The sequence below is a fragment of the Mycobacterium sp. OTB74 genome (genome assembly GCF_029892685.1).
GTDB lineage: Bacteria > Actinomycetota > Actinomycetes > Mycobacteriales > Mycobacteriaceae > Mycobacterium.
This window is the reverse complement of sequence record NZ_JARXVD010000011.1, coordinates 1-57,671: the sequence shown is the minus strand read 5'-3', so window position 1 is coordinate 57,671 and position 57,671 is coordinate 1. Positions and strand designations below refer to the sequence as shown.

The following is a 57,671-nucleotide window of genomic DNA, read 5'->3' as shown; positions in this document are numbered from 1 at the left end:
GCTGCCGTCGATGCTCGTAGTCTGGCCGAACTGGAACGGGCCCTGATGAATCAGGGATTCCTGGATCGCGGTTCGGACGGCAACTGGCGGCTGTCGCCCAAGGCGATGCGCCAACTCGGTCAGGCAGCACTGCGTGATGTGGCGCAACAGCTTTCCGGCCGCCACGGTGAGAGGGACACCCGTCGGGCCGGCGCTGCAGGAGAGCTGACCGGAGCCACCCGGCCCTGGCAGTTCGGCGACACCGAGCCGTGGAACGTCACCCGGACCCTGACCAATACCGTTCTGCGCCAATCTGGTACGGGCGACGATGGCCCACTACGGATCAGCGTCGATGATGTGGAGATTTCGGAGACCGAGACCCGTACCCAGGCCGCGGTGGTGCTGTTGGTGGACACCTCGTTCTCCATGGTGATGGAGAACCGCTGGTTGCCCATGAAGCGAACCGCGCTGGCGCTCAACCACCTGGTGAGTACCAGATTCCGGTCGGATGCGTTGGAGATCATCGCTTTTGGCCGGCATGCTCGGACGGTGAGTGCGGCGGAGTTGACCGGCCTGGAAGGTGTCTACGAGCAGGGCACCAATCTGCACCACGCACTGCTGCTGGCCGCGCGGCACCTACGTCGGCATCCGAATGCGCAGCCGGTGATTTTGGTGGTCACCGACGGTGAACCGACGGCGCACCTGGAGCAGTACCGAGAAGGCACCGAGACCTTCTTCGACTACCCACCGCATCCGCGCACCATCGCTTTCACCGTGCGCAGCTTCGACGAGGTGGCTCGAATGGGCGCACAGATCACCATCTTCCGGCTGGGTAGCGACCCCGGGCTGGCGCGGTTCATCGACCAGGTGGCGCGTCGTGTCGAAGGCCGGGTGGTGGTGCCGGAGCTGGATGGGCTGGGTGCCGCGGTGGTCGGTGACTACCTGCGCTCCCGTCGTCGCCGCCGCTAGAGGAAGCCGACTTCTTTGCGGTTGGAGCCGACGATCGGTGCGGGGTCGGCACCGAGCGTGCACGCCAGTACTTCGTGGTAGACATCGCGAAAGTCCGTGGTGACCTTGAGGTCTCCGTTGTCCAGGTCGGTCAGTGACGGCTCGTCGCCATAGAACCCGCCCTTGACGGGCAGGCCGGCGATGAACATGGGTCCTGCGGTGCCGTGGTCGGTGCCCTGTGACGCGTTGGCCCTAACCCTGCGGCCGAACTCTGAATAGGTCATCAGCACAAGGTTTTTACCGCGTGGGTCGGATGACATCTGCTGCAGAAAGCCGGTGACCGCGGCATCGAGTTGGCCAAGGAGTCGTTGCTGCGTGCCCCGTTCGTTGGCATGGGTGTCGAATCCACCCAGGCTCACGGTGTACACCTGCGTCGGCACTCCCGCCTTGATGCACCGGGCTACCACCTCGAGTTGTTCGGCCAACCCACTGGCGGCCTTGGCCTGCTGGTGTGCGGGCCTCACCACGGGTTGCTGGGTCGCTGGTTGTAACGCCGCATCGGCTGTCTGGGCAGAGCGGTACGACCCGCGCACCATTGCCATGGCCGGGGTGTCCTGCGGATCAGCGGTGCCCAGCGAGTCGATGGTTTCGGCGAAGGACTTGACGGTGCTATCGCCCTTGACTGAAAGCGCTGCTGCAGTGACTTTTTCGCCTACTGCCAGCGGCGGTAGCACGGTGCCGATGTTGACCGCGCGCAGTGGATCGTCGCCGGTCGCGTCGAGCCATCGCCCGATCCAACCGGTGGAAACCGGCTCCTCCGGCGAGGCGGTCTGCCAGATGTCCATAGACCGAAAATGGCTGTGGTCGGGCTTGGGATAACCAACCCCGCGGACGATGGCGAGTTGTTTTTTCTGCCAAAGCCCGGCCAGGCCGCGCATTCCCGGATTCAACCCGAGTTGGGAATCCAGGTGCAGCACATCCGATGCTGCATAGGCCAATTCGGGACGGGCCTGGTGATAGGCCGGGTCGGCGTAGGGGATCAGCGAGTTGATGCCGTCGTTGCCCCCGTACATCGTCACCAGTACCAGGATCCCCGAGCCTGCAGCCAGGGGCCGGTCCCGGGCTGCCTGCATCAACTCTGGCAGCCCAAAGACGCCACCCGCCAACAGTCCGGCGGCGGTCAACCCAGTGCTGGCGAACAGAAACCTGCGGCGATTCATCTCGACCATGCGTCGTCCTAGGAAGTGAGGTTCTCTGGGGTGTTGGCCGCCGCAGCGACCAGTTCCGTTGGACGATTGACCAAGGGGCGCAAGGCCGCTGCGCTCCGGTCGGTCCATGATCCGATGCCCAACAGATAGCCCGCCGCGTCGATGCGGTCCGACGGAGCGACATCGGCCACCGACGAGACATCACCTTTGCGGGCCAGGGCGGTGGCCGCCCGTAACCGCACACCGGCGCTGGCAGTCGACAGCCAGGCCTGGCCGCGCGGCCAGCCACCCACGTCGGGTGGATAGAACGGTTGCTGCCCAAGGATTTTCAGACTCTGATCGATCACCGCGTGGTTCTCCGGGGTGACCGGCACCTTGAGCGAGCGAAGCAGACCGACCATCCATTCGACCGGCGTGTTCACCAACGACGAAGGCTGCGAAGCGAACTCCGGATCGGTCAGGACGGCTGACGTCAGGGCTTTCAGATCCTGGCCCGGTCCGTACGCACCGATGAGGCGGGACAACGCATCGGGTGATGGCGGGTTGTCGGACGCCAGCTGTTGCCAAAGACGTTGTGCGACAAAGGTCGACGACTCCGGACGGGCCAGGACGGTGTCACAGAAGGACTGGGCGTCGAGCGGTCCGGTGACTCCCAAAAGCGTCTTGGAGCCGGTATCGTGCCGCTTGGCCACCAGGGTGGCCTGGCCATCCTTGGCGATCACCCAACCGGTCAACGCCCGGGCTCCCTCCCGGACATCAGATTCGGTGTAGCCGTTGCCATGTCCCAGTGCGAACAGTTCCATGAATTCTCGCGACAGGTTTTCGTTCGCGGCCTTCTTGGTGTTCTGTTGACCATCGAGCCACCGCAGCATGGCCGGATCGGTGAGCATCGCGTAGGCCAACGACCGAAAGTCGCCCAGCACACCGGCGCGGAGCTTCTGGTTCTGCGCACCCATCGTGGCGGCCTGGCGCACCTTGGCGGCCGAGGTGGCGAAGTGGTTGTGCCACAGCAGCGTGAGCTTCTCGTGAAGGGGCTGTTGCACCGACACCATGCGGTCCAACCACCAGGTCGACAGGACGTGCATCTGTTCGTTGAGCGTCTTGTTGTAGGCCTTGCGGGCGGCGACGGTCGCTCGCTTACCGACTGCGGTGGGCGCCGGCAGCAGCGGAATCGGGGTCAGCGTGGTTCCGGGGTCCGTTTCCGGATCGCTGTTGAGTGCTGCCGCCAGGTAGTCCAGCTGCGCTAAAGCCGCGTCGACGGAGGAACCGGTGGTACCGAACCCGGTCCGGCGCAGCACCCGGGCCGCGGCCATCCACTCCGGGGATTGCGTCGCCATTGCGTCATGGTGGACGGCAAGCCTATGTACAGGCTTTGATCTTGCCCACTTGAAGCCAATTCCAAGCGGACCTACAGCAGAGTCATGGGCGCTTGCGGTTCTTGCGCTTGATGCCGACGCTGCCCCACAACGAGAAGCCGCGGATGGTGACATGCGGGGCACCGGGAGTGCCCTGCTTTCCCAGATGGTCGAACGCACCCATCACGCCTATGCCGTGCGCGTCGACATTGACCTCGGGCGGCAGCAGGATGGTCTGCCCACCGAAGATCGAGTACGAATTGATTTCCACCTCGGGCGAGGTGAAGTCGGCGTAGCGCAGATCGATCACACCGCCGCCGAGCAAAGCGAACGATGTCAACCGCTTGGGCACGTTCCAGCGCCCGCGCCGCTCGAAGCCGCTCATGATGGCCAGCAATACTGTCGACGGCGCGGGGTGACACTTGCCGCCGGCCTTCATCGGCGCGGTCGAGATGTACGGCAGGTCGGCACTGAGCTCCGACAACTCTTCGTAGGTCTCGGCAGAATAGGCCCGGCTCAGCCGATCTTCGTACTCGGACATCGGCAGCCGTCCGGTAGCCGCCGCATCACTGAGCAAATGAGCTGTCTGCATGCGATCGGTATCGGCGGCGCGCATGCGGTTACCGCGCGAACCAGGGGTGCTCATCAAGACGAGCCTACGACGAACGACTCCACATGCAAGACCGTTGACAGAACTGTCGCCGCCTTGATGCATCGGCCGGCCGCCCAATCAGCGTCATCCGACCCAGTTCGGCGACCGTTTCTGCAGGAAGGCCATCATCCCTTCGCGGGCCTCGTCGGACACGAACAGCCGAGCAGATTGTTCGGCGAGCGCTCGGGCGTGTCGGTCGAAGTCATCGAGGATGGCAGTTGTGGTCAAGGCCTTGGAGGTTGCCAGACCCTGCGGCGAACCTTTGCCGATCTCTGCGGCCAGGGCATTCACAACGCCGGTGACGTCATCGGTCGCGATGGTGACCAACCCGATCCGCGCGGCCTCAGCGGCGTCGAACTTCTCCCCGGTGACGAAGTACCGACCCGCGGCGCGCGCGGTCATCTTGGGTAGCAGGGTCAGCGAGATGATCGACGGCGCGACACCGATGCGTGCCTCGGTCAGAGCGAACGTGCTGGCGGTGCCGGCAACCACCAGATCGCAGGCGCCGATCAACCCCATACCGCCGGCCCGCACGTGGCCGTCGACGGCGGCGATCACCGGCACCGGCAGCTCCAGGATCGAGCGCAGAAGCGTCGTCGCCTCCTGAGCCCGAGCGACCGCCAGATCGCCCGGGTCCCGGCCGGCGGCCTCAGTCAAATCCGCGCCGGCGCAGAACGTGCCTCCGGTGTGCCCAAGGACCACCACCCGCACGCCCGGATCGTCGGCCGCATCGGCCAGACCCTGACGGAGCTGATCGACCAAGGCGGTCGAAATCGCGTTGCGGTTGTGCGGCGAATCCAGCGTCAGCCTGGCGACATTTCCGTCGACCGTGTAGTGGACCAGCGCGCTCATCAGTGCCCTCTCCTCTTCGATCAGTACCGTCTAATCTTCGCGCAGGCGCTCATCAGTACGACCGGGGGAGGCCCAGCGAGGTCTGCGCCACGAAGTTCAGGATCATCTCGCGACTGACCGGGGCAATCCGGCCCAACCGTGACTGGGTGACCGCGGCGGCGATGCCGTACTCCTTGGTCAAGCCGTTGCCGCCGAGTGACTGCACCGCCTGATCGACCGCCCGCACCGATGCTTCACCGGCGGCGTATTTGGCCATGTTGGCCGCCTCGGCGGCACCGAAGTCATCTCCGGCGTCGTAGAGGGTGGCGGCCTTCTGCATCATCAGCTTGGCCAGCTCGACCTCGACGTGGATCTGTGCCAGCGGGTGTGACAGGCCCTGGTGCGCGCCGATCGGCACCTTCCAGACCTGCCGGGTCTTGAGGTAGTCGGCGGCCTTGCGGATGGCAAAGCGGCCCCAGCCGACCGCCATGGCGGCACCGATGATGCGTTCGGGGTTCAGACCGGCGAAAAGCTGTGCGATTGCGGCGTCTTCGGAGCCCACCAGGGCGTCCGAGGGCACCCGAACCTCATCGAGGAACACCTGGAACTGGCTTTCCGGGCTGATGATCTCCATCTCGATCTTGGTCCAGGACAAGCCCTTGGCATCGGTGGGCACCACGAACAACGCGGGCTTGAGGTTGCCGGTCTTGTGGTCCTCAGTGCGCCCGACGACCAGCACCGCGTCCGCCTGGTCGATGCCCGAGATGAACACCTTTTGGCCAGAGAGGATCCAGTCGCTGCCGTCGCGGCGTGCGGTTGTGGTGATGCGATGGCTGTTGGAGCCGGCATCCGGCTCGGTGATCGCGAACGCCATGGTCAAGGAGCCGTCCGCCAGACCCGGAACCCAGCGCTTCTTCTGTTCCTCGGTGCCGTACTTGGAAATGATGGTGCCGTTGATGGCCGACGAGACCACCATCATCAGCAGTGGACAGCCACCCGCGGCCATCTCCTCCATGATCAGGCTCAGTTCGTACATGCCGGCGCCGCCGCCGCCGTACTCCTCGGGCATGTTGACGCCGAGGAAGCCGAGTTTGCCTGCCTCTGACCACAATTCGTCGGTGTACTGGCCTGCGCGGGCCTTCTCCAGGTAGTAGTCCTGCCCGTAGTTGGCGGCCATTGCGGCGACCGCCTCGCGTAGCGCCTTGCGCTCTTCGGATTCGATGAAAGACATGCTCATTCTCCTTCGGGTACTGCTACGAGGGCCAGGATGGCGCCGACGTCGACCTGTTGGCCGGGTTGGACATTGAGTTCGGTCAGCACACCGGCTTCCGGTGCGGCGATTGTGTGTTCCATCTTCATGGCCTCCAGCCAGATCAACGGCTGACCGGCTTTGACAGCGTCGCCGACGGCCGCTCCCACCCGGACCACCGAGCCCGGCATGGGTGCCAGGAGTGACCCCTTCGCGACGCCGGAATCGGGGTCGGGGAACCGGGGCTGGAGAACCAGATGTGTTGCGCCCAAGGGGGAGTCGATGAACACGTCGTCCCCGTAACGAGCGACGTCGTAGCTGCGCTCAACTCCGTCGATCGACAGCACCACGCGGTCTGCGGCGGCTCTGACCACCGTCACGCCATCGTGGTCGGGCAACTCCACACCCGTGCGGGTGTACCGGTACCGGACCTGATGATCGGTGTCGGATACATCCCGGTAGGCGCGGGTCTGGTACCCCGACGCAAGGTTACGCCAGCCGCTGGGTGCCGCCGCGGAAATGGTTGCGTTGCTGCGGTTGTGTGCGGCGTCGGCCAGCGCTGCGGCCAGCGCGGCCAGCGCCGTATCAGTGTCGGCCGGGCCGGCGAGTTCGGCCAGGCCGTGGGTGTCGAAGAACGCCGTGTCGGTGGCTCCGTCCAGAAAGGCTTGGTGCCGCAGCACGTTCACCAGCAAGTCGCGATTGGTGCGGATGCCGTGAATCTTGGTGCGCGCCAACGAGTCGGCGAGAATTGCCGCGGCCCGCTGTCGGGTCGGCGCGAATGAGATCACCTTGGCCAGCATCGGGTCGTAGAACACCGACACCACCGAGCCGTCCACGATGCCGGTGTCGACGCGGGTGCCGGCGCGGCCGAGCAGGCTGAACTCGGTACCGGCGCTGGGTACCTCGAACCGATGCACGGCACCGGCCTGCGGTTGCCAGTTCTTCGCCGGGTCCTCGGCGTACAGCCGGGCCTCGATTGAATATCCCTGGGTAGCAGGTGGTTCCGGAGCCAATGCGTTGGCGTCGGCGACGCTTATCTGCAGTTCGACCAGGTCCAATCCGGTGGTTTCCTCGGTGACCGGGTGCTCGACCTGCAGACGGGTGTTCATCTCCAGGAAGAAGAAGTCACCCCGCTCGTCGGCCATGAACTCAACGGTGCCCGCACCGGTGTAACCGATCGCGGAGGCGGCCAAACGCGCGGCTTCGAACAGCTTGGCCCGCATGCCGTCAGTGCGTTCGACGAGTGGTGACGGCGCCTCCTCGATAACCTTCTGGTGTCGCCGCTGGATCGAGCACTCCCGCTCGCCGACGGCCCACACGGTGCCGTGCTGGTCGGCCATCACCTGTACTTCGATGTGGTGACCGCTGGCCAGGTAGCGCTCGCAGAAGACCGTCGGGTCGCCGAAGGCGGACTGAGCCTCACGCTGCGCGGCGGCGACTTCGGCTGGCAGCGCCGACAATTCGCGGACGATCCGCATGCCACGACCACCGCCACCGGCCGACGCCTTGATCAGCACCGGCAACTGGTCGGCGGTGACGGTGTCCGGCTGAAGTTCGGTCAGGACCGGCACGCCTGCCGCGGCCATCAGCTTCTTGGCTTCGATCTTGGAGCCCATCGCCTGCACGGCCTTGACCGGGGGACCGATCCAGGTCAGCCCGGCATCGAGCACCGCTGCCGCGAAATCCGGATTCTCCGAAAGGAATCCGTAGCCGGGGTGGACCGCGTCGGCGCCGGAGGCCCGAGCGGCGGCAATCAGCTGGCCGGTGTCGAGGTAGCCGTTGCGGCCTTCCAGGCGGACCCGGGCGTCGGCCTCGGCAACGTGCGGCGACTCTGCGTCGGGGTCGGTGTACACCGCGACGGTGCCGATACCGAGTCGACGGCAGGTGGCGAATACCCGTCGGGCGATCTCGGCCCGGTTGGCCACCAGTACTTTCTGAATCATCGGGGTACTCCAAACTCACGTTCGGCGGTAGAAATGCTCATGGTCACATCCGGAAGACGCCGAAGTTCGACGTCCCCTCGATCGGGGCATTGGCAATGGCGGACAAGCACATTCCCAACACCGTTCGGGTATCGCGGGGGTCGATGACGCCGTCGTCGTAAAGCCGGCCGGACAGGAACATCGGCAGTGACTCGGTCTCGATCTGAGCCTCCACCGCTGCCCGCAGCGCGGCATCGGCCGCCTCGTCAACCTGCCCGCCCCGAGCCTCGGTGGCCGCCCTATTGACGATCGAGAGCACACCGGCGAGTTGGGTGCCGCCCATCACCGCGGATTTCGAACTGGGCCAGGCGAACAGGAAGCGCGGGTCGTAGGCGCGTCCACACATGCCGTAGTGGCCGGCGCCGTACGAGGCGCCGATCAACAGCGAGATGTGGGGCACCGTGGAGTTGGATACGGCGTTGATCATCATCGAGCCGTGCTTGATCATCCCGCCTTCCTCGTAGGCCTTGCCCACCATGTAGCCGGTTGTGTTGTGCAGGAACAACAACGGCGTGTTGGACCGGTTGGCCAGCTGGATGAACTGGGTGGCCTTCTGAGACTCTTCGCTGAAGAGCACGCCACGGGCGTTGGCCAGGATGCCGACCGGGTACCCCCACAGCGTGGCCCAGCCAGTCACCAGCGATGAGCCGTAGACCGGCTTGAATTCATCGAAATCCGAGCCGTCCACGATTCGGGCGATCACGTCCCGCGGGTCGAACGGGATGCGAAGGTCCGCACCAACGATGCCGAGCAGTTCCTCCTCGGGGAACAGCGGCTCGACGACCGGCGCCGGAGTCGGGCCCTGCTTGCGCCAGTTCAGCCGGGCCACGATGCGTCGACCGATTCGGATGGCATCAAGTTCGTCCTGCGCCAGATAGTCACCCAGACCCGAAGTGCGGGAATGCATTTCTGCGCCACCGAGCGCTTCGTCGTCGGACTCCTCTCCGGTGGCCATCTTGACCAGCGGCGGCCCCGCAAGGAACACCTTGGAGCGTTCCTTGATCATCACCACGTGATCGGACATACCGGGGATGTACGCGCCGCCGGCGGTGGAGTTGCCGAACACCAGCGCGATGGTCGGGATACCTGCCGCGGACAGTCGGGTCAGGTCGCGGAACATCGCCCCACCCGGGATGAAGATCTCCTTCTGGGTGGGCAGATCAGCGCCGCCCGACTCGACCATCGAGATCACCGGTAACCGGTTCTCCCGGGCAATCTGATTGGCGCGCAGCATCTTTTTCAGCGTCCACGGGTTGCTGGTCCCGCCCTTGACGGTGGGGTCGTTGGCCACGATCAGGCACTCGACGCCCTCCACTACGCCGATACCGGTGACCAGGCTGGCGCCGACGACGAAGTCGCTGCCCCAGGCGGCAAGCGGGCTCAGCTCGAGGAACGGCGAGTCCGGGTCGACCAGCAGCTCGATGCGTTCACGGGGGGTCAGTTTGCCCCGAGCGTGATGGCGGTCAACGTATTTCGCGCCGCCGCCGGCCAGCGCCTTGGCGTGCTCGGTGGCGAGTTCGTCGAGTTTGGCCGTCATGGCGTCGGCTGCCTCGGTGTAGGCCGCCGAACGCGGATCGAGGGTGGACTTCAACTTGGTCATGACTGGAACCCCAATGCCTTGGCGGCCAGCGAGGTCAGAATCTCGGTGGTGCCGCCGCCGATGCCGATTATGCGCATGTCTCGGTACTGACGTTCGACCTCGGACTCGGCCATGTAGCCCATCCCGCCGAACAACTGCACGGCCGCGTTGGCCACCCACTCGCCGGCCTCCACCGCAGTGTTCTTGGCGAAGCACACCTCAGCGATCAGGTTCGTCTCACCGGCCAGCTGACGCTCGACGACATGCCGGGTATAGATCCGGGCCACGTCGATGCGGCGGGCCATTTCGGCGAGGGTGTTCTGCACGGACTGCCGTGAGATCAACGGCCGGCCGAAGGTTTCCCGATCTCGGCACCACTGCACCGTGAGGTCGAGACACCGCTGCGCACTCGAATATGCCTGGGCGGCAAGGCCGACGCGCTCTGAAACGAAAGCCCCGGCGATCTGCAGGAAGCCGGAGTTCTCCGGACCGACCAGGTTGGCGGCCGGCACCCGGACGTCGACGTAGGACAGTTCCGCGGTATCCGACGAGCGCCAGCCCATCTTCTCCAGCTTGCGGCTGACTTGGAAACCAGGGGTATCCCGGTCCACGACGATGAGCGACACCCCAGCCGCACCCGGTCCACCGGTGCGCACCGCAGTCACCACATAGTCGGCGCGTACGCCGGAGGTGATGTAGGTCTTGGCGCCGTTGATGACGTAGTGGTCACCGTCGCGGTCCGCGCGGGTTGTCAGGTGCCCGACGTCTGAGCCGCCGCCGGGTTCGGTGATGGCCAGCGAGCCGATCATGTTGCCCTGCAACGTCGGACGGACGTAGGTGTCGATCAACCGCTGATCGCCCGCAGCGATCATGTGTGGCGTGGAGATGCCGCAGGTGAACAGGGAGGCGAACACGCCGCCGGGTACGCCGGCGTAGTGCAGCTCCTCGCAGACGATCACTGCGTCGGCGCCGTCCCCGCCGCCACCACCGACCGATTCCGGCGCCTGAGCGCCGAGCAGACCGGCGTCGCCGGCAGCGCGATGCAGTGAACGCGGTAGGTCGCCGCTGCGTTCCCACTCGTCGACGTGGGGCAGGATTTCCCGTTCGGCGAAGGCGCGCACGGTCTTTCGTAGCGCGTCACGTTCGGGTGTGGTCCAGATGGTCACGAAAGTAACTCCTCAGGAATATCGATGTAGCGCGAACGTAGCCATTCCCCAAGGCCTTTGGCCTGTGGGTCGAAACGGGCCTGGTAGGCGACGCCTTCGCCGAGGATGTCCTCGATGACGAAGTTGACGGCGCGCAGGTTCGGCAGCAGATGCCGACTGACCGGCAGGTTGGCGGCCTCCGGCAGGAGTTCGCGGAGCTTGTCGACGGTCAATGTACGTGCCAGCCAACGCCATTGGTCATCGGCTGTTCCCGTCGCTTCGCTCGCCCCGGCGGCACGCACCCAGAGGCCCACATTAGCCGAGCCACCCTTGTCACCGCTGCGGGAACCAGCGATGGTGCCCAGCGGAACACGACGCGCCGTGCCGGTCGGCAGTGGTGTCGGTAGCTCAGGCTCCGGAACCACGTCGAGTGCCAACGTTTCGGCGGACGGCGCGATGTCGATCCGGGTGCCGTCGCTGCGCACCGCGACATGTGGGACCAGCGTGGCATCGACGTAGCCGGGCTTGAATGTGCCGTATACCTGGCCTTCCCCGGGCGGTGCGGTGGTTGTGAACCCCGGGTAGCTGGCCAGCGCGAGTTCGACTGCAGCCGAGGAGAATTGCCGTCCGACCTTGGCCGGGTCGGGGTCGCGGACGGTGCAGTGCAGCAGTGCGCTGGCGGTCTCCTCGGTCGGAGCGTCGGCGTGGTCGGTGCGGGCCAGCGTCCACTGCAATTCGGCCGGCTTGACCGTCATGTTGGCTTCCAGTTGTCGCTGCAACAGCGACGCTTTCGCCTCGATGTCCAGCCCGGTCAGGACGAATGCCGCCGAGTTGCGGAATCCGCCGATGCTGTTCAGCGACACCTTCAAGGTGGGCGGGGGAGCCTCGCCGCGGACGCCGGAGATCAGTACGCGGTCGGGGCCATCGTCGGTCAATTGAAGGGAGTCGACCCGCAGTGTGACGTCGGGATTGGCGTAGCGCGCGCCGGTGATCTCGTACAGCAGCTGGGCGGTGACGGTGTCGACGGTCACCGCGCCGCCGGTGCCGGCGTGCTTGGTGATCACAGACGAGCCGTCGGCGCGAATTTCCGCCAACGGGAACCCGGGCCGCATCAGATCGGGGATCTCGGTGAAGAAGGAGAAGTTGCCGCCGGTGGCCTGGGTGCCGCACTCGATGACGTGGCCCGCGGCGACTGCTCCGGCCAGCACGTCATAGTCGGTGCGGGTCCAGCCGAAGTGAGCCGCGGCCGGTCCGACGATCACCGAGGCGTCGGTGACCCGGCCGGTTACCACGACGTCCGCCCCGGACCGCAGGCAGTCCACAACGCCCCAGGCGCCCAGATAAGCATTGGCCGACAGCACCGACCCGAAACCGAGCTCGTCGGCGCGGCCCACCAAGTCGTCGCCCTCGACATGGGCAACCTGCACCGTCAGCCCCAGCCGCTCGGCCAGTGCACGCACCGCGGTCGCCAGACCGGCGGGATTCAGCCCGCCTGCGTTCGCCACGATCTTCACGCCTTTATCCAGCGCCAGGCCCAGGGACTGCTCCAGCTGCTTGAGAAAGGTCTTGGCGTATCCGAGCTCGGTGTTTCGGGCTCGGTCGCGGGCCAAGATCAGCATGGTCAGCTCGGCGAGATAGTCGCCGGTGAGATAGTCCAGCTCGCCGCCTGCCAGCATTTCGTGCATTGCCGACAGTCGGTCGCCGTAGAAACCCGAGCAATTACCGACCCGGATTGCCGGTGATGTCACACACACTCCCGTCGTTCAACCAACCGGTAGGGAGGTTAGTCGTTACTAGCGGTCTCGCGTCAAGGGCTCTGGGTGCAGTGTTGCCCGGTGAGGGCGGCGTTTTGGAGGGTACGCAGGTCAACCGCTATCCTGAGATGCAATCGCTGCCGCTCGCCTTGTTCGTTTGTGGCGCGGCTGACCAGCAAGCAACACCATCTAGCAAGGAGATGCACGTCATGGCTGTGCCCAAGCGCAGAATGTCGCGCGCGAACACCCGTAGCCGGCGCGCGCAGTGGAAGGCCGAGGCCACCGGTCTGGTCAGCGTGAACGTCGCAGGTCAGCAGCGCAAGGTGCCGCGTCGCCTGCTCAAGGCTGCGCGCCTGGGTCTGGTCGACCTCGACCGTCGCGCCTGAGGCACCTAGCCTGGCTTCGGGCAGATTTTTTGCTGCCCGACTGGCGCGTCTTCTCAGTCCACTCTCAGATGGTGGGGTGAGACTGTGCCTGTGCGCATTCTTGTAGTCGACGATGACCGCGCTGTGCGCGAATCCCTGCGTCGATCTTTGTCCTTCAACGGCTATTCCGTCGATCTAGCCCAGGATGGCGTCGAGGCGCTGGAACGTATCTCCAGCGATCGACCCGATGCCGTGGTTCTCGACGTGATGATGCCCCGGTTGGATGGCCTGGAAGTCTGTCGGCAACTCCGCAGTACCGGGGACGACCTTCCGGTGCTGGTGCTGACGGCTCGGGATTCTGTGTCCGAGCGGGTGGCCGGTTTGGACGCCGGCGCTGACGACTACCTGCCGAAGCCTTTTGCACTCGAAGAACTGCTGGCCCGGATGCGTGCGCTGCTGCGCCGCAACCGACCGGAGGACCGCGCCGATTCGGCCACGCTGACCTTTTCCGATCTGAGCCTGGACCCGGTGACCCGTGAGGTCACCCGTGGCGAGCGTCAGATCAGCCTGACTCGGACCGAGTTTGCGCTGCTGGAGATGCTGATCGCCAACCCGCGACGGGTGCTGACCCGCAGCCGCATCCTCGAGGAAGTGTGGGGCTTCGACTTTCCGACGTCGGGCAACGCGCTTGAGGTCTATGTCGGCTACCTGCGTCGCAAGACCGAAGCCGAGGGAGAGCCGCGCCTGATCCACACCGTTCGCGGCGTGGGCTATGTGTTGCGCGAGACGCCTCCCTGATGTTTGACGGCATGACGCCCAGAAGCCTGGTGTTCAGCAGCGACAGGTCTGAAAAGACCGTGCCCGTTCCGACCATCTCGGCTCAGGGTGACGCAGCGCTGCACGACGCCAGTTCGGTGTCGCTGAAGTGGCGCGTGATGCTGCTGGCCATGTCCATGGTGGCGATGGTCGTCGTGCTGATGTCCGTCGCGGTGTACGTGGTGGTATCCAAAGCGCTCTACGGTGACATCGACAACCAATTGCACAGCCGTGCGCAACTGCTGATCGAGAGTGGCTCACTGGCACTTGACCCGGGCAAGGCCATCGAGGGTACGGCGTACTCCGACGTCAACGCGATGTACGTGATTCCGGGCCGTGCCATCTACACCGCAAATCAGCAGGGCGAGACGTTGCCTGTGGGCGCTCCGGAGAAGGACGTCATCGCCGGAAAGCTGCTGATGTCGCTGCGGACCACCAACTACCAGCGCGTGCTTGCCGTGCACCTGCCGTCCGGCAGCTCGCTGTTGATCTCCAAGAACCTGTTGCCGACCAGTCAGGTGCTCAAACGCCTGGGCACCATCTTGATGATCGTCGGGGGCCTGGGCATGGTGGTTGCCGCGATCGCCGGTGGGACCGTCGCCCGCACCGGCCTGAGACCGGTGGCCAGGCTGACTGAAGCTACCGAACGGGTGGCGCGCACCGATGATCTACGCCCCATTCCGGTCTACGGCAATGACGAATTGGCCAGGCTCACAGAAGCTTTCAACATGATGCTGCGGGCATTGGCGGAATCCCGGGACCGGCAGGCGCGGCTGGTGTCCGACGCCGGCCATGAGTTGCGCACACCATTGACGTCGCTGCGGACCAACGTCGAACTCCTGATGGCTTCGACAGCGCCGGACGCACCGCCGTTCCCCGAAGACGAGATGGCGGGCTTGCGTTCTGACGTGATTGCCCAGATCGAGGAGCTGTCCACCTTGGTGGGCGACCTGGTGGACCTGACCCGCGACGACGCCGGCGTGACCATCCACGAGCCGGTCGAGATCGCCGAGGTTGTTGATCGCAGTCTGGAGCGAGTTCGCCGTCGCCGCAACGATATCGACTTCGACGTCGATGTGGCTGGCTGGCAGGTCTACGGCGACAGCGCCGGGCTGTCGCGGGCCATGCTGAACCTGCTCGACAACGCCGCCAAGTGGAGCCCCGTCGGTGGCGTCGTGTACGTCAGGCTCGGCCGCATCGACCCTATGCACGCCGAATTGGTGGTGGCTGATCAAGGGCCCGGGATCCCGCCCGGCGAGCGGGCGCTAGTCTTCGAACGCTTCTATCGGTCGATGACCGCGCGGGCGATGCCGGGGTCGGGTCTGGGGCTGGCGATCGTTAAACAGATCGTGCTCAAACACGGTGGCGCGCTGCGAATCGAGGACGCAGTCCCGGGTGGGACACCGCCAGGGACAGCTATTCATGTGGTGCTGCCCGGCCGCCCATCAGGAGTGGAGACACACCGTCGCGCCGGATTGGACGTATCGGCCATGACCACGGAAAATGGAGAGCCCGGAACACCAGATGAGACCTAGTGTTCCCTAATTGTCCGCTAAGTCGATTCTCAGCCCCAGCGGGAACTGTTGGACCGTATTGTCCGTTGCCGTGGCAGCGGATCCGCATGACAGGAAGAGTGCCGACCAGCTATGACTAACGAGCCGAGGTATTCACCGCAGCCCGAGCCGAGCCGGAGCGCTGATTCCTACCAGGGAGCACAGGCACCCGGTGCGTCTCAGCGGGCGGAGTCGTATGACTGGCGGTATGCAACCCAGCAGCGGTCCCAGACCACAGGCACTTATCAGGCTGGGCAGTATTCGGGTCAGTATTCGGCGGGGCAACAGGCCGGGCCTTATGGCACAAGTGCGTACCGAACGGGCCAGACCGGAACTGGTGCATACAGCGCGGGCCACTACAACAACGGTCAGTACGCGCGGCAGCAGTTTGCCGCCCATCCATATGACCCCTACCGCTCTGCGCCCAACGGCATCTCGCCACGTCCGCAGCAGCGTTCGCGCACCGGGGCTTTGATTGCCGGTGCATTGGCTATCGCGGTGGTGTCGGCGGGCATCGGCGGCGGTGTTGCGCGACTGGTCGGGCCCGATGAGCCGGCCGCTGTCACCACGGTGTCAGGGAACGCGTCAGGCCGGCTTGCGGTCAATGCCCCGGCCGGCTCCATTGAGCAGGTTGCGGCCAAGGTGGTGCCCAGCGTGGTCAAGCTGGAAACCGATATGGGGCGTCAGTCTGAAGAAGGCTCCGGCATCATCCTCACCCCGGATGGCCTGATCCTGACCAACAATCACGTCGTAGCCGCGGCGAAGGTGCCTGTGGGAGCGCCTCCGGTACAGACCAAGGTCACTTTCAGCAACGGCAGTACGACGACGTTCACCATCATCGGTACAGATCCCAGCAGCGATATCGCGGTCGTTCGCGCCCAGGGCGTTTCAAACCTGTCGCCCATCACTGTGGGCTCATCGACCAATCTGGTGGTGGGCCAGCGAGTGGTCGCCGTCGGTTCGCCGCTTGGCCTGCAGGGCACTGTTACCGAGGGCATCATCAGCTCCCTGAACCGCCCTGTCGCGGCCGGCGGTGACGCGAAGAACCAGAACACCGTGCTGGACGCCATCCAGACCGATGCGGCCATCAACCCGGGTAACTCCGGTGGCGCGCTGGTCAACATGAATGGCGAACTGGTGGGCATCAACTCGGCCATCGCGACCCTCGGTGGTGACTCCGGGCAGTCACAGAGCGGTTCCATCGGACTCGGTTTTGCCATCCCGGTCGACCAAGCCAAGCGCATCGCCGACGAACTGATCAAGACTCAGGACCACATCGCCAGCCACGCGTCGCTGGGCGTTCAGGTGGGTAACGACGCCTCCATTGACGGTGCCAAGATCATCGACGTGACCAGTGGTGGTGCGGCCTCCGCGGCCGGCCTCCCCAGTGGCGTGGTGGTGACCAAGGTGGACGACCGGGTTATCAGCAGCGCGGACGCCCTGGTGGCCGCTGTGCGGTCGAAGGCGCCGGGCGACCGGGTGACGCTGACCTACCGGGACAACTCCGGTAAGCCGCAGACCGTTCAGGTCACGCTGGGCAAGGCTCAGCAGTGACGATCGGTCGCACGATGACGGTGTTGATGCGCTGTGCGGCATCCGGTGCCCACCCGTGTGGGTTCCGCGATATACGGTGACATCCATGGAACAGCCAGGGGAGTTGGTTGGCCGGGCGCTCGTCGTGGTCGTAGACGACCGCACCGCGCACGGGGAAGAGGATCACAGCGGGCCGTTGGTCACCGAGTTGCTCGGCGAGGCGGGTTTCCTGGTCGACGGTGTCGTCGTGGTCGAGGCCGACGAGGTCGAGATTCGCAATGCGCTGAACACGGCAGTGATCGGCGGTGTCGATCTGGTGATTTCGGTCGGCGGCACCGGGGTTACACCCCGCGACGTGACGCCGGAGGCCACGCGCACCATTCTCGATCGCGAGTTGTTGGGTATCGCCGAGGCGTTGCGATCGTCGGGACTGGCCGCGGGTATTTCTGACGCGGGCTTGTCCCGTGGGCTGGCCGGCGTCTCGGGCAGCACGCTGGTGGTCAACGTCGCGGGTTCGCGCGCGTCCGTGCGGGACGGCATGGCCACTCTTGGTCCGCTGGCAGCACACATCATCGGTCAGCTTTCCAGTCTGGATATCTGAGCCGATCGGCTCAGTGGTTCACCCAATCGGCCGCCGGGGCGGCGGTGGAACAGCGCCCGCGTAAGCTCAAAACTGATCGGGACATCAAGTAATGTGATCTTAATCACGTGCAATGAGGCTGTGTGATGAGCGAAACGAAACCTCCGCGCCACGTAGTTAACAAGGTATTCGGTGATGCTTTACCGGCAGCATCCAGCGATGAGCGCGACGACCGCCAATCAGAAGAAGACACGGGTCGCGACCGATGGCTACGGGATAACGTGCCCCCGCACCACGGCTGAGCACGGTATTTCGCTGAGCCGTATAAAGTGTCGGGCCATCCGGCAGATTGCGCCGGTCAGACGCCTGTAGCAGACGCACAGACGGTCTCGGTCGGGTAACGGTAGGTCCCATGTCGGTTGCAATTTGTCATTAGTTCCCAGCAAACTCTGCCCGCTTGGGAATATTTGGTAGCCGGGCTGACGTACGCGTTGCCCGGTAGTGCGCACCCCGTTATGTTCCACGTGTCAATAATGAGCAGCTGATAAGAGCACCATGTGAATCCCTGTCAGTTGACTTGTGAATGGTTGTGCGGTGGACGGCTCGGTCACCGCCTACAGAGCTAGGGAGAACATGAAGGCGTTCACGCGAGTGCTGGTGGCGCTGATCGCAGCAGTATCGGCGCTTCTCGTGGGGGCGGGTACGTCCCATGCGGGCCTGGACAATGAGTTGAGTCTGGTTGACGGCCAGGATCGGACGTTGACTGTTCAGCAGTGGGATACGTTCCTCAACGGTGTGTTTCCGTTGGACCGCAACCGGTTGACGCGTGAGTGGTTTCATTCGGGCAAGGCCAAGTACAAGTGTGCGGGCCCGGGTTGTGACGAGTTCGCCGGCACGTTGGAGCTGGGTTATCAGATCGGGTTCCCGTGGTCGCTGGGTGTGGGCATCAACTTCAGCTACACCACGCCGAACATCCTGTTCGACGATGCCAACTGGTATGGCGGTAATCCGTTCAACTCGATCATTACGCCGAACCTGTTCCCGGGTGTGTCGATCTCTGCCGACTTGGGCAACGGTCCGGGTATCCAGGAGGTCGCGACGTTCTCGGTGGATGTCTCGGGCCCGGCTGGGGCGGTGGCGGTGTCCAACGCGCATGGCACGGTGACCGGTGCTGCCGGTGGGGTGCTGCTGCGCCCGTTCGCCCGCTTGATCTCCAAGGCCGGTGATAGCGTCACGACTTATGGTGAGCCCTGGAACATGAACTAGGTCTAACAGCAGCGGCACCGAGCCTCTATGCTTAGGCGCCGAAGACGCATCGGGGCGGCGTCGACAAACCGCGCGGCTTGTCGACGCCGCCCGTCGTCTACCACGAGCTTCAAACCGCAGAGAAGTATTTCCACAAGAGGGAGAACATGAAGGCATTCACGCGAGTGCTGGTGGCGCTGATCGCAGCAGTATCGGCGCTTTTCGTGGGGGCGGGTACGTCCCATGCGGGCCTGGACAATGAGTTGAGTCTGGTTGACGGCCAGGATCGGACGTTGACTGTTCAGCAGTGGGATACGTTCCTCAACGGTGTGTTTCCGTTGGACCGCAACCGGTTGACGCGTGAGTGGTTTCATTCGGGCAAGGCCAAGTACAAGTGTGCGGGCCCGGGTTGTGACGAGTTCGCCGGCACCTTGGAGCTGGGTTACCAGATCGGCTTCCCGTGGTCGCTGGGTGTGGGCATCAACTTCAGCTACACCACGCCGAACATCCTGTTCGACGATGCCAACTGGTATGGCGGTAATCCGTTCAACTCGATCATTACGCCGAACCTGTTCCCGGGTGTGTCGATCTCTGCCGACTTGGGCAACGGTCCGGGTATCCAGGAGGTCGCGACGTTCTCGGTGGATGTCTCGGGCCCGGCTGGGGCGGTGGCGGTGTCCAACGCGCATGGCACGGTGACCGGTGCTGCCGGTGGGGTGCTGCTGCGCCCGTTCGCCCGCTTGATCTCCAAGGCCGGCGACTCGGTGACCACCTACGGCGAACCCTGGAACATGAACTAGCAGTTGGACCTACGAAGACGGCCCTCGGAGCAGCTGAACGCTCCAAGGGCCGTTTTTTTGCGGTCAGATCACTTGTTGTCGACGGTGTCGTCGACCGGTTCCTTGTTGTCGAGCAGATCACGAATCTCGGTGAGCAGCTTGATCTCTGCCTTTACCGCGTCTTCCTTGACGGCGCGAAACTTGCTGTAGGGCAGCACGATCACGAAATACACCACCGCAGCGACCAAGGCGAAGTTGATGGCACCGCTCAACACATCGTTCAGATCCATGAAGTTGTCCTTGCCGGGCAGCGGGATCTTCAGCACGCCGTAGGCATGCTTGCCGCCGGCGCCGATGCTGGTGATCAATGGTTTCACCACACCGTTGGTAAAGGCGGTGACCAAGGTGGTGAACGCGCCGCCGATGACGACTGCTACGGCAAGGTCGACGATGTTTCCTTGAGCGAGAAATTCCTTGAAGCCCTTGAGCATGAGTTCCTCCATACGAGTTGACCTGTTACCCATGGAACGGTAGGACGCACCGTCGTCGTGCGCAGGACTCAGATATCTGATGATTGCAACAGATGCGCACCGGTAACGGAATCGATATTTGCTGGTTTGTCAGACGCATCAGTGCAGTGTCACGGTGATCTGGCGGTGCAGCGAGGCGCCGGCAACGGCGGTGGCACTCATGCGGGGCAGTGCCACCAGAACGATGCGATCGGTGCCAGCCCCGAGGGCTTTGGCGCGTTCGGAGACCAGGATCACCGCGGCGTCGGTGGCGATCACCTCAGGCCCGGCGTCTCGCTGCACCACCGCAGAATTCTCGGGGCCTGCCAGTACATCGACCACATCCCCGGGCCGCAGCAGATCGGGTAAGGCGGCGTCGGCCAGATGCAACGGAACAATGCGGGCGTCAGGTCCGGTCGCGGATTGCGCCAACCGGGAGCCGAGCAGGCGCAGGTCTGTGATCACTTCGCCGCGGCGCGCCGGGCCGGTCAGCCGGGCCCCGACGGCCTTCTGGATGTCGGTCACCGATCCATCGGGAACGCTTGTTGCAGAACGTGATTCGAGAAAAATATCGTCAACTGCAAGTTCAATGCCCGGAGTCAGGTCGTGTTTGGCGATCACCACGGCGACCCGGCCATCGGATGGTTGAGGGCGGAAGGCGAGTACCGCGGCGAGCACCACCAGTGCGCCCGCGGCCACTCGTCGGGCAGTCGCCGTGCGCGTCCAGTCAGGCCGCAGCTTGTGTAAGAACCGACCGATTAACGGCGCGTCAAGTGAATCCTCCATGGGGCAACGGTAGGCATGACGCGCGTAAAAAACAGGCCCGGCGACACCCGGCCTGTGGATAACTCAGCTGGATGCGGCAGCGGCGGCGGGAGCCGGTGCGCTCGAGCTACTGGAGCTTGACGACGAATCAGACGAGGAGCTCGAGGAACTCGACGACTCGCTCTTGGCCGGCGCAGCTGCGGTGCTCGAACTCTTCGAGTCGCGGCTGTCGGTGCGGTAGAAGCCGCTGCCTTTGAACACAACGCCGACCGAGCCGAACAGTTTGCGCAGCCGACCGTTGCACTGTGGGCACGTGGTCAGCGCGTCATCGCTGAAAGCCTGCACCGCGTCGAACCGGTTGTCGCACTCGGTACACGCGTAGGAATAGGTCGGCACGTAAACCTCCGAAGATGGTCAAACTTTTTAGCACTCTATCGTCTCAAGTGCTAGAACCGCTATGTGGGGCTCGTCATTCCCGACGAGTAGCCAGCCTGACCAGCCCCGACCCCGGGGCCAGGGCATGTGTCATCGGGACGTCGTGCGGCTCGGCCGGTAGTTGCGGTAGCAGTTCGTCGTCGTAAATGACCGCCACCAGCATGATGTCGGGGGCAGCCAAAGGCAGCGATCGGTCGTAGAAACCCGCGCCGCGCCCAAGCCGGACGCCTGTTCGATCGACCGCCAGCGCGGGAACCAGCACGACGCCGGCCTCGGCGATGGCCTCCGGAGGCAGTCGCCGGCCGACGGGTTCCTGAAGTCCGAAAGCGGCTGGTACCAGCTGGCCCGCGCGGTATTCGCCCCAACTCAACGGCGCCTCGGGCGTGGTCACCGGTAGCAGAACCCGCGCTCCGCGGTCCACCAGCACATCAAGCATGGCCGGCGACCCGGGCTCGCTGCCAACCGGTACGTACGCACACATGGTGCCGCCAATTTGCGGCAATTGTGAAATATGGTTGACCAGCGCTTCTTCGGCCTGCTGCCGCTGCTCCACCGACAGTGCGCGACGCTTGGCCAGAATTGCCTTGCGTACCTCGTGTTTTGACTCGTCCGACATCATGTAGCGCACCGTGCCATCACTTTGTCCATGTTCTCATCTGTACGACCTACCGACCCTGAACCGTCGATGTCGTTAGTTCGCTGGATGCGTCTGCTCCTAATTTGCCCCTTGGCAGCAAGTGCCCCGCCGATTGCCATTATCGTGTGAGCAATGACGACACAGGCTCACGTGCCGATGCCGCGCACTGCGGTGGTCCCGGCAGCCGGTCTGGGCACGCGTTTTTTGCCCGCCACCAAGACTGTGCCCAAGGAGCTGTTGCCGGTCGTTGATACCCCGGGTATTGAGCTGGTCGCCGCTGAAGCCGCAGACGCAGGCGCAGAGCGACTGGTGATCATCACCTCGGAGGGCAAGGATGGCGTCGTCGCGCACTTTGTCGAGGACCTCATCCTTGAAGGCGAGCTCAAGGCCCGGGGCAAATTAGGGATGTTGGAGAAGGTGCGGCGGGCACCCGGCCTGATCAAGGTCGAGTCGGTGGTGCAGGACGAGCCGCTCGGACTGGGGCATGCGGTGGGCTGCGTCGAGTCGGTGCTGTCGCCTGGTGACGACGCGATCGCGGTGCTGCTGCCGGATGACCTGGTGTTGCCGACCGGCGTGCTGGAGACCATGTCGAAGGTCCGGGCTCGGCGTGGCGGCAGCGTGCTGTGCGCCATCGAAGTGCCCACGCACAAGATCAGTGCCTACGGCGTGTTCGACGTCGAGAAGGTCGCCAACGCCCTGAACCCAGATGTGTTGCGGGTCAAGGGCATGGTGGAAAAGCCCAAGGCCGAAGAGGCACCGTCGCCGTACGCCGCGGCAGGCCGCTACATCCTGGACCGGGCGATCTTCGATGCGTTGCGACGGGTCGAGCGTGGGGTCGGCGGTGAAGTCCAGCTGACCGATGCCATCGCTCTGCTGATCGCAGAAGGCCACCCGGTGCACGTGGTGGTGCACCGAGGCACCCGACACGACCTGGGAAATCCCGGCGGCTACCTCAAGGCTGCGGTTGACTTTGCGTTGGAACGTGACGACTACGGCCCGGAATTGCGGCAGTGGTTGGTCGAGCGATTGGGTCTTGCCGAGCGCTGAGTAGCAGCCGGGTGGACGGTATCGTCGGCCTGGATAATGCAGAAAGGCGAGCTGTGCGTTCGGTTGAGGAGCAGCAGGCTCGGGTTGCGGCTGCGGCGGTAGCGCCCAGGCCGGTGCGGGTGGCGATTGCCGAAGCGCAGGGCCTGATGTGTGCCGAAGAGGTGGTTACCGAGCGGCCATTGCCCGGTTTTGATCAGGCCGCCATCGACGGCTATGCGGTGCGCAGCGTCGATGTGCTCGGTGCGGATGCGGATGGCACCAGCACCATCAGCCTGCCGGTCGTCTCGGCGATAGCTGCCGGCGAGCGCACCCCGACCCGGTTGCAGCCGCGCCAGGCAGCGCGGGTGCAGACCGGTGCGCCGATGCCGACGCTGGCCGATGCGGTCCTCCCGCTGCGCTGGACCGACGGTGGCGACTCACGGGTCCGGGTCTTGCGTGGTGTGCGCTCCGGGGCCTATGTCCGCCGCACCGGCGATGACGTGCAACCCGGGGATGTCGCGGTGCGGGCCGGGACCATCATCGGCCCGGCGCAGGTCGGGCTGCTGGCGGCGGTGGGCCGCGAGCGGGTGCTGGCGCATCCGCAGCCACGACTGTCGGTGATCTCTGTTGGCGGTGAACTGGTCGACATCTCGCGTACTCCCGGCAATGGGCAGGTGTACGACGTCAACTCATATGCGTTGGCCGCCGCGGGGCGTGACGCCGGCGCCGAGGTGAACCGCGTCGGCATTGTGGACACCGACCCGAAGACGCTGCGTGACGTAGTGGAAGGCCAGCTGAACCGGGCCGAGATCGTGGTGATCGCCGGTGCGGTCGGTGGGGCTGCGGCCGAGAGCGTGCGAACCGTGCTGTCCGAGCTGGGAGAGATGGAAGTTGCCCGGATCGCGATGCATCCTGGCTCGGTGCAGGGTTTCGGCCAGTTGGGTCGTGACGGAGTTCCGGTGTTTCTGCTGCCGGCCAACCCGGTCAGCGCATTGGTGGTATTCGAGGTGATGGTGCGGCCATTGATCCGGATGTCATTGGGCAAGCGGCAGCCCATGCGGCGCGTGGTGCCGGCTCGCACACTGTCACCGATCTCATCGGTGGTGGGCCGCAAGGGTTTTCTGCGCGGACAGCTTTTGCGCGACCAGGACACCGGCGAGTATCTGGTGCAAGCGCTTGGCGGAGCGCCGGGCGCATCGCACCTGTTGGCGACCTTGGCCGAGGCGAACTGCCTGGTCATGGTGCCGTCGGAGGCCGAGCAGATTCGCACCGGCGAGATGGTCGATGTCGCGTTTCTTGCACAGCGCGGCTGAGCCGTGAACCTGCTGCGTTCGAGTGCCTTGCACCCGGGTTGGCCGATGTCGGTTGGGCGGGTTCGCGTGCGTGCCGGGGTGGTCCGACTGCGTCCGGTGCGACTGCGCGACGGCGCGGTGTGGAGCCGGATCCGGTTGGCCGACCGATCCCACCTGGAGCCCTGGGAACCCGCTGGTGAAATGGATTGGCCTGCGCGCCACTCGGTTTCAGCGTGGCCGTCGCTGTGCTCCGGACTACGGGCCGAGGCGCGTAAGGGGCGGATGCTGCCTTATGTGATCGAGGTCGACGGTAACTTCTGCGGGCAGTTGACCATTGGCAACGTGACGCATGGCGCGCTGCGGTCGGCCTGGATCGGGTATTGGGTGGCCAGCAGGTTCAACGGCGGTGGCATTGCGACGGCCGCCTTGGCACTCGGGGTTGACCACGGATTCGGCCCGGTGGGGTTGCATCGGATCGAAGCGACGGTGCGCCCGGAGAATGGGGCGAGTCGGGCCGTATTGGCGCACGTGGGCTTTCGCGAAGAGGGTCTGCTGCGTCGTTATCTGGAGGTCGACGGGGCGTGGCGGGACCACCTACTGGTGGCCATGACCATCGAGGAGATGGCCACATCGGCGACATCGGCTCTGGTGAGGAACGGTCGCGCGGCCTGGGTCTGAGCGATTTGGGCGCCTTCCGTCACGGTCAGCGTGACATACCGCGCCGAAATCGCAGTGAGTCCGTGTTGCAGATGTGACATGTGTGACTGATGTGCTTGTAAGTGATGAATTACAGGTGTGTAATTGACCTTGGCGCGTCGGCTTCGGATGCGCTGGTCACGGACCTAATCTGGAGGGGAAAGGAGCCGGCACCATGCCAAGCATCCCCCAGTCCCTGCTGTGGATCTCCCTCGTTGTGTTGTGGCTGTTTGTGCTTGTACCGATGTTGATCAGCAAGCGCGACAACGTCCGCCGTACGAGCGATGTGGCGCTGGCAACGCGAGTGTTGAACACCGGCGGTAACCGCCTGCGGCGCCGCAGTGGCCCGGCTGCCGGTCACTACAGCGACCCCAACTGGCGCCGGGACGACGACCTCGCCGAATTCGAGCACGACTACGCCCGGAGTGAGGCGATGACGGACTCGATTCCGGTGGCTGACCCGGAAGCTGACTCACCACGATCGGTGGTGCTTGTTGAGCCGGTCGAGGTGGTTGCGGAGTCCAAATATCTCGACGTCGAGGTTGTCGAGATGGATTCCGGTGCGTTGCCGGTCGGCTCCTCGGGTGTTTCGGACGTGGATGACTCGGATGCTGAGGTTGCGGGTCGTGTTGCAGACGCGGAAACCGACCGTCAGCCAACGCTTTTCGACGCGGTGGCCACGCCGACGGCGGCGATCCGGACCATCGCGGAAGCGGACTTCGCGCCGGAGCCCTTGGCCGACGACACGGTTGCGGAAGCGGCGGTTCCAGAAGCGCCGGTTGCGCACGAGGCTGGCTCGGAACAGTTCGATCCGGAGCCGTCAACATTTGTTGACGAGGCCGCCACCGAGGCAATTGCGGACGAGGCCGCCACGGAAGCTCCCGAGGCCGCTCCCGAAGCGGAAGCCTCGCAGGAAACCGAGGACGGCACCGAGTACGACTACGAGTACGTCGATGACACATCGGGCGTGGAGGCAGCGGCGGAGGCCGAGCCCGAGACGGCCGAGTCGATGGCCGATACGCGCCGGCACCGCTACGAGTCCAAGGCCGCGATCGCTGCCGCCGAACGCAAGTACCGGTTCCGCAGCCGAATGCTGTCCACCATGGGTTTGGCCATCCTGTTCACCGGCATCGCCGCCTTCTCGCTTACGCCCACCATGTGGTGGGTGTGCGGCGGGGTTGTCATAATGACCGTGCTGTACCTGGCCTACCTTCGGCGTCAGACCCGGATCGAAGAGCAACTGCGGCGCCGTCGGGCTCAGCGGATGATGCGCTCGCGGCATGGCGTGGAGAACACTCAGGACGAGGAATTCGACGTCGTCCCGTCCCGGCTGCGCCGCCCGGGTGCCGTCGTCCTGGACATCGACGACGAGGACCCGACTTTCGAGCACCTCGAATACGCGAGCATGGCGCAGGCATATGACCTGCCGCGGGCGTCAGGTCAGTAGCTCGGTTTTCCAGTGGCAGACCGGTACTGGTAGCCTGTGCATCCGGTACAAGGGGCTATGGCGCAGTTGGTAGCGCGACTCGTTCGCATCGAGTAGGTCAGGGGTTCGATTCCCCTTAGCTCCACTGAGTTTGGGCAGTTCAGATGGGCTTTTTAAAGTTGCGTCGGGATCGACGCAACAGATCACGTAACATCGAGGGCTGTGGCAAGCGTCCACGCCCAAAAAACCGTTTAGGAAACACCTATCGCGTGCTGTGGCGCCAGGACGGCCGCCAGCGCTCGCTGACCTTCGAGAACCTGCCTGCAGCAGAACGATTCAAGACACTGCTGCAAGACCACGGCTCCGACGAGGCGCTGCGCATCATCGAGCTCGACGAGATTGGGCGTCACGTCCCGTCGGTCACCGAGTGGCTCTACACCCACATCGACAACCTCACCGGCGTGCAGCCGGCGACTCTCGGGCGTTACCGCACCTACGTCGTGCGCGATATCGACCCGGGTGTTCGGCTCGATGCCGGTAACTGCGGTGACGGAGACGACGATCGCGCGCTGGGTCAAGCAGCTCGGTGGCAGCGGAAAGACCATCGCCAACAAGCACGGGTTTCTGTCGGGCGCCTTGAACACCGCGGTAAGGGCTGGAGTGCTGTCGTCCAACCCGTGCCAGGGTCGCCGCTTGCCACACACCCGGGTGGAGGAGACGGTGTTTCTCACCCCGGACGAGTTTCGCCTTGTGCGTGACCACATCGAGCGCGAACGCTGGAAGAATCTGGCCACCTGGTTGGTAACTACTGGCATGCGGTTCTCGGAAGCTACCGCGCTAACCTCGGCTGACATCGACTTCGATGCCAAGACCTGTCGAATCAATAAGGCCTGGAAGTACTCCGGTGATTACCGGCCAGAGATCGGTCCACCGAAGACTAAGAAATCTATACGCACTATCAGCCTGCCGCCCGTCGCCCTGGACGTCATCGACATCACCTTGCCGGGCTTTGTGTTCACCAATGGCGCGGGCAATCCCGTTCGCGCACAAGAATTCTTCGATGGCGGCTGGAAGCCTGGCCGTGACAGCGCCATAAAGGCAGGATTGATGAAGTCACCGCGCGTGCACGATCTCCGTCATACCTGCGCATCGTAGATGATCCAGGCCGGCGTGCCCTTGCCGGTGACCCCCGGACCCGGCGCGCGCCACACGGGCACTGGGTTGCCGGAATTCCTGTCTGCGACGCTTCCGCCCGGAAGGTATTCCCTTCGGAATCGTAGGCGATCACCTGACGCTGTCATCTCGGCCCGCGTAGGGGTGCCAGCACCACCAGTCAAATTGGCATGCCTGCCGGATCGTGATCGAGACTGCTTCGGCCCAATCTGTTCTTGACACGGTGACGCCACGTCCCGGGGATCTCGCAGGAGGGCAAGAAATGACCAGTCTCGCAGCATGGACGTCGACCGACGGTGGTGGGGACGAATCCGCCGAACACGAAGCCGCGCGCCTCGTCCACGAGGCGGAAACGGCGCTGCACGATGCACGCGAATCCGGGGTCGATGCGTGGAGCGCATCCGCCGCTGAACACGGCGGCGATCGCTTGTCTTGGGCAGGCTGCCAGATTCAACAGGCCCAACAACATCACCCATTCATGAGACTGACCTACCGCCGCGATCGCACCAGAATTCAGAGTGGTGGCATCACGCGGACGGTAACAACTAGCGACGGCGTGTCATTGTCAGTGCGCGAGTACGGATCTCGCGATCCCGCCCATACCGTTGTCCTGCTGCACGGGCTCTGCTTGGCCAAAGGCTCCTGGACCATCCCGATCGATCACCTGCTCCATCAATACGGCGACAGCATCCGGATCATCAGCTACGACCACCGTGGCCACGGCGACTCTGCGGCTGCACCGATGCACACCTACCACATCGATCGACTCGCTGCCGATCTCGCCGACCTGCTCGCAGCCCTCGGCGTCGCAGGCCCGCTTACCCTTGCCGGACATTCCATGGGCGGCATGGTGGCCCTGGCCTACCTGGGTCGACCCGCCGACCAGCGGCCGGTCCAACCCGATGGGCTTATCCTCGTCGCCACCGCGGCGGGCAAACTCACCGGGCGCGGCCTGGGCCGGCTTCTGGCTACCCCCGCTACAGACGTCCTCTATGAACTGGCCCGGCATGTGCCCCGCGCCGCAGAACGCGCTTTCCGGGCCCTTGCCCGGCCGGCATGCGGGGTCCTTGTCAGAATTGGCGGATACGGTACGGCGAGCTGGGACGTACGCGTGGCTATGTCGGTGGCGACCATCAATGCCACTCCGGTTGCGACGAAAGCCGGCTTTCTGCGCGCTTTACGCGACTACGACCAGTATCAGACTCTGAGTTCCATCACCGCCGCGACAGTGGTCATCAGCGGTGGCGCGGACAGGCTCACCCCGCCATCGCATGCCCACGACCTTGCCGTCGGTATCCCGGGGGCCGTGCGGGTGCACCGGCCCGCCGCCAGCCACATGCTCTTGGATGAGGCACCGCACGAAATCAGCAACGCCATCGTCGACGTCATCGGTGGGGGCAGGACAGGCGCAATGAGACGCCGTGTCATGTGCAACCACGCCAAACCGATTTCGCGCCAACCGCTCTCATCCCGGGAAGCCTGCTAGATGCCTGGGCGTCACCGCTGACGCATCCAATTCGATAGCGCGACAAGTCATTCGCAGACAGTCGTGCCGCCACTCCCGCGCCGCGTAGATCAACGTCGGCCTCGCACAGACAAGGATTGAGAAAATGGTCGCATTGGGCCACATCAACCGATGGCAACCGCCAAACGGTCCAGTTACCACCTGGACGGCCTCACCCGCGGCACGCGAAGCGGCTCGGAATGCGTGGCGAAGTGATCTACCACCGAGTTATCAACAGGCTCAACACCTCTGGACCGCGTACGAAGGCAAGGCGATGGGCCGGCGGCAACCCCGCCTAATGGTCGTGGTGTGGGACATTCCCGGGGTATGTGACATTGCGACGATGACGGCAGCAATCACCACGCATGTCCGTCGTCACGACACATACCACAATTGGTTCGAATTCGAAAACGACGTCATTGTCCGACGCACGATCGACAACCCCGATGTCATCGACTTCGTGCCTGTGGAATTCGGACACATGAGCGCCCGACAAATACGCACGCACGCCTTGACGACGACGCCGGAGACGCTCGAGTGGGACTGCTTCACATTCGGTATCGTGCAGCACACCGACTACTTCACGTTCTACACCAGTGTCGACCATCTCCACATCGACGGCATGTCCGCCGCCCTGATCTTCCTCGACGTCAACCTGATGTATCAATGCCTGCTGCAGGACGTGCATCGGCAGCGGCCCACCACGCTTCCGCCGGCCGGCAGCTACCACGACTACACCGTGCGCCAGCGCGAGCATGCGGCGAGCTTGACCCCGTCGTCCGCGGAGATCAAGGACTGGATGAAGTTCGCGCGCGACACTGACGGCGACTGGCCGCGCTTCCCGCTGCCCCTCGGCGACAAGTGGGCCAGCGGCAAAGGCGACTTTGTGACGGTCGAGTTGTTGGACGCCGCCGAGACGGAGTGTTTCGAAACCGCCTGCCGTGCTGCCGGTGCACGGTTCAGCGGCGGAGTTCTGGCGTGCGCAGCTCTGGCCGATCACGCGTTGACCGGCAGGGAGACCTATCGCGGATTCACCCCGTACGACACTCGGACATCGGGCATTGACACCATGACTGTGGGTTGGTTCGCCAGCCTGTTTCCGGTCACCGTGCCCATCGGCAAAGGCTCGTTTGCCGAAGCGGCCCGGGCAGCGCAGAAATCATTCGACGAAGCCAAGCACCTTGCCCGCGTGCCGATGGACCGGGCAATGGAGTTGGCGACACCGGATCAACTGGGAATCAAGCAGCTCGCGCGTCCGGCGATGATGGTGTCCTTCCTGGATTTCCGCAAAATACCCGTCGCCGCACTGTTTGAACAGGCCAATTTCGGCACCTACGGCGACAACCTCTCGCACGGCGGGATCAACATGTGGATCAACCGACAGGCCGACAAAACCACGGTGACGATCTCCTTTCCGGATAACGCGAAAGCGCATAGATCGGTGCATCGCTACATCGCAGTGCTGACCCAAGCGTTCGCACGCGCTGTCAAGAACACCTCGGGCTGGGTGGATGCCCTTGCAGAACAAGCGAATTCGTCCGAAATATACGACCTGACAGCTTAGGCAGCGACGAGAAACGGATCTTGGGAAAATGAACAACGTACTCGATCTGGTCGACCACACCTTCTTTCGCGTCGAGAGAGCGGCCGGAGTCACCAACGTGATTCAGTGTGTCTGGGTGTATGACCGCCCGGTCGGCATCGACGGTCTGCGGCGGTTTCATCACCATCTGCAGCGGGGGCGGTTATCCCGCCGCATCGAACGCTCACACTTGCCGTTCGGACGCCATCGCTGGGTCTCGGCCAGCGATGAGTCCGACCTCGAAATCATTGAGCAGCCTTGGCCGCGTGGGGAATTCGATGGCTGGCTGGGCGAGCAGGCCAACATCCCCTTGGATGCCGAGAATGGACCCGGATGGCACCTCGCGACGCTTCCCTTCACCGACGGCGGCGGGGGGGTCAGCTTGGTCGCCTCACATTGCCTCACCGACGCCGTCGGGTTGTGCGAGGCGTTGGCGGACGCGGCTTGCGGCCACGACAACCCGATCGCCTGGCCCGCTGCCGGATCCCGTCCACGGTGGCGGGCCCTGCGCGAAGACGTCCGCCAAACCGTAAGCGACATTCCCGGCATCGCCCGGGCCGCCGGCGCCGCCGCACAATTCGTCTGGCGTCACCACGGCAGCGCCGAATCTGCCAGCCCGGCGCCTGCCCCGACCGCCGGAGCCGACGAAAGCGTCACGTTCCCAACGGCAACGATCTTCGTCGATGCTGACAAGTGGGACGCCCGCGCAGAGTCTCTCGGAGGGACGAGCAACACGCTGTTCGCGGCACTGGCAGCCCGCCTCGCCCAGCGAGTGGGACGAGTCGCCACAGATGGTTCAGTCACCCTGACGATGGCCATCAACCAGCGCACCGTTGGCGACACCCGCGCCAACGCCATCACGAATGCAGACTTCACGGTCGACCCTGCGCCCGCGACGACGGGCCTAAGCGAGATCCGGGGTGCGATCAAGCAAGCGCTGATCCGCTCTCAGGAGGAGCCCGACGAACGGTGGACACTGCTACCCCTGGTTCCCCTGGTGCCGGAGCGGCTCGGCAAGCGATGGGTCGGCGCGGCCACCAACAGTGCGACCAGCGTGGGCTCATCCAACATCGGTGCGGTCAACCCGGCCGTCAACCGGCCAGACGGCACCGAGGCCGACCGCTTCGTCATGAGGTCCCTGAGTGCTCGCATGACCAGGACGATGATGCACCAGCTCGGCGGGCTGCTGTCCCTGCTCTCAGGAAAAGCCCACGGCCGGGTCTTCGTCTCCGTCGTCGCGTATCAGCCGGACCGTCCCAACTCGACCGACGAACTGCAACAGCATATTTCGAGCGTTCTGAGCGAATTCTCGCTCACCGCCACGACCGGCTGGCCGTGCCCTGAGCCAGCCAATTAACACAAAGGACCTAAGAAGATGAGCAACGTACTTGATTTGGTCGACCAGACCTTCTTTCGCCTCGAGCAGGCGGCCGGAGTCGGTCAGTGCGTCTGGGTGTATAATCGCCCGGTCGACATCGACGGTCTGCGCCGGTTCCATCAGCACTTGCAGCACGGGCGGTTGGCTCGTCGCATCGAACGCTCAGCCTTGCCGTTCGGCCGGCATCGCTGGGTCGCGCCCCGCGATCAGCGCGAGCTCGAGATCGCGACGCCTCGGCCCCGCGAGGAATTCGACGCCTGGCTGGGCGAGCAGGCCAACATCCGCCTGGATGCCGAGCACGGACCCGGATGGCACCTCGCGACGCTGCCCTTCACCGACGGCGGCGCCGGGGTGAGCTTCGTCGTTACGCATTGCCTCACCGACGGTGTCGGGGGGTGCTTGGCGCTGGTGGAAGCGGCTTGCGGCTATGACCACACCATCAACTTGCCCGCTGCCGGATCACGCCCGCGGTGGCGGGCCCTGCGCGAGGACGCCCGCCAAACCGCGCGCGATATCCCAGGTATCCGTCGAGCCCTGGTCGCCGCAGCGGCCGCGGCACGATCCGCTCGGCGTCACCACGGCAGCGCCTCCAACCCGGCGCCTGCGCCGATCGCCGGAGCCGACGAACTCGTCACGCTCCCAGCGGCAGCGTTCTTTCTCGATGCCGACGAGTGGGACGCCCGCGCGCAATCACTCGGGGGGACCAGCAACACGCTGCTCGCGGGATTGGCGGCCCGCCTGGCCCAACGAGTGGGACGGGTGGGCGTAGACGGCTCTGTCGCCTTGGCGATACCCGTCAACGAGCGAACCGCCGACGATACCCGCGCCAACGCCGTCACGATGGTCGACATCACCGTCGACCCTGCACCCGCCACGACGGACCTGCGCGAGATCCGGGCCGCAACCAAGCGAGCGCTGATCCGGCACCGCGAGGTGCCCGACGAACGGCAAACACTACTGCCCCTCATTCCCCTGGTGCCTCAGCGGATGATCAAGCGAATGGTCGGCGTGGCCACCGGCGGTGCGACCAACGTGGTTGTCTCATCCAACATCGGTGCGGCCCCCCCGGCCGTCAATCGGCCAGACGGCACAGACGCCGACCACGTTGCCCTGCTGTCTCGTTACCCGGACCTGACCAAGACGATGACGCGGCAGCTCGGCGGACTCATGGTGGTGCACTCCGCATGCGTGGAGAGGCAGGTCTTCGTCTCGATCCTCGCGTATCAGCCGGGTCGTCTCACCTCGAATGACGAATTGCAACAGCATGTTTCGCGGGTTCTGAGCGACTTCTCGCTCACCGCCACCATGGGCTGGCCATGCTCTGAGCCAGTCGGCGGGGGCGCAGTAGGCGACCCGACCATCTAGCCAAGCGACACGAAAAGGACCTTACGAAAATGAGCAACGTACTCGATCTGTACGACCAGGCTTACTTGAGCTTCGAGCGCGCGGCCGGAGTCACCTGCGTGTTGCAGTGCGTGTGGGTGTACAACCATGCGATCGACATCGACGGTGTGCGGCGGTTCCATCGCCAACTCCGGCAGGGGCGGTTATCTCGTCGCATCGAACGCTCACCCTTGCCGTTCGGCCGCCATCGCTGGGTCTCGCCCAGCAGTCTGTCCGACCTCGAGATCGTCGAGAGGCCCAGCGCACGCGACGAATTCGACTCTTGGCTCAGCGAGCAGGCCAACACCCCGCTGGATGCCGAGCACGGACCCGGATGGCATCTCGCGGTGCTGCCGTTCACCGACGGCGGCGCCGGGGTGAGCTTGGTCATCTCACATTGCCTGACCGACGGCGTCGGGCTGTGCGAGGCGTTGACGGAAGCCGCTTCCGGGCGCCAAAACCCGATCAACTGGCCTGCTGCCGCGTCACGCCGGCAGTGGCAAGCACTGCACGAGGACGCCCGCCAAACCGCGCGCGACATCCCCGGCATCGGCCGCGCCGTCGTCGCCGCAGCACAATTCGCCCACCGCCATCGCGGGCGTGCCGGATCTCCCGCGGCGCCACCTACCGCGCCACCTGCGCCGGCCGCCGGAGCCGACGAACGTGTCACTCTGTCAAGGGCGACGATTTTTCTCGATGCTGATGAGTGGGACACCCGTGCACACTCGCTCGGAGGGACCAGCAACACCCTGCTCGCGGGATTGGCGGCCCGCCTTGCCCAGCAAGTAGGAAGGGTCACCGCGGACGGCATGGCGACTCCGTCGATACCCGTCAACGAGCGCACGGCCGACGATACCCGCGCCAACGCCATCACGAATGTCGACATCACCGTCGACCCTGCGAACGCGGCGACGGACCTGCGCGAGATCCGGGCCGCAACCAAGCAAGCTCTGATCCGGCACCGGGAGGTGCCCGACGAACGATGGGCACTGCTGCCCCTCCTTCCTGTGCTGCCGCAGCGGGTGGTCAGGCGATTGGTCGGCGTGGCCACCGGCGGTACGACCAACGTCGTGTCATCTAACCTCGGTGCGGTCGACCCGGCCGCCCACCGGCCAGACGGCACAGACGCCGACTCCTTCGCCATGAAGTCTCTCTACCCGGGTGTGACCAAGGCGATAATGCACCGCACCGGCGGAGTTTTGGCGTTGCTCTCGGGAAGGGTGGGCCGACAGGTTTTCGTCTCGGTCCTTGCGTATCAACCGGACCGTCCCAACTCGAATGACGGCCTGTGGCGCGACCTCTCAGGCGTTCTGTGCGACTTCTCGCTCACCGCCACGACAGGCTGGCCATGCCCCGTACCAGCGGATGCGGTTGATGTGCAAGTGGATTCGATTGAGCTGGCCGACCTGACGGCGTAGGCAACGGACAAGACAGGACCTTGGAAATGAGCAACGTACTCGATCTTTTTGATCAGACCGTGTTTCTCGGCGAGCGAGCCACCGGAGCCACCAACCTGCTGCAGTGCGTCTGGACATACAGCCGCGCAGTCGACATCGACGGTCTGCACCAGTTCCATCGGCATCTGCCGGCCAGCCGGTTATCCCGCCGCGTCGAACACTCACCCTTGCCGTTCGGCCGCCATCGCTGGGTCTCGTCCAGCGGTCAGTCCGACCTCGAGGTCGTCGCGACGCCGCGCCCGCGCGACGAATTCGACGCCTGGCTGGGCGAGCAGGCCAACACCCCGCTCGATGCCGAGCACGGACCCGGATGGCATCTTGCCGTGCTGCCGTTCACCGACGGCGGCGCGGGCGTGAGCTTCGTCATCTCACATTGCCTGACCGACGGCGTCGGGCTGTGCGAGGCACTGGCGGACGCGGCAATCGGGCGCCGCGACCCGATCAGCTGGCCGGCTGCCGGGGCACGCCGGTGGTGGCACGCCGTGGGGGAGGACACCCGTCAATTCGCGGCCGACATCCCCGGCATTGGCCGTGCCATCGTCGCCGCGACGCGATTTGCCCACCGTCGCCGCGGCGGTGCCGGATCAGCCGCGGCGCCGGTTTCTCGGCCGCCAGCGCCGTCCGGCCGGGCCGACGAACGGATCGATCTCCCAACCGCGACGATCTTCGTCGATGCCGATGAGTGGGACGCCCGGGCAGAATCGCTCGGAGGCACCAGCAACACCCTGCTCGCCGGATTGGCGGCCCTCCTCGCCCAGCGAGTAGGGCGAATCGCCGCAGACGGCTCGGTCGCTTTGACGTTGCCCGTCAGCGAGCGCACCGCCGGCGATACCCGCGCCAATGCCATCACGAATGTCGACTTCACGGTCGACCCCTCACCCGCGGCGACCGACCTGACCGAGATCCGGGCGGCCACCAAGCACGCGCTGATCCGCTCTCACGAGCAGACCAATGAACGGTTCAAATTGTTGCAACTCGCTCCTCTGTTGCCGCAGTGGCTGGTCAGGCGATGCGTCGGCGTTTCCGCCAACGGTGCGAGCGGCGTCGTCTCATCCAACCTCGGTGCGGTGGAACCTGCTGTCCACCGGCCAGACGGAACAAGCGCCGACCACTTCGTCATGAAGCCGCTCGGCCCGGGTGTGACCAAGGCGGTCATGCACCGGCTGGGCGGGTTGCTGGTGTTGCTGTCGGGAAGAACGCATGGACAGGTCTTTGTTTCGGTCCTGGCGTATCAGCCCGGGCGCGCCAACTCGAATGACCGCCTGCGACAGGACCTTTCGAGCACTCTGAGCGACTTCTCGCTCACCGCCAGCACGGCCTGGTCATGCCCAGGATCAGCGGACGTGGTTGTCGAGCAGGCGATTTCATCCGAGCGGTATGACCTGACAGCGTAGGCAAGAGACCAGAAATGGACCTTGGGAAAATGACCAACGTAGTCGACCTGATCGACCAGAGCGCGTTTCTCGGCGAGCGAGCGACCGGAGCCACCAACCTGCTGCAGTGCGTCTGGGTGTACAACCGCGCGATCGACATCGATGGTCTGGGGCAGTTTCATCAGCATCTGCAGCGGGGTCGGCTGTCCCGCCGCGTCGAGCGCTCACCCTTGCCGTTCGGCCGGCATCGCTGGGTCTCGCCCAGCGGTCAGTCCGACCTCGAGGTCGTCGCGACGCCGCGCCCGCGCCAAGCATTCGACGCCTGGCTGGGCGAGCAGGCCAACACCCCGCTCGATGCCGAGCACGGACCCGGATGGCACCTCGCGGTGCTGCCGTTCACCGACGGCGGCACAGGGGTGAGCTTCGTTATCTCACACACCCTCATCGACGGCGTCGGGCTGTGCGAGGCGTTGACGGACGCGGCAACCGGGCGCCGCGACCCGATCGGGTGGCCTGCTGCCGCGTCACGCCGGCGGTGGCAAGCACTGCGCGAGGACACCCGCCAATTCGCGGACGACGTCGCCGCTATCGGCCGAGCCGTCGTCGCCGCCGCGCGATTCGCGAGGTCTAATCTCGGCGATGCCGGATCCGGCACCCCGCTACCCGGCGCGTTGCGTTCACCGGTCGTCGGACCTAATGAACGCGTCGCTCTTGCAAAGGCAACGATCTTCGTAGACGCCGACGAGTGGGACGCCCGCGCACACTCACTCGGGGGGACCAGCAACGCGCTACTCGCGGGATTGGCGGCCGGCCTCGCTCAGCGAGTGGGACGGATCGCCGGGGACGGCTTCGCCACCTTGGCGATCCCCGTTAACGAGCGTGCGGACGGCGATACCCGCGCCAACGCCATCACAGCCGTCGACATCGTGGTCGACCCTGCAGTTGCGACAACGGATCTGCGCGAGATCCGGGCCGCAATCAAGCAAGCGCTGATCCGCCGTCAAGAGGTCCCCGACGAACGATTGGCACTGCTGCCGCTGGCCCCGCTGTTGCCGCCATGGCTCATCAGGCGAATGGCAAGCGTGGCCCTCGGCGGCGCGACGACCAGCGGATCATCCAACCTCGGTGTGGTCAACCCGGCCGCCAACCGGCCAGACGGCACCGATGCCGACCACTTCGCCATGAAGTCTCTCTTCGCGGGGGCGACCGAGGCGACGATCCAGCAGACCGGCGGATTGCTGGGATTGCTCTCGGGAAGAGTGCACGGACAGGTCTTCGTATCAGTCGCTGCGTATCAGCCGGGCCGCCCCAACTCGAATGACACGTTGCAGCAGCATATTTCGAGCGTGCTGAGTGACTTCTCGCTTACGGCGACGATCGGCTGGCCATGCCCTGAGCCGCCGCTCCTGCTTACCCACGCTCGACACACCAAATGAAGGGTTTCATGATGTCGACAGAATCCGCCGATCCCAAGACCTCGACACGCATCGATGCGTTTTCGGTGCTGAGCCGCTTCGTGGTGCGGGCGCCATGGCTAATGATCGCGGCCTGGATAGCCGTGGTCGGCGTGCTGACCGTGGCCTTCCCACCGTTGACGAAGGTGGTCGAAGGCCAGACACTACAGCCGTTGCCGCCCAAAGCCATGGCGGCGGCCGAGCAGATGGCCAAGGATTTCGGTGAATCCGCCCAGAACATCGTGATTGTCGTGCTCACCGACGAGCGGGGTCTGCAACCCGCCGATGAGGATGTCTACCGCAAGCTCGCCACCACGTTGCGCGGGGAAACCAACGACGTAACCGGCGTGCAGGACGTCGCTGCCACACCTGCACTGCGTTCAGTGCTGGTCAGCCCTGACAACAAGGCCTTTTACCTGGCGGTGAACCTCAGGGCGCCTGCCGGCTCCCCGCAGTCCTCGCAGGCCTACCAACGGATCGTGGAAATCGCCAAACAAGCCACCGCGAGCTCCGCCCTAACCGCGGGTGTGACCGGCCAGGCTGCCATTGTCGGCGACGCGTCGATCGTCAGCGCCCGCGACATGCACGTGATCGAGATTGCCACCGCATTGTTGGTGCTGATCATCTTGCTCCTGATTTACCGCCGTCCCATGACCGTGCTGCTGCCATTGATCACCATCGGAATTTCGGTGATGGCGGCCCAGGGGGCGGTGTCGGCGCTGACGCAGCTCGGACTCCGGGTGTCCGCGCTGACGATCGTGTTGATGACGGCCATGATCGTAGGCGCCGGAACCGATTACGCCGTCTTCTTGATCAGCCGTTACCACGAGTACATTCGGTTCGGCATGGACTCCGACCTGGCTGTGCAGGAGGCATTGAGATCCATCGGCAAGGTCATCGCGGCGTCGGCGGCCACGGTCGCCGTCGCCTTCTGCGGCATGGTCTTCACCCGACTACCCGCGTTCACGAGTGTGGGCCCGGCGCTTGCGGTTTCGATCGTGATCGCGTTGCTTGCCGCCATTACGCTTTTGCCCGCCATCCTCGTGCTCGCCGGTCGGCGCGGATGGGTGACGCCACGGCCGCCGCTGACCGGCCGGCTGTGGCAGCGGTCGGCCGTTCAGATTGTTCGCCGACCCAAAGCGCATCTGCTGGTTAGCCTGTCGGTGTTGATCGCGCTGGCCGGCTGCGCGGCCTTTCTGCAGCCCACCTTCAACGACCGCCTGCAATTACCGCAATCGGCGGAGAGCAATCTCGGCTTTTCGGCGATGGAACGCCACTTTTCGACGAGTACTCTGCTGCCACAATACATCTACGTCCACTCGCCCCACGACCTGAGGACATCGCGGGCCCTCGCCGACCTGGATCAAATGGCGCAACGCGTATCTCAGCTGCCCAATATCGCTGCGGTGCGCGGCATCACGCGACCCACCGGCCAGCCGCTCGATCAAACCAAGCTCAGCTTTCAAGCCGGAGCGGTCGGCTCCAAGCTCCAAGACGCCTCGACACAGATCAGCGACAGAACCAACGACCTCGACGCGCTGACCAATGGCGCGGACCAACTGGCAACAAGTCTCGCCCAGGTTCGCGACCAAATCCGTAGCGCCAGCGGGCCGATGACCCAACTCACCACAACGCTGAACCAGGTGCAGCAACAGCTCGCCGCGGGGGCGAACCTCCTGGACAACGTACGCGGGCTCGCGAATGGGTCCGTTTCGACACTCGACAACAGTGTCGCTGACGCGGCGGGTGCGATGCTGGACACGTTGAACAACGATCCGCTTTGCAACGCGGACCCGGCGTGCCGCTCCCACATCGCTCAGCTCGTCCAGGCGCGAAACAACCGTACATTGGCCTCGCAGCCGACGGTACAGAGCCTGCAGGCGGCAGTGCAGAATCTGACCGCGCTATTGACAACTGCAGCCAGCAATCTGCGGGCAGCGGCTCCCAATACTGCAGGCGTGCGGCAGCAGATTGCGCGCATACAGACAGTTGCCGACCAGCTGGCCGACGGCAGCCGACGGCTGGCTGAGGGCGTACGGACGCTCGTCAACCAGACCAAGCAGATGGGCCTGGGAATGAACCACGCGGCCGACTTGCTGCTGTCGATGAAACGCGACGCCACACAACAATCTATGGCGGGCATGTACATACCGCCCCAAGTGCTCAGCTCCGACGACTTCAAGAACGCCGCGAAGATGTTCATCTCGCCCGACGGCCATTCGGTGCGCTACGTCGTTGAAACGAAATTCGACCCGTTCAGCACGGCCGCTATGAACCAGGTGACATCGATTTTGGATACGGCGCGCGGCGCGCAGCCGAACACCTCCCTCTCGGATGCGTCGATTTCGGTGCTCGGCACCACCGCTACGTACAGCGCCATGCGTAGCTATTTCCACGACGATGTTCGACTGATTGTCGTCCTGACACTTCTCGTTGTCTTCCTCATCCTCGTCGTCCTGCTCCGAGCGATCGTGGCGCCCCTGTATCTCATTGCCTCCGTGGTGATCTCGTATCTGTCGGCAGTGGGCCTGGGAGTTGTTTTCTTCCAGTTCGTGCTCGGACAGCCGATCTATTGGAACGTGCAGGCGATGGCATTCATCGTGCTGGTCGCCGTCGGGGCGGACTACAACCTGCTGTTGATTACGCGAATTCGTGAAGAGTCAGGTTCCGGCATCCGCTCCGGCATCATCCGTGCGGTCCGTTCGACGGGCGGCGTTATCACCTCGGCCGGCATCATCTTCGCCGCCTCGATGTTCGGCCTGCTGTTCGGCAGTCTCTCGACCATGACGCAAATCGGGTTCATCGTCGGTATGGGCCTTTTGATCGACACCTTCGTGGTGCGCACCGTCACGGTGCCGGCCATGGCGGCATTGGTCGGGAGGGCGAACTGGTGGCCCTCCAAGGCCACCCACGCCACCGACGCCACCGACCCAACTGACCGCGCTGACACCAAAGTGGCGCCGTGCGCCGCCGAAATTTCGGTCCAGCCTGTGCCCAAAGACATTCAGGGCGACTTCTCTCATCGGTTGGCCACCAACAACATCCGTCGTTCGGCGGCTCGCCGGCGGCGGACACTCGCTCCGCACGGTAAACGAGTTCGTCGCCGGTCGGTCGCAGGCACGAGACATCTGGTCAGGTCAGCTGCGTCCCCCCGCGAGGTACATCAGGGTGGCACGAACGCGCGGGTGGAGCTCTTGGTCTCCGCTCAAATTCAGCTTTGAGAATATGGAGTTAATATGCTTCTCCACCGCGTGCTGGCTGAGTACCAATTGCTGTGCGACCGCGGCGTTCGTTCGCCCTTCGGCGATCAACGCGAGGACTTGGCGTTCCCGGGGACTGAGTCGCTCCATCCGTTCGTCATCGTCCAATGCCCTGGCTTGAACCAGTGACTGTACGACTTTGGGATCGATCGCCGATCCGCCACCCGCGACTGCCGTGATCGCCACGAGCAGGTCATCGAGGTCGGCAAGATGTTCCTTGAGGAGATAGCCGCGGCCTTCAGTACCCTGATCGAGTAGCACCCGAACGTAACTCGGCTCGACGTACTGGCTGAGCAGCACCACCCCGATTGTGGAGTGTTCAGCGCGGCAATGTCGGGCGATCTGGATTCCCTCGTCCTTCCGGTTCGGTGGCATCCGAATGTCGGTGAGTACGACGTCTGGATGATGGTCGTCAATTGCCCCGAGTGTCTCGCCGAGGTCACCGCAGGTGGCGACGACCTCTACCTGGTCGCTGGACTCGAGCACGCGTCGGACACCCTCGCGAACCAAGAAGCTGTCTTCGGCCAAAACTACTCGGATCGCCATCGCTCACCTGCCCTGCCAACCGATGAAGCTCCGGTACCGGTCAACGCCAGTGGGATAGTCGCGGCGATGGCGGACTGCGGGGAGCCGGTGGGGACTTCGAGCAGCGAACCGTCGAATGCCTCAACGCGGTCCCGGATTGCGAGCACCTCGGCCGCGCTGATCTCCGTTTGGCAGCTCGCGCTGACGCGGAAACTCACAGTGCCGGAATCGATGCGCACCGTCGCCGAAAGCCGGTCGGCGCCCCGGTCAGCGAGCGCGCCCAGCACGGTCACCACACAGAAATAAACACACGCTTCCAGTTCAGGCCGGTCCCGCAACAGCTGATCTACGCCGCCGACCTGGATGGCGGCAGGGACCCCCATGCTGACCGGCCAGGAGGCCAGCGACACCGCAAGGCCGGACTCGCTCAGCGTGGGCGGATAGATGCCTCGCGAGAGAACCCGCAGCCGATCGAGTGCCGTCCCCAATTCGGTCTCTGCCGAGCAGAGTTCGAGCCAAGACTTAGTGCCCGCGCCCGCACGCACTCTGGCCAACGCATCCGAGGCATTCGCCATATGTCGGATCACTCGATCAGCCAGCTCGCGCTGCAGCCGCTGCCGCTCGTCGCGACGTGCATCCAAAAGGCGTTGGCGTGAATGCTCCAACTCCAGTGTGAGTCGCTCGAGATCGGCCGCCCGCTGTCTCAGCTCGTACGTTAGCCGCACCGTGGACAGCGCCAGCCCTGCCGGACCAGCCAACTCCTCCAGCAGTCTTCGGTCGAAGGCCGATTGTTCGGCGCGGTCCATCGCGACCTCGATCTCACCAAGCACGTCACCGCCGTGCCGGACCCCGATCGTGAGAGAGTCCGTACGGGGTCTGACCGGCGACGGCCACACCTGTGACCATTCCTCACCACCGGGCAGCCGGACCCGCACCTCGGCGCGGTCGCTGTGCGCCGTGCGTCCGGCGGCTTCAGCCAGCCGGGGCACCACCTCACCCACCGGCAGCGTGTCCGACATCCGGGCGAGTAGTTCACGCATCAGCTTTTGACTGTCCGCACGCTCGCCGAAACTGAGCCGATCGGCCAAGGTCGTGATCGGACGATTAGTGATAGACAGCAGGCCTGCGACCAGAACAGTGGCTGTCACCACCACCCACAACGGCCACCGAGCCGGGCTCGCCACCAGGTGTCGCCACGCCAACGCCAGCAACGAATACCCGACCACAGCAACTACAAGTCGGCAGCCGATGATGATCCGGGCGCGCTTGAAATTGGATCTCATCGTGCACCGACCCGTTCACCAGTCGTGGACGGCACCGCGCGCACCCCGGGGCACGGCACCGTCCCGAAGATCTGCGCACCCCTGCCCGGCGCTGACTCCACGACGAGCGAGCCGCCCAGTACGGCGACCCGTTCCACCAGTTTGGCCAGGCCACCGACAGAATCGAGTGCACCGGTTTGACTGAACCCGATGCCGTCGTCGCTGATTGCGAAACGCAGTTCTCCTTCGCCACTTTGGATGTCGATACGAACGTTGCTTGCGCGGGCATGCTTGGCGGTGTTTTGCAAGGCTTCGACGCAACAGAAGTACACAGCCGCCGCAACCTGCAAATCCAGCTCGGGTGGCACATCCATTTGAGCTCGCACGTCTAGGCCGGATCGGCGGGACAGCTCGGCCGCACCGTTCACGGCATCCGCAAGGCCGGCTCTGGCGACAACCGCGGGTACCGACGTGCCGCAGAGATCGAGCAATGTGCTCCGTGCTGTTTCCAGGACCTGCGATAGTTCTTCGAGATCTGTGATCACCTCGGCTTGGTCGAGTCGGGACGTTCGCACCATCCGAAGCCCGACCGTGGTTGCGACCAGTGCCTGTTGCGCGCCATCATGCAAATCCTGTTCGAGGCGTTTTCGTTCGGCGTCCTGCGCTGCCACAACTCTATGTCGCGAATCGGTCAGCTCCTGAGCTTGCGCTGTAAGGTTCTGAACCTGCCGGGCCAGTTGCACCGTCAGCAGCGCGTTGTTCACGAGCACGCGGGCGTGCGCGGCGACCTCGGCCAACAGGGATTCGTCTGACGCGGTAAGGGAAATATCGTTGGCGACCCAGACCGCAAGTACGCCTAGGAGCTGGTGCTGGTACTCCACCGGCCAGACCTTGCCGGCACCCAGTGCTGCCTGCAGGGCATTCGCATTCGGCAGGTACGGCCCGGCTCGGCGCGCCCCTTCCTCATCGGTGCTCGCGGCACAAACGAGATCACCGCCGTCCAACAGCCATAGGTCAGCTCGCTGTGCGCGGGTCGCCCGGACAGTCACCTCGACCAGCTGGTCCAATTCGGCGGTCGGCGAAAGATGTTCGAGGCCGTTGATCAACGTTCGTATCGCCTCGCTCGGGTTGAGGTCCTGGCCGAACACGACTCGATTCGACCAACGTCTGGCTCGAGTGCGTATCGGTTCGATCGCAACGGCCATTACAGAGAGCACCAGCACCGAGAACCACAGAGCGCCACCGGCACCCCAGCCACCGAAAGCTACTGCCACGACGTACGCCGCGCTGACCACAGCCGCGATCGCGCCGTATACCAACACCCGGCTCAGCACTCGGTCGATGCCCCACAGCCGATGTCGGACGACGCCGGCGAACAGCACAACGGGAACGATGGCGAAGACGGCCGGGAACAGATCTTGCAGGTTGACGGCCAGCCGTCCCGCAGCCTCGCCCGCTGATCCGCCGACCCATCGAACGGCTCGCGCTGCCAACCAAGTCACCGCCACGCCGAGAGCGGGCAGCAACGCGGCGGTCAGCAGGCGCGCGGCTCGGCGGGGAACGACACCGGCTGCGGGATCGGCCAGCCGGAGGGCCTGGGCGCCGATTCCTACGACCGGAATCAGGATGCCGAAGAAGATCACGAAAAACTGCGGATGGGCCAGAAAACTGCTCCGCCAGCAGACCATTGTGGTCACGAGGGTGACCGCTACGGCGGCCACCCGCTGGCCGCGTGCCGACATTTGTACGCGCGACGGCGCGGTTCCGTCCGGAAACAGTAGGACTGCCCAGAGGTAGCTCACGCCAGAGACGATGTGGAAGGTGAAGTGGGTGATCGCGATCGGCCACGGGCCGCCGGTAATGTAAAAGGCTCTGTGACTGGGCTGGTTAAAGGTAGCGGCGGTGCCCAGCAATGCGAAGGCCAGCAGCCGCGGCACCGGTTCGTCCGCCCGCCGAACGGCCAGCATCAATCCAAGACCGAAGTTCAGTGCGCTGAAGCCGTATTGAACTAGCACCCCGGCGGTCGACATTGACATCGTCGACATCGACATATCCGCGGACATGATCCGATCAGCCGCAATACCAAGCGCACCGCCCTGCTTGGCAACTGATTCAAGAACATGGCGGCCGGACGGGAGAATCGCTGACAGTGTTGGTAGCAGACCGAGCGTCAGCCAGATCAGAAGGCCGGTAGCGTACAGCGTAAACATCACCCCGAACGAGGTACGTTTCCAACGTCCGGCTGCCATTCGTACTGTCCTTCGGTGCGGTCACACACGCAACGGCCCCCGGAGACTGGGGGTCACGTGATGACCCTGATCACACCTTATTGTGCCCGATGTTCGACGGGCACCAGCACTGTTACGCCGCGTAACACGTCGGCGCATATCCCCAGGACAGCCAGAGCGCGCGTAACAACGCTCAGATCCACAAAAGTGCATTTCACAGACTATTTCCGCAGGAAAGTGCGGGGTTCGAATCCCCTTAGCTCCACCACGCTGACCAGCGCTTTCGGCCCTCCGGGCGGCTTATTCAGGCGAGGCGGGCCGCAGTGGGGCCGCAGCAGAACGGATCGCCGCATCCAGGTTGGCCGCCACATCATCGAGGTCTTCATCGAACAGGTCGGCGTATACGTGCGGCGTCATGCTGGCCTTGGCGTGGCCCAGCATCCGTTGCACCGCTTTGACATTCGCGCCCGCTCACCGCCAGGCTCGCGGCGGTGTGCCGCAAGTCGTGCGGCGTGATCGACGGGAAGCCCTCGTCGGCCTTCTGGCACTTCTTGGCGGCGACAGGGCACTCGTCGGGGTCGGTTACCGCACAGTGGACGAGGCGATTGCGGGAGGCGGCGGCGGGGCTCGCAGGCGCAAGGGTATCCACGCCTGTCATGTCACGAGTCCCGCCGTCGCCGCCGCACCTGAGGGGAATGCGCAAGCGCGAATCGGCGAGATGAACCAATTTCCGATTTTTTCATTTTCTTTCGGCTAACTCTGGCAAAGTAGCCGCACGCTCGGGCACCAGGCCAGGACGGGAAGGTTCGCCACATGGCAAGTCAACAACACAAAGAACCAGCACGGATCACCATTCACTACGGCTTCGCGCTGCTGGCCATCCTGTCGCTGCTGGGCACCACGATCCCGGGGTACGCGATGATATCCGCCGCCGGGGGCATCGCTGGTGCCATGGCCATCGGAGTTCGTACTGGCCACCTCCGCATCGGATGGTTCCTGTGGGGCGGCATGTGGACCACGATCTGGGCCGCGTTCGCCATCAATCACACGCTGAAGAGCACACGCTGAAGAGCCTGCAGCTCGTAGTTGGACTGCCGTCACGTTCGCGTTGGCGCTGACTCGCCGGCTTCCGTGACCGCTAGGGCGAAACGGCCAAGACGGAGATCGCACGACGTGCTGAAGCGCGACACCAGGGCATCCTGCAGACGCTCGCAGCGATCAAGAACGTAGCCGAAGCTGGCTGATCAGCCGCGCGGGACGGCGCGCAACGAGCAGAACTGATGGACGGTCGGCTCAACCCCAACCCAGTTATCGTGATCCTGAGGCTCAGAAATTGTTGCAGCTACCTGCGACCTGATTGATCAGCCCCGCCCATGGCTGAAATCCCGGTAACCCTTGTGCCTGCTCCATCATCGCCCGGCGCCCGTCTGGTGGCGATGCGACGAGTTGCTGCAGCCACGACGTCACCAACGGGCTGGTGGACACCTGTTTCGCGGCGGCTGGGTTCTGCGCGTTCATTGCCGCTATCACCTGTGGATAAGTGCACGTCGAATTGGCGATTGAATTGACGTCCGGTTCGGCGGCAGCGATTCCACTGCCTGTGAACAGCGCGAGCGTGAGCCCACTGCAGCCAACGATCAGTCGGTTCGTCATCGGCATTCTCGTCTACTTTCCGACACATCGCCTGATTGGCAGCAGCGGTCATCTTGTCGTTGCACGTCAACCGTAGCATCGTTCTGAGCGACGGACCTTTCCCGAGCTTCCGTCCACAAGCCCACCGATCCCGACGTCGATAAGAGCGACGGTTGGCACGTCAGCCGCGCGGATACGTCGTGGCGGCGGTTTGACGGATCGCTAATTCCACGAAGCGGGTCTGCTTGGACCCCGAGGCGTCCACCCGAAGATCGCGCCGGCGTAGACGTCGATGACGAACGCGACGTAGACCCACACCCCAGACGCCAGCACCAGGTCCGACGCTAGAGGTCCTGGCACCGCTGGACCACGTTGGCCGTGCTCGCCCATGCATTCCTGTCCGTCGCCTGCGCATCGAACGCGACACCCGCCCCGGCAGGGCTGATCACGTTGACCGTCAACGAGTTTCGGCGACGCTTCGACGCCCTGCAGCTGACAAACCACTACACCATCGCAACGCTGCCGGCCTTGTCACGATGGCGACGAAGACACCAATTACCGCGTCCGACTGTCGCCTCCTGGCGGCGTGAATATCGATGACCCTCGATCTACGGCTGCAGTGCTAGACGGACGGCCTCGGGAGCTCGGTTGTGCCTGCGTCGTCGTCGCGGTACTCGTCCCCTAGCGGCAGGGACCGTACCAGCGGACGGGGCCCTGACGGCTGAAGGAGGGCACTGGCGGGGCGGGGGCGGACTCGTTGTGGCCACCAGAACCAACGTCCGAGCAGCGCGGCGATGGACGGCGTCATGAACGCACGCACGACCAACGTGTCGAACAACAGGCCCAGGCCGATGGTGGTACCGATCTGACCGATGATGCGCAAATCGCTGACCACCATCGAGGCCATAGTGATCGCGAACACCAACCCTGCCGTCGTGACGACCTTGCCGGTACCGCCCATCGCGCGGATGATGCCCGTGTTTATCCCGGCGCCTATTTCCTCTTTCATTCGCGATACCAGCAGCAAGTTGTAATCAGACCCGACCGCCAAAAGGATGATCACAGAGAACGCAAGTACCATCCAATGCAAATTGATACCCAAGATATATTGCCAGACCAGTACCGACAGCCCAAACGATGCGCCCAACGAAAGTGCCACTGTACCAACGATAACCAGGGCAGCAATAAAACCTCGCGTCATGATGAGCATGATGATGAAAATAAGGGAGAGCGCAGCGATTCCCGCGATCAAGAGATCGTATTTGGATCCGTCTTGCCAGTCCTTCGCGGTCGACGCGGTGCCACCAACATAGATCTTGGCGTTCACTAGAGGTGTCCCCTTGAGCGCCTCCTCGCCCGCCGTCTTTATCTGGTCGATACGCGCTATGCCCTCGGGCGTCGCGGGATCGCCGTTATGCGAGATGATGAATCGTGCCGCTTTCCCATCCGGGGACAGGAAGAACTTCATCGCGCGCTGGAAGTCCGGGTTCTTGAAAACCTCTGGCGGCAGGTAGAAGGAATCGTCGTTTTTGGCGGCGTCGAAAGCCTGCCCCATGGCGGTGGCGTAATGGCTCGTCTCGTCCATCTGGGCGAAGGTGCCAGACATGGTGTTATGCATGGTCAGCATCATGGTCCGCATGGTCTGCGTGAAGGCGATCATCTGCGGGAACTGGGCAACCAACTGCGGAAAGATCACATCCAACCGATCCATGGTTTTGCCGAGAGCCTGCAGAATATCGCTGACGTTGTCGGTATCGTCCAGCCCGTCAAATAAGGCTCTGTACGCCCAGCAGACGGGAATATCGGCGCACTGCGGCTCCCAGTAGAGGTAATTGCGGAGGGGCCGCCAGAAGTCATCGAAATCGGCAATCTGATCTCTTACCTCTTCCACGCTCGCCTGCAGGTCATGCGTTTGGACGACGGTGCGATGAGTCGTGTCCCTCATCTTTTGCATCACTTCGTACATGTGCTGCATTACGCCGGTCATTGTTGTCATATCGTCGGCCATCTTGAGCATGTCATTCATGCGTTCTTTCTGGAACTGCATTGTTTGTGTCTGGCCAGCGCTTTGCAAGCTGAGCATAAACGGTATCGAAGTGCGGTCAATCGGTGTTCCCTCAGGCCGAGTTATTCCCTGCACCCTAGAAATTCCTCGCACCCGGAAAACTGCCTTTGCTAGTTTATTCAGTACCAGAAAGTCTGCCGGATTGCGCATATCGTGATCGGCCTCGATCATCAGAATGTCCGGCATCATTCGCGCCTGGGAGAAGTGACGTTCAGCGGCCGCATACCCTAAATTGGCTGGAATGTCCTTGGGTATGTAGAGCCGGTCATTGTAGCTCGTTTTGTACCCCGGCAGTGTCAGAAGACCGACGAGTGCGATCGCGCAAGCGGCAGCAAGAATGGGCGCGGGCCAGCGGACGACCGCGGTGCCGATCCCGCGCCATCTTTTAACTCGCAACTGACGTTTGGGCTCCAATAGTCCAAATCGGCTGGCCACGACAATCCCTGCAGGAACCAACGTCACCGCGACTGCCACTGCAGCGAGCATGCCGACTGCGCACGAGATGCCCATGGTCTGGAAGTAGGGGAGACGGGTAAAGCTCAGGCAGAAGATTGCCCCGGCGATCGTGAGGCCGGACGCCAATACAACGCGAGCGACCCCGCGAAACGTAGTGAAGTAGGCCGATTCCGGATCCTCGCCGGCCTGACGAGCCTCTTGATATCGACCGAAGAAGAATATCCCGTAATCGGTTCCGGCCGCGATGCTGAGGAAAACCAGCATGTTGATGCCGAACGTCGAGAGTACGAGAAGATCGTTGTGGCCCAGAAACGCAACGGTTCCCCGGGCCGCTGCCAATTCGACGCCAACCATGGCCAACAGCAGGATTACCGTGGCGATCGAACGGTACACGAAGAGCAGCATCATGACGATGATCGCAACGGTTACTACAGTCATCTTCAGAATGGAATTGTTGCCACTGTGTTGCATATCCGAAGTGAGCGGCGCCTGGCCGGTGACATAGGCTTTGACCCCGGGCGGCGGCGACATCCGGTCCACGATATTCCGGACCGCGGCCACTGATTGGTCCCCAAAGGTCGTGCCTTGGTTGCCGGCCAAATTCAGTTGCACATATGCAGCCTTGCCGTCGGGGCTTTGTACGCTCGACGCCGTGAGTCGATCCCCCCACAAGTCCTGCACGTGCTCCACATGCTTCGGATCGTTTCTTAACTCACGAACCAGCCCGGCGTAATAGTGGTGAGCATCGTCCCCGAGCGGCTGCTGCCCTTCCAGGATGATCATCGCGGAGCTATCCGAATCGGCTTCCTTGAAGACCTTGCCCATGTGGGTCAGGGCTTGCGCCGACGGCGCATCGTTGGGCATCAGCGATACGGAATGCTGTTGCCCGACCCGCTCCAGCGATGGAATTGTCGCTGCCCAGTTCCAGCCGACGGATGCGAGGTTGGCGATCACGATGAACCCCAGCCAAGCCAGGATGATGAGTAGCGAAAATCTGCGAATTGTCCGCGCCATGAGGGGCGGCCGGGGGGGTTCGGTACTCATGCAGCCTTCGCTAGTCCCTCATCAACAAGGCCCGTACCAGCGGACGGGGTCCACCGGCGGGGCGGGTGCGCACTCGCTGCGGCCACCAGAACCAGCGACCTAACAGCGCGGCGATCGAAGGCGTCATGAACGCGCGCACCACCAACGTGTCGAACAACACACCGAGGCCGATGGTGGTACCCACCTGACTGAGACTGAGCAGGTCGCTGACCGCCATGGATCCCATGGTGAACGCGAACACCAGACCAGCAGCCGTCACGACTCTCCCGGTACCGCCCATTGCCCGGATGATGCCCGTGTTTATTCCGGCGCCTATTTCCTCTTTCATCCGGGATACCAACAACAGATTGTAGTCAGACCCGACCGCCAAAAGGAGGATGACGGTCATCGCCAATACTACCCAGTGTATTTGTATGCCGAGAAGATACTGCCAGACGAGCACGGACAGGCCGAAGGACGCGCCAAGCGAAAGTGTCACCGTACCCACGATAAACAGCGCGGCGACAAAGCTTCGCGTCATGATGACCATGATGATGAAAATAAGACAGAGCGCAGCGACTCCGGCGATCAACAGATCGTATTTGGATCCGTCCACCAAGTCTTTCGTCGTCGCTGCGGTGCCGGCGAGGTAGATCTTGGCGCTTTCTAGCGGAGTTCCCTTAAGCGCCTCCTCGGCCGCGGTCTTTATCGGGTCGACCCGCGCGATGCCCTCGGGGGTCGCGGGATCGCCCCTTTGCGAAATCAGCATACGCGCGGCTTTCCCGTCCGGTGACAGGAAGATTTTCATGATGCGCTGAAAATCCGCGTTGTTGAGCGCCTCCGGCGGTAGGTAGAAGGAATCGTCGTTTTTGGCGGCGTCGAAATCCCTCCCCATGGCGCTGGGGTCCGCGATTGAGTCGTTCATCTGGGCGAAGGTGCCGGACATGGTGTTGTGCATAGTTAGGATAAAGGTCCGCGTGTTCTGCATCGTCGCGATCATCGTTGGGAACTGGATGAGCAGCTGCGGCATGAGCGTATCCAATTGATCGAGGTCTTGGACGAGCTTCGCCGTACTGTCGTCGATCTTGTCGATAGTGTCCAGCCCGTCAAATATGGATCTGAACGACCAGCAGACGGGAATATCGAAGCAGTGCGGCTCCCAGTAGAGGTAATTTTTTAGTGGGCGCCAGAAATCTTCGAAATCCGAAATGTGATCCCTCAACTCAAACGTGACCTCCTGCAGGTCATGAGTTTGCCTGACCATTCGATGGGTGGTGTCGACCATCTGTTGCGTCGTGACGTACATACGCTGCATTAGATTGATCATTTTCGTCATATCGTCAGCCTGCTTGAGCATGTCGTTCATGCGGTCAAACTGAAACGGCAGATACAGTTTTTGCGAGGCGTTTTGCATACTGATCATAAACGGTAGGGAAGTATGTGCGATCGGTGTTCCCTCGGGCCGAGTTATAGCCTGTACATCGGCAATGCCTGGAACAGCGAAGACGGCCTTTGCTAGTTTGTTCAAGACAAGAAAATCTGCCGAATTGCGCATATCATGATCTGCTTCGATTAACAGGATATCGGGCGTCGTCGCTCGCGACTGGGGGAAATGTCGTCCAGCGACTGCCAGTCCCTCAGTGGCGGGGAGACCTTGGGGCATGAACTTCTGGTCGTTGTAGCTGGGTCGGTATCCCGGCAGCGTCAATAGGCCGATAAGCGCGATTGCCAATGTCGCGGCAAGAATGGGCGCGGGCCATCGAACCGTCGCCGTGCCCACCCGCCGCCACCTACGAGTTTTGATCGGTCGCTTGGACTCGAACAAACCGAAACGGCTGCCGGTGGCCAGAACTGCCGGAATTAGCGTGAGGGCCACTGCCACCGCGACCAATATGCCCACCGCGCCAGGGAGGCCCAGTGGCTGGAAATAAGGCAGACGGGTAAAGCTGAGGCAGAAGATTGCCCCGGCGATCGTCAGACCGGACGCGAATACAACCTTAGCGACACCGCTGTAGGTCGTGAAGAATGCCGTTTCCCGATCCTCGCCGGCTTGACGTGCCTCTTGATACCGACCCCAGAAGAATATCCCGTAGTCCGTTCCAGCCGCGATCCCGACGGATACCAATAGATTAACGACGTATGTGGTAAGGCCAACAATCTCGTGCATGCCGAGGAACGCGACGATTCCTCGGGCCACCTGCAATTGAATGCCGACCATCACCAACAAAACAACAGCGCTGAAAACCGATCGGAAGACGAGGAGCAACATGACGAAGATCACGATCATGCTCACCGCTAAGATGAGAGAGACCGTTCTGTTGCCGCTAGCGCCGAAATCCGCGGCGATTGCCGCCGGACCGGTGACATACGCCTTGACCCCCGGTGGCGGTGGCGTACGCTTCACGACGTCCTGGACTGCTCTAACCGATGCGATCCCCAAAGCGTCGCCGGACTGACCAAGGATGTTCACTTGAACATACGCGGCCTTGCCATCGGCGCTTTGCGCGGCGCCCGCCGTGAGTGGATCCCCCCAAAAATCATGGACTTGTTGCACATGCGCGGGATCGTCTTTCAGCTGACGAATCACACCATCATAGTATTTGTGAGCAGCGTCGCCCAAGGGTTGCTCACCCTCTAGGAAGATCACCGCCACATTGTCGGAATTGGCTTCCTTGAAATCGTGGCTCACCCGCTGCATCGCGTGGACCGATGGCGCATCCAGCGGACTCAGCGAAAGTGAATGCTCTGCCTCCACCTGCTCGAGCGATGGAACGCGGTAAGTCAGAATGACGGCGATCGCCAACCACGCCAAGATGATTAGCGCCGAAAATCGATGGATCGTCCGCGCCATAAATGGTCGCGCGGTGAGCTCTTCGCCTTCTTGTTTGTTGCTCATGCGGCCTTCAGCAGGCAGGAAGTAAAGGCGTTCACCTCGTTAGAAATTTTCTCGGCTTTGACCTCATCGTCCACGATGATGCGGCAGCCGATGCTGTCACTATCGCCCTGCGCCACGACACTTCCCATCGCCGACGTCACGGTGATCGCGAATTGCAAAGACCATGGCAGGCTTGCTCCCTGAATATGCTGCGGTGCAGCATTGACGTCGAAATAGCTGATGGTGGCCACGGTCCCTGGTGGTCCGAAGACCTCGTACGTCAGGTGTCTGGGGTTGAAAGGTTGGGTGTCGTTGATTTTGGTGTCGGCATAAGAGGGGCGTTTCTCAGAGCCGAAGATGCCGTGTAGCCGCGACACGGTGAATCCTCCAGCACCGATCACCACCAGTACGAGTAGCGGAATCCACAGCCGCTTCAGGATTCCGAAAATCGTTAATCGTCGCCATGTATCGACACGCGGCGCCATGTCAGCCGTTCGACCATGCAACTACACGTCGGCCGCGGCACGCTAGACGGCCGCCCTCGGATCCGGTGAGTTCGGCCCGTCGGGCCGTGCGACGGTCACCGCAAGCTCGGGGCGGCCTAGGGGTAGCGGAACCCGATTTTGCTGAGTAGACCATGCCGGTGGCCTCCGTATCGGCTCGTGCCCAATGTCATATGAGATCGCAATGCTACCCGAGTGAGATCGCAATGCTACCCGAGTCGGTCAACTCTCCGAATCCGTTCAGCGAAACCGGATCTGACGACCGAGCGCCGTTCTACGACATTCTGGCGGCACGGCCGAACGTGGCCTCCAGGCCATGCGTCGCCTGACCGCACCGTTGTTTCGGTGCGACGGGTCCTGAACCCTATGTAATGACACGGGATTTGTGGTTTCGCCGCTTCGGGGTGGGTAGCTGGTGTCGGGTTCCTCTTGTAGGTGGGGGCGCTCATTGGCGACACTGGTACCGACCGCACGCGTCGACTCGATGGCCCCGAGCTCTGTACGTAGCATCGCCAAATTGTTTGACGTGTAATGGGATTCGTGGTCGCTTTGGAATATCGCGTCCGCGACGAGTTCGGTGCGCGTGTGCTCGGCAATCGCGCACCCCGCTGGCCGCCGCGAGTAGCAATGAATCACCTTGGCCGGATACAGGTTGGCGCCCGTGGCCGGCGGCAGGGTAGCTGGTGTCACCGACGTACTTCGTGTCCGGCGTGGACGGAAAGTCGCGTCGGAGCAGGTCGGCCACCTGTGCACCCGGTGCTGATTCACCCAATCCTCCTCGGGCACGCCATCAGTGAACTCTGCGGTGATTCGCGGCGCACCGTAGGTGCTGTCCCCGGTGTGCGACTGCGGGTTAAGCTCGGCGAGGGCGTCGTCAGGGGCGTTCCTGGCGACTCTGAGCTCGGCGCCGTTGTCCCACGCATGAATTTACGAATGCGCAAATTGGACGACCTCGCCTAGGGCGTGTCTCCCATATCAGTTCGCGTTTTGAGGCAATGCTGTCGAGGTGACGACGGTTTCGCGGTTCCGGTTCTGCAATGACGCTCAGTGGGAGTTGATTTCGGGGCTGCTGCCCTGCAAAGAAGGGCGTCGCGGGCATCCGTTCGGTGATGACCGTCCCCGCAACTCCCAGTTCTGGGCCGGCAACCGGGCAAGCTCTTGCTCGGGAGCTTCGGACGCCGCGTCAGGCCAAGCGTATGGGCGGGTTACGGTGCTGGATCGGCACCTCGACGGCTTTGGACCACGCCGCCAGAGTCGTGTCACTGCAACCCAACTCGGCCGCGATCGCAGTGATCGTCGCTCCCTCGGTGTATCGGTAGAGCGCGGCCGCGTCCCGCTTCCCTCGGACTCAGCGTCCAAGACGCTGGGGCGAGGCCAGGGTTATCTGCAGGTTTGGTGAAACGCCGGACCGACCCGGCAAATGCCAGTATCGTTGGGAATGTTTCCACTCATGCCGACTAGATGATTGGAGAACCGTTGAGCATCAATCCGTTCGACGATGACAGTAGCAGCTTTCTTGTCTTGGTGAATGACGAGGAGCAACACAGCCTGTGGCCGACGTTTGCCGATATTCCCGCCGGTTGGCGGGTTGCCTACGGCGAAGCGGACCGCGCTGCGTGTCTGGACTACATAGAGCAGAATTGGACCGATATACGCCCGAAGAGTCTGCGCGAGAGGCTGCACGGGAGGGTTGACACGGCTGCACAGGAGGGTTGACACGTAAGCCTGCTGGAGAGGGGGAGTCGGATGGAGACTGTCAACCAGGAACTTCCGCTGACGCGCGGACAGCTAGACATATGGCTTGCGCAGGAAACAGGTCACTCTGATACGGAGTGGCAGCTTGGCCTCTTCGTGAGAATCGAAGGTAGGGTACAACGTGACGCCCTTGAGTGGGCGATCCGCCGAGCGCTGCAAGAGGCAGAACCAGTCAGAGCCACTTTCTTTGAGCTGGATGGCCAGGTTTTCCAAAGGGCGATTGATTACCCGGATGTCGAGCTGGCCTCTTATGACCTGAGCGGCTCGCGCCATCCCGTGCAGGAAGCCCGTGGGATAGCTTTATCGATCCAACGCACGCCGATGTCGCTGACCGGTCCGCTGTTTAAATTTGCGTTATTTCGAACACGGCTGGATGAATTTTACTTATTCGGGTGCTGCCATCACATAGTAATAGACGGAACAGGCATCGCGTTGGTTGGCCATCGGATTGTGACTGTCTACTCTGCGATTGTTTCTGGCGCGCCCATTCCTCCTGCTGTCTTCGGCTCGTTGCAGGACTTGGTTGACTGCGAGTTGGAATACGAAGCGTCGACCGATTATCTGAAAGATCAAACATACTGGAGCCGCAACATTCCATCGCAAGGCGGCCCGCAATATCGGTTGCCCCAAGCCGCGAGCGAGCGGGATCCGGATTGGCCGTCTGGTCCGGTGCAATTGGACCCTGTGGTCCTTCGCCGAGTTGACGAGTTATCCCAAGTGTGGAACGTGCCTCGATCATCGATTGTCACAGCGGCGTGCGCACTGTTGGTGCGTGGATGGTCCGCTGAGGATTCATCAGATGTGGTGCTCGACTTCCCGGTCAGCCGGCGAGTAGGTCCGGAGTCAAAAACCCTTCCCGGGATGATTGCTGGGGTTGTGCCGTTGGTGTTGAGGGTTTCACCGGGATCTTCGGTGGCCGGGTTTTGTGAGCATGTTGACACCCGAATACGAGAAGCGCTGCAGCATCAGCGGTTTCCGGTGCGTGCCCTTGAGAATAAAGCCCACCCTCGCGGCGCAGGGCAGCCAGCCGACCGGGTGAACGTTAATTTCCTCCCGTCTACGTTTACTGTGAATTTCGGTGGTGTCGCGGCATCCGCGTCATTGACCAATGCTGGCCTCGGGAGCGGCTTTGGGTTGATTTTTTCTGGCGTCGGTGACCAGCTCTTTCTCAGCACGGCGGGCGCTGGGCAGCCATTATCGAATTTTGACGTCTCTGATTTGGCCGCGCGGTTGCGGCGGGTGTTGGTGGCGCTGACGGGTGATCCGGGGCGGTTGTTGTCGTCGGTGGATGTGTTGGATGTCGGTGAGCACGCCCGGCTGGATGAGCTCGGTAACCGGGCGGTGTTGTCCGAGCCGGTGAGCACGTCGGTGTCGATTCCGGTGCTGTTCGCCGAACATGTGCAGTGCTCCCCTGAGGGGGTGGCGCTGAGCTTCGGCGGCCGCTCGATGACGTATCACGAGCTCGATGAGGCGTCGAATCGGTTGGCGCACTTGCTAACTGGGTATGGTGCGGGCCCCGGTGAGCGTGTGGCGGTGTTGTTCTCTCGGTGCGCTGAGGCGATCGTGGCGATTTTGGCGGTGCTCAAAACCGGGGCGGCGTATGTGCCGATCGACCCAACTGCCCCGGCGGCCCGGATCGGGTTCATGGTCGATGATGCCGCGCCGATCGCTGCGGTGACCACTGCGGAGCTGCGGTCGCGGTTGGATGGGTGCGACCTGACCGTCATCGATGTCAATGACTCGGCTGTAGCCGCCCAGCCCAGCACGGCATTGCCGGCGACGGCCCCCGATGAGGTCGCATACGTCATCTACACCTCGGGCACGACGGGGGTGCCCAAGGGGGTGGCCGTCAGCCACCACAACGTGACCCAACTGCTGGCAACACTGGATGCCCGCCTGCCGTCCGCGGGAGTGTGGCCGCTGTGTCATACCTTGGCTTTCGACGTCTCGGCGTGGGAGATTTTCGGTGCCCTATTGCGCGGAGGACGGGTGGTGGTGGTGCCCGAGTCGGTGGCGGGCTCGCCGGAGGATTTCCACGCATTGCTGGTCGCTGAACAGATCAGCGTGCTCACTCAGACCCCGTCTGCGGTGGCGGCGCTCTCGCCTGAAGGTTTGGGTGCGGTGGCGTTGGTGGTGGCCGGTGAGGCCTGCCCGGCCGAGGTGGTGGATCGGTGGGCGCCGGGGCGGACGATGATCAACGCCTACGGCCCGACCGAGACGACGATGTGTGTGGCGATCAGTGCGCCGCTGGTGGCGGGGTCGGGGGTGGTGCCGATCGGTGCGCCGGTGCCGGGTGCGGCGTTGTTCGTGCTGGATAGGTGGTTGCGGCCGGTGCCGGCGGGGGTGGTTGGTGAGCTGTATGTGGCCGGGCGCGGGGTGGGCGTCGGCTATATCGGCCGGGCCGGGTTGACCGGGTCGCGTTTTGTGGCGTGTCCGTTCGGGGG

45 protein-coding genes, 1 tRNA gene and 1 pseudogene (1 of these 47 running past the window's edge) are annotated in these 57,671 nt (G+C 63.6%); 26 read left to right on the top strand and 21 right to left on the bottom strand.

Annotation, left to right across the window (positions count from 1 at the left end; all coding sequences use genetic code 11):
* Positions 1-948: the 3' end of a VWA domain-containing protein gene (locus M2432_RS15970; RefSeq protein ID WP_280827797.1), read on the top strand. The gene continues 1,020 nt to the left of window position 1, outside the view; 948 of the gene's 1,968 nt are visible here — the last part of the coding sequence; the start codon falls outside the window, past its left edge; its stop codon occupies positions 946-948.
* Here M2432_RS15970 and M2432_RS15965 read toward each other — a convergent pair.
* The 9 genes from M2432_RS15965 to M2432_RS15925 all read right to left on the bottom strand — a co-directional run bounded on the left by M2432_RS15965 (position 945) and on the right by M2432_RS15925 (position 12,661).
* A complete protein-coding gene (locus M2432_RS15965; RefSeq protein ID WP_280827796.1) occupies positions 945-2,156 on the bottom strand; it encodes a DUF1501 domain-containing protein in 1,212 nt (403 codons plus the stop codon). The genes M2432_RS15970 and M2432_RS15965 overlap by 4 nt on opposite strands.
* Before the next feature lie 8 nt (positions 2,157-2,164).
* Positions 2,165-3,472, bottom strand: coding sequence for a DUF1800 domain-containing protein (locus M2432_RS15960; RefSeq protein ID WP_280827795.1), 1,308 nt, complete (start codon positions 3,470-3,472; stop codon positions 2,165-2,167).
* Between the two features lie 82 nt (positions 3,473-3,554).
* Positions 3,555-4,136: a DUF1707 domain-containing protein gene (locus M2432_RS15955; protein WP_280827794.1), complete on the bottom strand. Its 582-nt coding sequence runs from the start codon at positions 4,134-4,136 to the stop codon at positions 3,555-3,557.
* Between the two features lie 90 nt (positions 4,137-4,226).
* Entirely contained in the window at positions 4,227-4,994 is a 768-nt protein-coding gene (locus M2432_RS15950; protein ID WP_280827793.1) for an enoyl-CoA hydratase family protein, read from the bottom strand.
* A 52-nt stretch (positions 4,995-5,046) separates the two neighbouring features.
* Positions 5,047-6,204, bottom strand: a complete 1,158-nt coding sequence (locus M2432_RS15945; protein WP_280827792.1) for an acyl-CoA dehydrogenase family protein — start codon at positions 6,202-6,204, stop codon at positions 5,047-5,049.
* 2 nt (positions 6,205-6,206) lie between these two features.
* Positions 6,207-8,165 carry a biotin carboxylase N-terminal domain-containing protein gene (locus tag M2432_RS15940; RefSeq protein ID WP_280827791.1) on the bottom strand — a complete coding sequence of 653 codons (1,959 nt, stop codon included), beginning with the start codon at positions 8,163-8,165 and terminating at the stop codon, positions 6,207-6,209.
* Between the two features lie 43 nt (positions 8,166-8,208).
* Positions 8,209-9,804, bottom strand: coding sequence for a carboxyl transferase domain-containing protein (locus M2432_RS15935; protein WP_280827790.1), 1,596 nt, complete (start codon positions 9,802-9,804; stop codon positions 8,209-8,211).
* Positions 9,801-10,949: an acyl-CoA dehydrogenase family protein gene (locus tag M2432_RS15930; RefSeq protein WP_280827789.1), complete on the bottom strand. Its 1,149-nt coding sequence runs from the start codon at positions 10,947-10,949 to the stop codon at positions 9,801-9,803. The genes M2432_RS15935 and M2432_RS15930 overlap by 4 nt, the downstream gene beginning before the upstream one ends.
* Positions 10,946-12,661, bottom strand: coding sequence for a DUF1446 domain-containing protein (locus M2432_RS15925; protein ID WP_280827924.1), 1,716 nt, complete (start codon positions 12,659-12,661; stop codon positions 10,946-10,948). The genes M2432_RS15930 and M2432_RS15925 overlap by 4 nt, the downstream gene beginning before the upstream one ends.
* A 230-nt stretch (positions 12,662-12,891) precedes the next feature.
* Here M2432_RS15925 and rpmF point away from each other — a divergent pair, with 230 nt between their 5' ends.
* From rpmF to M2432_RS15890, 7 genes are all read left to right on the top strand, one after another.
* Positions 12,892-13,068, top strand: coding sequence for a 50S ribosomal protein L32 (gene rpmF, locus M2432_RS15920; RefSeq protein WP_280827788.1), 177 nt, complete (start codon positions 12,892-12,894; stop codon positions 13,066-13,068).
* Between the two features lie 90 nt (positions 13,069-13,158).
* Positions 13,159-13,845, top strand: a complete 687-nt coding sequence (locus M2432_RS15915; protein ID WP_280827787.1) for a response regulator transcription factor — start codon at positions 13,159-13,161, stop codon at positions 13,843-13,845.
* A gap of 137 nt (positions 13,846-13,982) precedes the next feature.
* On the top strand, positions 13,983-15,398 hold the full coding sequence (locus M2432_RS15910; RefSeq protein WP_280827923.1) for a HAMP domain-containing sensor histidine kinase: 1,416 nt from the start codon (positions 13,983-13,985) through the stop codon (positions 15,396-15,398).
* Between the two features lie 111 nt (positions 15,399-15,509).
* Positions 15,510-16,970, top strand: coding sequence for a trypsin-like peptidase domain-containing protein (locus M2432_RS15905; protein ID WP_280827786.1), 1,461 nt, complete (start codon positions 15,510-15,512; stop codon positions 16,968-16,970).
* Positions 16,971-17,055: 85 nt separating this feature from the next.
* Positions 17,056-17,550: a MogA/MoaB family molybdenum cofactor biosynthesis protein gene (locus M2432_RS15900; protein WP_280827785.1), complete on the top strand. Its 495-nt coding sequence runs from the start codon at positions 17,056-17,058 to the stop codon at positions 17,548-17,550.
* A gap of 612 nt (positions 17,551-18,162) precedes the next feature.
* Positions 18,163-18,795, top strand: coding sequence for an MspA family porin (locus M2432_RS15895; RefSeq protein WP_280827784.1), 633 nt, complete (start codon positions 18,163-18,165; stop codon positions 18,793-18,795).
* Between the two features lie 146 nt (positions 18,796-18,941).
* Complete coding sequence (locus M2432_RS15890) at positions 18,942-19,574, top strand: MspA family porin (protein ID WP_280827783.1); 633 nt, start codon at positions 18,942-18,944, stop codon at positions 19,572-19,574.
* 68 nt (positions 19,575-19,642) lie between these two features.
* Here the strand turns inward: M2432_RS15890 and mscL are convergent, their stop codons facing one another.
* From mscL to M2432_RS15870, 4 genes are all read right to left on the bottom strand, one after another.
* Positions 19,643-20,044, bottom strand: a complete 402-nt coding sequence (gene mscL, locus M2432_RS15885; RefSeq protein ID WP_280827922.1) for a large-conductance mechanosensitive channel protein MscL — start codon at positions 20,042-20,044, stop codon at positions 19,643-19,645.
* 138 nt (positions 20,045-20,182) lie between these two features.
* Entirely contained in the window at positions 20,183-20,848 is a 666-nt protein-coding gene (locus M2432_RS15880) for an SAF domain-containing protein (protein WP_280827782.1), read from the bottom strand.
* 63 nt (positions 20,849-20,911) lie between these two features.
* On the bottom strand, positions 20,912-21,223 hold the full coding sequence (locus M2432_RS15875) for an FmdB family zinc ribbon protein (protein WP_280827781.1): 312 nt from the start codon (positions 21,221-21,223) through the stop codon (positions 20,912-20,914).
* 73 nt (positions 21,224-21,296) lie between these two features.
* The gene (locus tag M2432_RS15870; protein WP_280827921.1) at positions 21,297-21,878 is read right to left on the bottom strand and encodes a 5-formyltetrahydrofolate cyclo-ligase; all 582 of its coding nucleotides are present in this window, start codon (positions 21,876-21,878) and stop codon (positions 21,297-21,299) included.
* Between the two features lie 177 nt (positions 21,879-22,055).
* Between M2432_RS15870 and M2432_RS15865 the strand changes: the two genes are divergently transcribed.
* The 15 genes from M2432_RS15865 to M2432_RS15795 all read left to right on the top strand — a co-directional run bounded on the left by M2432_RS15865 (position 22,056) and on the right by M2432_RS15795 (position 40,864).
* Complete coding sequence (locus M2432_RS15865; RefSeq protein ID WP_280827920.1) at positions 22,056-22,946, top strand: UTP--glucose-1-phosphate uridylyltransferase; 891 nt, start codon at positions 22,056-22,058, stop codon at positions 22,944-22,946.
* Positions 22,947-22,999: 53 nt separating this feature from the next.
* Positions 23,000-24,238, top strand: a complete 1,239-nt coding sequence (glp, locus tag M2432_RS15860) for a gephyrin-like molybdotransferase Glp (protein ID WP_280827780.1) — start codon at positions 23,000-23,002, stop codon at positions 24,236-24,238.
* Positions 24,239-24,241: 3 nt separating this feature from the next.
* Positions 24,242-24,895, top strand: coding sequence for a GNAT family protein (locus tag M2432_RS15855; RefSeq protein ID WP_280827779.1), 654 nt, complete (start codon positions 24,242-24,244; stop codon positions 24,893-24,895).
* 193 nt (positions 24,896-25,088) lie between these two features.
* Positions 25,089-26,360, top strand: a complete 1,272-nt coding sequence (gene glpR / locus M2432_RS15850) for a gephyrin-like molybdotransferase receptor GlpR (protein ID WP_280827778.1) — start codon at positions 25,089-25,091, stop codon at positions 26,358-26,360.
* A gap of 51 nt (positions 26,361-26,411) precedes the next feature.
* Positions 26,412-26,484 (top strand) — tRNA-Ala (locus M2432_RS15845).
* A 124-nt stretch (positions 26,485-26,608) separates the two neighbouring features.
* Entirely contained in the window at positions 26,609-27,097 is a 489-nt protein-coding gene (locus M2432_RS15840) for a hypothetical protein (protein ID WP_280827777.1), read from the top strand.
* The gene (locus tag M2432_RS15835; protein ID WP_280827776.1) at positions 27,060-27,494 is read left to right on the top strand and encodes a site-specific integrase; all 435 of its coding nucleotides are present in this window, start codon (positions 27,060-27,062) and stop codon (positions 27,492-27,494) included. Before M2432_RS15840 ends, M2432_RS15835 begins: the two co-directional genes overlap by 38 nt.
* A gap of 280 nt (positions 27,495-27,774) precedes the next feature.
* Positions 27,775-28,998 (top strand): alpha/beta hydrolase, encoded by a 1,224-nt coding sequence (locus tag M2432_RS15830; protein ID WP_280827775.1) that lies wholly within the window; start codon positions 27,775-27,777, stop codon positions 28,996-28,998.
* 124 nt (positions 28,999-29,122) lie between these two features.
* Entirely contained in the window at positions 29,123-30,580 is a 1,458-nt protein-coding gene (locus tag M2432_RS15825) for a condensation domain-containing protein (RefSeq protein WP_280827774.1), read from the top strand.
* 28 nt (positions 30,581-30,608) lie between these two features.
* Complete coding sequence (locus M2432_RS15820; RefSeq protein ID WP_280827773.1) at positions 30,609-31,955, top strand: hypothetical protein; 1,347 nt, start codon at positions 30,609-30,611, stop codon at positions 31,953-31,955.
* Positions 31,956-31,973: 18 nt separating this feature from the next.
* Positions 31,974-33,341 carry a hypothetical protein gene (locus M2432_RS15815; protein WP_280827772.1) on the top strand — a complete coding sequence of 456 codons (1,368 nt, stop codon included), beginning with the start codon at positions 31,974-31,976 and terminating at the stop codon, positions 33,339-33,341.
* Positions 33,342-33,370: 29 nt separating this feature from the next.
* On the top strand, positions 33,371-34,777 hold the full coding sequence (locus M2432_RS15810; RefSeq protein ID WP_280827771.1) for a wax ester/triacylglycerol synthase domain-containing protein: 1,407 nt from the start codon (positions 33,371-33,373) through the stop codon (positions 34,775-34,777).
* Between the two features lie 26 nt (positions 34,778-34,803).
* Positions 34,804-36,210: a wax ester/triacylglycerol synthase domain-containing protein gene (locus M2432_RS15805; protein WP_280827770.1), complete on the top strand. Its 1,407-nt coding sequence runs from the start codon at positions 34,804-34,806 to the stop codon at positions 36,208-36,210.
* A 29-nt stretch (positions 36,211-36,239) separates the two neighbouring features.
* Positions 36,240-37,625 carry a hypothetical protein gene (locus tag M2432_RS15800; protein ID WP_280827769.1) on the top strand — a complete coding sequence of 462 codons (1,386 nt, stop codon included), beginning with the start codon at positions 36,240-36,242 and terminating at the stop codon, positions 37,623-37,625.
* An 8-nt stretch (positions 37,626-37,633) separates the two neighbouring features.
* On the top strand, positions 37,634-40,864 hold the full coding sequence (locus M2432_RS15795) for an RND family transporter (protein ID WP_280827768.1): 3,231 nt from the start codon (positions 37,634-37,636) through the stop codon (positions 40,862-40,864).
* Here M2432_RS15795 and M2432_RS15790 read toward each other — a convergent pair.
* The 4 genes and pseudogenes from M2432_RS15790 to M2432_RS15775 form a co-directional block, all read right to left on the bottom strand.
* Positions 40,781-41,449, bottom strand: a complete 669-nt coding sequence (locus M2432_RS15790; protein ID WP_280827767.1) for a response regulator transcription factor — start codon at positions 41,447-41,449, stop codon at positions 40,781-40,783. The genes M2432_RS15795 and M2432_RS15790 overlap by 84 nt on opposite strands.
* Positions 41,434-42,711, bottom strand: a complete 1,278-nt coding sequence (locus M2432_RS15785) for a hypothetical protein (RefSeq protein ID WP_280827766.1) — start codon at positions 42,709-42,711, stop codon at positions 41,434-41,436. Before M2432_RS15785 ends, M2432_RS15790 begins: the two co-directional genes overlap by 16 nt.
* A complete protein-coding gene (locus tag M2432_RS15780) occupies positions 42,708-44,939 on the bottom strand; it encodes an ATP-binding protein (RefSeq protein WP_280827765.1) in 2,232 nt (743 codons plus the stop codon). The genes M2432_RS15785 and M2432_RS15780 overlap by 4 nt, the downstream gene beginning before the upstream one ends.
* Before the next feature lie 279 nt (positions 44,940-45,218).
* Positions 45,219-45,447, bottom strand: a pseudogene (locus M2432_RS15775) (tyrosine-type recombinase/integrase); the annotation flags it as partial.
* A gap of 284 nt (positions 45,448-45,731) precedes the next feature.
* Between M2432_RS15775 and M2432_RS15770 the strand changes: the two are divergent.
* The gene (locus tag M2432_RS15770) at positions 45,732-45,986 is read left to right on the top strand and encodes a hypothetical protein (RefSeq protein ID WP_280827764.1); all 255 of its coding nucleotides are present in this window, start codon (positions 45,732-45,734) and stop codon (positions 45,984-45,986) included.
* Between the two features lie 258 nt (positions 45,987-46,244).
* Here the strand turns inward: M2432_RS15770 and M2432_RS15765 are convergent, their stop codons facing one another.
* The 4 genes from M2432_RS15765 to M2432_RS15750 form a co-directional block, all read right to left on the bottom strand.
* Complete coding sequence (locus M2432_RS15765; protein ID WP_280827763.1) at positions 46,245-46,571, bottom strand: hemophore-related protein; 327 nt, start codon at positions 46,569-46,571, stop codon at positions 46,245-46,247.
* 601 nt (positions 46,572-47,172) lie between these two features.
* A complete protein-coding gene (locus M2432_RS15760; protein ID WP_280827762.1) occupies positions 47,173-50,115 on the bottom strand; it encodes an MMPL family transporter in 2,943 nt (980 codons plus the stop codon).
* Between the two features lie 10 nt (positions 50,116-50,125).
* Complete coding sequence (locus M2432_RS15755; protein ID WP_280827761.1) at positions 50,126-52,990, bottom strand: RND family transporter; 2,865 nt, start codon at positions 52,988-52,990, stop codon at positions 50,126-50,128.
* Complete coding sequence (locus tag M2432_RS15750; protein WP_280827760.1) at positions 52,987-53,454, bottom strand: MmpS family protein; 468 nt, start codon at positions 53,452-53,454, stop codon at positions 52,987-52,989. The genes M2432_RS15755 and M2432_RS15750 overlap by 4 nt, the downstream gene beginning before the upstream one ends.
* Positions 53,455-54,948: 1,494 nt before the next feature.
* Between M2432_RS15750 and M2432_RS15745 the strand changes: the two genes are divergently transcribed.
* Both M2432_RS15745 and M2432_RS15740 read left to right on the top strand, forming a co-directional pair.
* Complete coding sequence (locus M2432_RS15745; protein WP_280827759.1) at positions 54,949-55,188, top strand: MbtH family protein; 240 nt, start codon at positions 54,949-54,951, stop codon at positions 55,186-55,188.
* Positions 55,189-55,218: 30 nt separating this feature from the next.
* Positions 55,219-57,671 (top strand): amino acid adenylation domain-containing protein (locus M2432_RS15740; RefSeq protein WP_280827758.1); only part of this gene is annotated, 2,453 nt, incomplete at its 3' end.

Excerpts from the sequence above, each read along its gene's own strand:
- M2432_RS15910 (WP_280827923.1), top strand. The coding sequence starts at position 13,983 with ATGCTGCTGGCCATGTCCATGGTGGCGATGGTCGTCGTGCTGATGTCC.
- M2432_RS15935 (WP_280827790.1), bottom strand. The coding sequence starts at position 9,804 with ATGACCAAGTTGAAGTCCACCCTCGATCCGCGTTCGGCGGCCTACACC.
- M2432_RS15900 (WP_280827785.1), top strand. The coding sequence starts at position 17,056 with ATGGAACAGCCAGGGGAGTTGGTTGGCCGGGCGCTCGTCGTGGTCGTA.
- glpR (WP_280827778.1), top strand. The coding sequence starts at position 25,089 with ATGCCAAGCATCCCCCAGTCCCTGCTGTGGATCTCCCTCGTTGTGTTG.
- M2432_RS15945 (WP_280827792.1), bottom strand. The coding sequence starts at position 6,204 with ATGTCTTTCATCGAATCCGAAGAGCGCAAGGCGCTACGCGAGGCGGTC.
- rpmF (WP_280827788.1), top strand. The coding sequence starts at position 12,892 with ATGGCTGTGCCCAAGCGCAGAATGTCGCGCGCGAACACCCGTAGCCGG.
- M2432_RS15785 (WP_280827766.1), bottom strand. The coding sequence starts at position 42,711 with ATGAGATCCAATTTCAAGCGCGCCCGGATCATCATCGGCTGCCGACTT.
- M2432_RS15895 (WP_280827784.1), top strand. The coding sequence starts at position 18,163 with ATGAAGGCGTTCACGCGAGTGCTGGTGGCGCTGATCGCAGCAGTATCG.
- M2432_RS15825 (WP_280827774.1), top strand. The coding sequence starts at position 29,123 with ATGGTCGCATTGGGCCACATCAACCGATGGCAACCGCCAAACGGTCCA.
- M2432_RS15765 (WP_280827763.1), bottom strand. The coding sequence starts at position 46,571 with ATGACGAACCGACTGATCGTTGGCTGCAGTGGGCTCACGCTCGCGCTG.
- M2432_RS15960 (WP_280827795.1), bottom strand. The coding sequence starts at position 3,472 with ATGGCGACGCAATCCCCGGAGTGGATGGCCGCGGCCCGGGTGCTGCGC.
- M2432_RS15755 (WP_280827761.1), bottom strand. The coding sequence starts at position 52,990 with ATGAGCAACAAACAAGAAGGCGAAGAGCTCACCGCGCGACCATTTATG.
- M2432_RS15890 (WP_280827783.1), top strand. The coding sequence starts at position 18,942 with ATGAAGGCATTCACGCGAGTGCTGGTGGCGCTGATCGCAGCAGTATCG.
- mscL (WP_280827922.1), bottom strand. The coding sequence starts at position 20,044 with ATGCTCAAGGGCTTCAAGGAATTTCTCGCTCAAGGAAACATCGTCGAC.
- M2432_RS15965 (WP_280827796.1), bottom strand. The coding sequence starts at position 2,156 with ATGGTCGAGATGAATCGCCGCAGGTTTCTGTTCGCCAGCACTGGGTTG.
- M2432_RS15815 (WP_280827772.1), top strand. The coding sequence starts at position 31,974 with ATGAGCAACGTACTTGATTTGGTCGACCAGACCTTCTTTCGCCTCGAG.
- M2432_RS15750 (WP_280827760.1), bottom strand. The coding sequence starts at position 53,454 with ATGGCGCCGCGTGTCGATACATGGCGACGATTAACGATTTTCGGAATC.
- M2432_RS15950 (WP_280827793.1), bottom strand. The coding sequence starts at position 4,994 with ATGAGCGCGCTGGTCCACTACACGGTCGACGGAAATGTCGCCAGGCTG.
- M2432_RS15955 (WP_280827794.1), bottom strand. The coding sequence starts at position 4,136 with ATGAGCACCCCTGGTTCGCGCGGTAACCGCATGCGCGCCGCCGATACC.
- M2432_RS15770 (WP_280827764.1), top strand. The coding sequence starts at position 45,732 with ATGGCAAGTCAACAACACAAAGAACCAGCACGGATCACCATTCACTAC.
- M2432_RS15865 (WP_280827920.1), top strand. The coding sequence starts at position 22,056 with ATGCCGCGCACTGCGGTGGTCCCGGCAGCCGGTCTGGGCACGCGTTTT.
- M2432_RS15870 (WP_280827921.1), bottom strand. The coding sequence starts at position 21,878 with ATGTCGGACGAGTCAAAACACGAGGTACGCAAGGCAATTCTGGCCAAG.
- M2432_RS15905 (WP_280827786.1), top strand. The coding sequence starts at position 15,510 with ATGACTAACGAGCCGAGGTATTCACCGCAGCCCGAGCCGAGCCGGAGC.
- M2432_RS15810 (WP_280827771.1), top strand. The coding sequence starts at position 33,371 with ATGAGCAACGTACTCGATCTGTACGACCAGGCTTACTTGAGCTTCGAG.
- M2432_RS15760 (WP_280827762.1), bottom strand. The coding sequence starts at position 50,115 with ATGAGTACCGAACCCCCCCGGCCGCCCCTCATGGCGCGGACAATTCGC.
- M2432_RS15830 (WP_280827775.1), top strand. The coding sequence starts at position 27,775 with ATGACCAGTCTCGCAGCATGGACGTCGACCGACGGTGGTGGGGACGAA.
- M2432_RS15820 (WP_280827773.1), top strand. The coding sequence starts at position 30,609 with ATGAACAACGTACTCGATCTGGTCGACCACACCTTCTTTCGCGTCGAG.
- M2432_RS15805 (WP_280827770.1), top strand. The coding sequence starts at position 34,804 with ATGAGCAACGTACTCGATCTTTTTGATCAGACCGTGTTTCTCGGCGAG.
- M2432_RS15880 (WP_280827782.1), bottom strand. The coding sequence starts at position 20,848 with ATGGAGGATTCACTTGACGCGCCGTTAATCGGTCGGTTCTTACACAAG.
- M2432_RS15790 (WP_280827767.1), bottom strand. The coding sequence starts at position 41,449 with ATGGCGATCCGAGTAGTTTTGGCCGAAGACAGCTTCTTGGTTCGCGAG.
- M2432_RS15780 (WP_280827765.1), bottom strand. The coding sequence starts at position 44,939 with ATGGCAGCCGGACGTTGGAAACGTACCTCGTTCGGGGTGATGTTTACG.
- M2432_RS15800 (WP_280827769.1), top strand. The coding sequence starts at position 36,240 with ATGACCAACGTAGTCGACCTGATCGACCAGAGCGCGTTTCTCGGCGAG.
- M2432_RS15795 (WP_280827768.1), top strand. The coding sequence starts at position 37,634 with ATGATGTCGACAGAATCCGCCGATCCCAAGACCTCGACACGCATCGAT.
- M2432_RS15940 (WP_280827791.1), bottom strand. The coding sequence starts at position 8,165 with ATGATTCAGAAAGTACTGGTGGCCAACCGGGCCGAGATCGCCCGACGG.